At 69.7% G+C, this 56,996-nt stretch carries 54 protein-coding genes, 1 tRNA gene and 1 pseudogene (2 of these 56 cut by a window edge); 35 read left to right on the forward strand and 21 right to left on the reverse strand.

Annotated features, from left to right (window positions below; translation table 11 throughout):
• A protein-coding gene (locus EER30_RS32685; RefSeq protein ID WP_127504521.1) for an ABC transporter permease crosses the window boundary here: on the forward strand, positions 1-179 show its final stretch. It extends 982 nt beyond the left edge of the window; only the last 179 of its 1,161 coding nucleotides appear in the window; the start codon falls outside the window, past its left edge; its stop codon occupies positions 177-179.
• Between the two features lie 18 nt (positions 180-197).
• Positions 198-689: a DUF998 domain-containing protein gene (locus EER30_RS32690; protein ID WP_164842554.1), complete on the forward strand. Its 492-nt coding sequence runs from the start codon at positions 198-200 to the stop codon at positions 687-689.
• Here EER30_RS32690 and EER30_RS32695 read toward each other — a convergent pair.
• The 5 genes from EER30_RS32695 to EER30_RS32715 all read right to left on the reverse strand — a co-directional run bounded on the left by EER30_RS32695 (position 622) and on the right by EER30_RS32715 (position 6,753).
• Positions 622-1,938, reverse strand: coding sequence for an MFS transporter (locus tag EER30_RS32695; protein WP_127504523.1), 1,317 nt, complete (start codon positions 1,936-1,938; stop codon positions 622-624). The two genes, EER30_RS32690 and EER30_RS32695, sit on opposite strands and share 68 nt — an antisense overlap.
• 26 nt (positions 1,939-1,964) lie before the next feature.
• Positions 1,965-3,128 (reverse strand): extracellular catalytic domain type 1 short-chain-length polyhydroxyalkanoate depolymerase, encoded by a 1,164-nt coding sequence (locus EER30_RS32700; protein WP_127504524.1) that lies wholly within the window; start codon positions 3,126-3,128, stop codon positions 1,965-1,967.
• Between the two features lie 101 nt (positions 3,129-3,229).
• Positions 3,230-4,075, reverse strand: coding sequence for an alpha/beta hydrolase (locus EER30_RS32705; RefSeq protein ID WP_127504525.1), 846 nt, complete (start codon positions 4,073-4,075; stop codon positions 3,230-3,232).
• Positions 4,072-5,985 (reverse strand): helix-turn-helix domain-containing protein, encoded by a 1,914-nt coding sequence (locus EER30_RS32710; protein ID WP_127504526.1) that lies wholly within the window; start codon positions 5,983-5,985, stop codon positions 4,072-4,074. Before EER30_RS32710 ends, EER30_RS32705 begins: the two co-directional genes overlap by 4 nt.
• A gap of 3 nt (positions 5,986-5,988) precedes the next feature.
• Positions 5,989-6,753, reverse strand: coding sequence for a 3-hydroxybutyrate dehydrogenase (locus EER30_RS32715; protein ID WP_127504527.1), 765 nt, complete (start codon positions 6,751-6,753; stop codon positions 5,989-5,991).
• Positions 6,754-6,906: 153 nt separating this feature from the next.
• Here EER30_RS32715 and EER30_RS32720 point away from each other — a divergent pair, with 153 nt between their 5' ends.
• Genes EER30_RS32720 through EER30_RS32740 form a run of 5 tightly spaced genes read left to right on the forward strand, consistent with a single transcriptional unit; the run spans position 6,907 to position 11,367 of the window.
• Positions 6,907-8,082 carry a substrate-binding domain-containing protein gene (locus EER30_RS32720; RefSeq protein ID WP_127504528.1) on the forward strand — a complete coding sequence of 392 codons (1,176 nt, stop codon included), beginning with the start codon at positions 6,907-6,909 and terminating at the stop codon, positions 8,080-8,082.
• Positions 8,079-8,828 carry an ABC transporter ATP-binding protein gene (locus EER30_RS32725; RefSeq protein ID WP_127504529.1) on the forward strand — a complete coding sequence of 250 codons (750 nt, stop codon included), beginning with the start codon at positions 8,079-8,081 and terminating at the stop codon, positions 8,826-8,828. Before EER30_RS32720 ends, EER30_RS32725 begins: the two co-directional genes overlap by 4 nt.
• Positions 8,825-9,520 carry an ABC transporter ATP-binding protein gene (locus EER30_RS32730; protein WP_127504530.1) on the forward strand — a complete coding sequence of 232 codons (696 nt, stop codon included), beginning with the start codon at positions 8,825-8,827 and terminating at the stop codon, positions 9,518-9,520. Before EER30_RS32725 ends, EER30_RS32730 begins: the two co-directional genes overlap by 4 nt.
• Positions 9,521-10,387: a branched-chain amino acid ABC transporter permease gene (locus tag EER30_RS32735; RefSeq protein WP_127504531.1), complete on the forward strand. Its 867-nt coding sequence runs from the start codon at positions 9,521-9,523 to the stop codon at positions 10,385-10,387.
• Positions 10,384-11,367, forward strand: coding sequence for a branched-chain amino acid ABC transporter permease (locus EER30_RS32740; RefSeq protein WP_127504532.1), 984 nt, complete (start codon positions 10,384-10,386; stop codon positions 11,365-11,367). The genes EER30_RS32735 and EER30_RS32740 overlap by 4 nt, the downstream gene beginning before the upstream one ends.
• Here the strand turns inward: EER30_RS32740 and ptsP are convergent.
• The 4 genes from ptsP to EER30_RS32760 all read right to left on the reverse strand — a co-directional run bounded on the left by ptsP (position 11,342) and on the right by EER30_RS32760 (position 17,105).
• Complete coding sequence (ptsP, locus tag EER30_RS32745; RefSeq protein ID WP_127504533.1) at positions 11,342-13,633, reverse strand: phosphoenolpyruvate--protein phosphotransferase; 2,292 nt, start codon at positions 13,631-13,633, stop codon at positions 11,342-11,344. The two genes, EER30_RS32740 and ptsP, sit on opposite strands and share 26 nt — an antisense overlap.
• Positions 13,633-14,259: a dihydroxyacetone kinase subunit DhaL gene (gene dhaL, locus EER30_RS32750; RefSeq protein WP_127504534.1), complete on the reverse strand. Its 627-nt coding sequence runs from the start codon at positions 14,257-14,259 to the stop codon at positions 13,633-13,635. The genes ptsP and dhaL overlap by 1 nt, the downstream gene beginning before the upstream one ends.
• A gap of 5 nt (positions 14,260-14,264) precedes the next feature.
• Positions 14,265-15,266: a dihydroxyacetone kinase subunit DhaK gene (dhaK, locus tag EER30_RS32755; protein WP_127504535.1), complete on the reverse strand. Its 1,002-nt coding sequence runs from the start codon at positions 15,264-15,266 to the stop codon at positions 14,265-14,267.
• Positions 15,267-16,262: 996 nt separating this feature from the next.
• A complete protein-coding gene (locus EER30_RS32760; protein WP_127504536.1) occupies positions 16,263-17,105 on the reverse strand; it encodes a DUF8453 domain-containing protein in 843 nt (280 codons plus the stop codon).
• A 236-nt stretch (positions 17,106-17,341) separates the two neighbouring features.
• On the opposite strand from EER30_RS32760, the gene EER30_RS32765 reads away from it, so the two are divergent.
• From EER30_RS32765 to EER30_RS32790, 6 genes are all read left to right on the forward strand, one after another.
• Positions 17,342-18,619: a hypothetical protein gene (locus tag EER30_RS32765; RefSeq protein ID WP_127504537.1), complete on the forward strand. Its 1,278-nt coding sequence runs from the start codon at positions 17,342-17,344 to the stop codon at positions 18,617-18,619.
• Between the two features lie 578 nt (positions 18,620-19,197).
• Positions 19,198-19,416, forward strand: a complete 219-nt coding sequence (locus EER30_RS32770) for a hypothetical protein (RefSeq protein WP_052164059.1) — start codon at positions 19,198-19,200, stop codon at positions 19,414-19,416.
• On the forward strand, positions 19,400-19,918 hold the full coding sequence (locus EER30_RS32775; protein ID WP_127504538.1) for a DUF6879 family protein: 519 nt from the start codon (positions 19,400-19,402) through the stop codon (positions 19,916-19,918). Before EER30_RS32770 ends, EER30_RS32775 begins: the two co-directional genes overlap by 17 nt.
• A complete protein-coding gene (locus EER30_RS32780) occupies positions 19,899-20,750 on the forward strand; it encodes a helix-turn-helix domain-containing protein (RefSeq protein ID WP_127504539.1) in 852 nt (283 codons plus the stop codon). The genes EER30_RS32775 and EER30_RS32780 overlap by 20 nt, the downstream gene beginning before the upstream one ends.
• A gap of 214 nt (positions 20,751-20,964) precedes the next feature.
• Entirely contained in the window at positions 20,965-21,231 is a 267-nt protein-coding gene (locus tag EER30_RS32785; RefSeq protein ID WP_127504540.1) for a hypothetical protein, read from the forward strand.
• A 95-nt stretch (positions 21,232-21,326) separates the two neighbouring features.
• The gene (locus EER30_RS32790; protein ID WP_127504541.1) at positions 21,327-21,551 is read left to right on the forward strand and encodes a hypothetical protein; all 225 of its coding nucleotides are present in this window, start codon (positions 21,327-21,329) and stop codon (positions 21,549-21,551) included.
• Positions 21,552-21,806: 255 nt separating this feature from the next.
• Here the strand turns inward: EER30_RS32790 and EER30_RS32795 are convergent, their stop codons facing one another.
• Both EER30_RS32795 and EER30_RS47440 read right to left on the reverse strand, forming a co-directional pair.
• A complete protein-coding gene (locus EER30_RS32795; RefSeq protein WP_127504542.1) occupies positions 21,807-22,190 on the reverse strand; it encodes a hypothetical protein in 384 nt (127 codons plus the stop codon).
• Complete coding sequence (locus EER30_RS47440) at positions 22,187-22,324, reverse strand: hypothetical protein (protein WP_164842555.1); 138 nt, start codon at positions 22,322-22,324, stop codon at positions 22,187-22,189. Before EER30_RS47440 ends, EER30_RS32795 begins: the two co-directional genes overlap by 4 nt.
• A 6-nt stretch (positions 22,325-22,330) precedes the next feature.
• On the opposite strand from EER30_RS47440, the gene EER30_RS32800 reads away from it, so the two are divergent.
• Together EER30_RS32800 and EER30_RS32805 are read left to right on the forward strand one after the other, a co-directional pair.
• On the forward strand, positions 22,331-22,516 hold the full coding sequence (locus EER30_RS32800; RefSeq protein WP_127504543.1) for a hypothetical protein: 186 nt from the start codon (positions 22,331-22,333) through the stop codon (positions 22,514-22,516).
• A gap of 149 nt (positions 22,517-22,665) precedes the next feature.
• Positions 22,666-23,715 carry a tyrosine-type recombinase/integrase gene (locus tag EER30_RS32805; protein ID WP_164842556.1) on the forward strand — a complete coding sequence of 350 codons (1,050 nt, stop codon included), beginning with the start codon at positions 22,666-22,668 and terminating at the stop codon, positions 23,713-23,715.
• 93 nt (positions 23,716-23,808) lie between these two features.
• On the opposite strand, the gene EER30_RS32810 is transcribed toward EER30_RS32805, so the two are convergent.
• Together EER30_RS32810 and EER30_RS32815 are read right to left on the reverse strand one after the other, a co-directional pair.
• Positions 23,809-23,881: transfer RNA gene (locus tag EER30_RS32810), tRNA-Arg, on the reverse strand.
• A gap of 197 nt (positions 23,882-24,078) precedes the next feature.
• Positions 24,079-24,594 carry a sigma-70 family RNA polymerase sigma factor gene (locus EER30_RS32815; protein WP_255437017.1) on the reverse strand — a complete coding sequence of 172 codons (516 nt, stop codon included), beginning with the start codon at positions 24,592-24,594 and terminating at the stop codon, positions 24,079-24,081.
• A 412-nt stretch (positions 24,595-25,006) separates the two neighbouring features.
• Between EER30_RS32815 and EER30_RS32820 the strand changes: the two genes are divergently transcribed.
• Complete coding sequence (locus EER30_RS32820) at positions 25,007-25,333, forward strand: hypothetical protein (RefSeq protein ID WP_127504546.1); 327 nt, start codon at positions 25,007-25,009, stop codon at positions 25,331-25,333.
• Between the two features lie 20 nt (positions 25,334-25,353).
• Here EER30_RS32820 and EER30_RS32825 read toward each other — a convergent pair whose 3' ends face one another.
• Positions 25,354-25,983, reverse strand: a complete 630-nt coding sequence (locus EER30_RS32825) for a TetR/AcrR family transcriptional regulator (RefSeq protein WP_205650520.1) — start codon at positions 25,981-25,983, stop codon at positions 25,354-25,356.
• A gap of 130 nt (positions 25,984-26,113) precedes the next feature.
• Here EER30_RS32825 and EER30_RS32830 point away from each other — a divergent pair, with 130 nt between their 5' ends.
• A complete protein-coding gene (locus tag EER30_RS32830) occupies positions 26,114-26,821 on the forward strand; it encodes an alpha/beta hydrolase (protein ID WP_127504548.1) in 708 nt (235 codons plus the stop codon).
• 91 nt (positions 26,822-26,912) lie between these two features.
• Here the strand turns inward: EER30_RS32830 and EER30_RS32835 are convergent, their stop codons facing one another.
• Positions 26,913-28,088 carry a low temperature requirement protein A gene (locus tag EER30_RS32835; RefSeq protein WP_127504549.1) on the reverse strand — a complete coding sequence of 392 codons (1,176 nt, stop codon included), beginning with the start codon at positions 28,086-28,088 and terminating at the stop codon, positions 26,913-26,915.
• Positions 28,089-28,344: 256 nt separating this feature from the next.
• On the reverse strand, positions 28,345-28,920 hold the full coding sequence (locus EER30_RS32840) for a TetR/AcrR family transcriptional regulator (protein ID WP_127504550.1): 576 nt from the start codon (positions 28,918-28,920) through the stop codon (positions 28,345-28,347).
• Between the two features lie 80 nt (positions 28,921-29,000).
• On the opposite strand from EER30_RS32840, the gene EER30_RS32845 reads away from it, so the two are divergent.
• Entirely contained in the window at positions 29,001-29,789 is a 789-nt protein-coding gene (locus tag EER30_RS32845) for an SDR family NAD(P)-dependent oxidoreductase (RefSeq protein WP_127504551.1), read from the forward strand.
• Positions 29,790-29,875: 86 nt separating this feature from the next.
• The gene (locus tag EER30_RS32850; RefSeq protein ID WP_240670445.1) at positions 29,876-30,703 is read left to right on the forward strand and encodes a peptidoglycan-binding protein; all 828 of its coding nucleotides are present in this window, start codon (positions 29,876-29,878) and stop codon (positions 30,701-30,703) included.
• A 1-nt stretch (position 30,704) separates the two neighbouring features.
• Here EER30_RS32850 and EER30_RS32855 read toward each other — a convergent pair whose 3' ends face one another.
• Entirely contained in the window at positions 30,705-31,694 is a 990-nt protein-coding gene (locus tag EER30_RS32855; protein WP_127504552.1) for an alpha/beta hydrolase, read from the reverse strand.
• A gap of 170 nt (positions 31,695-31,864) precedes the next feature.
• On the opposite strand from EER30_RS32855, the gene ssb reads away from it, so the two are divergent.
• From ssb to EER30_RS32900, 9 genes are all read left to right on the forward strand, one after another.
• Complete coding sequence (gene ssb / locus EER30_RS32860; RefSeq protein ID WP_127504553.1) at positions 31,865-32,521, forward strand: single-stranded DNA-binding protein; 657 nt, start codon at positions 31,865-31,867, stop codon at positions 32,519-32,521.
• A gap of 340 nt (positions 32,522-32,861) precedes the next feature.
• Positions 32,862-33,323 carry a hypothetical protein gene (locus EER30_RS32865; protein ID WP_240670446.1) on the forward strand — a complete coding sequence of 154 codons (462 nt, stop codon included), beginning with the start codon at positions 32,862-32,864 and terminating at the stop codon, positions 33,321-33,323.
• An 8-nt stretch (positions 33,324-33,331) separates the two neighbouring features.
• Complete coding sequence (locus tag EER30_RS32870; protein ID WP_349290897.1) at positions 33,332-34,270, forward strand: cobalamin biosynthesis protein; 939 nt, start codon at positions 33,332-33,334, stop codon at positions 34,268-34,270.
• A complete protein-coding gene (locus EER30_RS32875; RefSeq protein WP_127504555.1) occupies positions 34,267-35,802 on the forward strand; it encodes a cobyric acid synthase in 1,536 nt (511 codons plus the stop codon). The genes EER30_RS32870 and EER30_RS32875 overlap by 4 nt, the downstream gene beginning before the upstream one ends.
• The gene (locus tag EER30_RS32880; protein WP_240670447.1) at positions 35,795-36,406 is read left to right on the forward strand and encodes a uridine kinase family protein; all 612 of its coding nucleotides are present in this window, start codon (positions 35,795-35,797) and stop codon (positions 36,404-36,406) included. Before EER30_RS32875 ends, EER30_RS32880 begins: the two co-directional genes overlap by 8 nt.
• Complete coding sequence (locus EER30_RS32885; RefSeq protein ID WP_127504556.1) at positions 36,403-37,467, forward strand: M48 family metallopeptidase; 1,065 nt, start codon at positions 36,403-36,405, stop codon at positions 37,465-37,467. The genes EER30_RS32880 and EER30_RS32885 overlap by 4 nt, the downstream gene beginning before the upstream one ends.
• A 27-nt stretch (positions 37,468-37,494) precedes the next feature.
• Positions 37,495-38,844, forward strand: a complete 1,350-nt coding sequence (locus tag EER30_RS32890) for a dipeptidase (RefSeq protein WP_205650523.1) — start codon at positions 37,495-37,497, stop codon at positions 38,842-38,844.
• A 10-nt stretch (positions 38,845-38,854) separates the two neighbouring features.
• The gene (locus EER30_RS32895; RefSeq protein WP_127504558.1) at positions 38,855-40,348 is read left to right on the forward strand and encodes an FAD-dependent monooxygenase; all 1,494 of its coding nucleotides are present in this window, start codon (positions 38,855-38,857) and stop codon (positions 40,346-40,348) included.
• Between the two features lie 79 nt (positions 40,349-40,427).
• Positions 40,428-40,724 carry a hypothetical protein gene (locus EER30_RS32900; protein ID WP_432417581.1) on the forward strand — a complete coding sequence of 99 codons (297 nt, stop codon included), beginning with the start codon at positions 40,428-40,430 and terminating at the stop codon, positions 40,722-40,724.
• Positions 40,725-40,767: 43 nt separating this feature from the next.
• On the opposite strand, the gene EER30_RS32905 is transcribed toward EER30_RS32900, so the two are convergent.
• Complete coding sequence (locus EER30_RS32905) at positions 40,768-44,385, reverse strand: S8 family peptidase (protein WP_240670448.1); 3,618 nt, start codon at positions 44,383-44,385, stop codon at positions 40,768-40,770.
• A 235-nt stretch (positions 44,386-44,620) separates the two neighbouring features.
• Here EER30_RS32905 and EER30_RS32910 point away from each other — a divergent pair, with 235 nt between their 5' ends.
• Positions 44,621-46,174 (forward strand): ATP-dependent DNA ligase, encoded by a 1,554-nt coding sequence (locus EER30_RS32910; RefSeq protein ID WP_127504560.1) that lies wholly within the window; start codon positions 44,621-44,623, stop codon positions 46,172-46,174.
• Positions 46,175-46,225: 51 nt separating this feature from the next.
• Here EER30_RS32910 and EER30_RS32915 read toward each other — a convergent pair whose 3' ends face one another.
• Positions 46,226-47,290: an SURF1 family cytochrome oxidase biogenesis protein gene (locus EER30_RS32915; protein ID WP_127504561.1), complete on the reverse strand. Its 1,065-nt coding sequence runs from the start codon at positions 47,288-47,290 to the stop codon at positions 46,226-46,228.
• A gap of 101 nt (positions 47,291-47,391) precedes the next feature.
• Here EER30_RS32915 and EER30_RS32920 point away from each other — a divergent pair, with 101 nt between their 5' ends.
• Both EER30_RS32920 and EER30_RS32925 read left to right on the forward strand, forming a co-directional pair.
• Positions 47,392-48,876, forward strand: a complete 1,485-nt coding sequence (locus EER30_RS32920; RefSeq protein ID WP_127504562.1) for a cobyrinic acid a,c-diamide synthase CobB — start codon at positions 47,392-47,394, stop codon at positions 48,874-48,876.
• A 171-nt stretch (positions 48,877-49,047) separates the two neighbouring features.
• On the forward strand, positions 49,048-49,677 hold the full coding sequence (locus EER30_RS32925) for a TIGR03086 family metal-binding protein (RefSeq protein ID WP_127504563.1): 630 nt from the start codon (positions 49,048-49,050) through the stop codon (positions 49,675-49,677).
• 158 nt (positions 49,678-49,835) lie between these two features.
• On the opposite strand, the pseudogene EER30_RS32930 reads toward EER30_RS32925, so the two are convergent.
• Positions 49,836-51,968 (reverse strand): annotated as a pseudogene (locus tag EER30_RS32930) (transglycosylase domain-containing protein); the annotation flags it as partial.
• 66 nt (positions 51,969-52,034) lie between these two features.
• Here EER30_RS32930 and cobC point away from each other — a divergent pair.
• The 4 genes from cobC to EER30_RS32950 are packed head-to-tail and all read left to right on the forward strand — an operon-like array spanning position 52,035 to position 55,740.
• Positions 52,035-53,087, forward strand: coding sequence for an Rv2231c family histidinol phosphate aminotransferase CobC (gene cobC, locus EER30_RS32935; protein WP_127504565.1), 1,053 nt, complete (start codon positions 52,035-52,037; stop codon positions 53,085-53,087).
• Positions 53,088-53,089: 2 nt separating this feature from the next.
• Positions 53,090-54,148: a nicotinate-nucleotide--dimethylbenzimidazole phosphoribosyltransferase gene (gene cobT / locus EER30_RS32940; protein WP_255437020.1), complete on the forward strand. Its 1,059-nt coding sequence runs from the start codon at positions 53,090-53,092 to the stop codon at positions 54,146-54,148.
• The gene (cobA, locus tag EER30_RS32945) at positions 54,145-55,332 is read left to right on the forward strand and encodes a uroporphyrinogen-III C-methyltransferase (RefSeq protein WP_127504566.1); all 1,188 of its coding nucleotides are present in this window, start codon (positions 54,145-54,147) and stop codon (positions 55,330-55,332) included. Before cobT ends, cobA begins: the two co-directional genes overlap by 4 nt.
• Positions 55,333-55,362: 30 nt before the next feature.
• On the forward strand, positions 55,363-55,740 hold the full coding sequence (locus EER30_RS32950; protein WP_127504567.1) for a VOC family protein: 378 nt from the start codon (positions 55,363-55,365) through the stop codon (positions 55,738-55,740).
• Here EER30_RS32950 and EER30_RS32955 read toward each other — a convergent pair.
• Positions 55,728-56,996 carry the 3' portion of an alpha,alpha-trehalose-phosphate synthase (UDP-forming) gene (locus tag EER30_RS32955; RefSeq protein ID WP_127504568.1) on the reverse strand. It continues 165 nt past the right edge of the window, so 1,269 of the gene's 1,434 nt are visible here — the last part of the coding sequence; its start codon lies beyond the right edge, outside the window; its stop codon occupies positions 55,728-55,730. The genes EER30_RS32950 and EER30_RS32955 overlap by 13 nt on opposite strands.

Below are 56,996 nucleotides of genomic sequence, written 5' to 3' on the forward strand. Positions count from 1 at the left end.
TGCTGCTCGGCTATGTGGTCACCGGCCTCTATGCCACCACCCGCACCTGGCCGACCGTGGTGCCCTGGTGGGCGCTGGCCGGCGGGGTCGGGGCGACCGTGGTCATCGGGGCGATCGCCGGGCTCTATCCGGCAATCCGGGCGGCGCGGCTTGCACCCACGGAGGCACTGTCAGGTTGAGCTGGCACGCTGGGTGGGGTGAAGACCGTGACGCTGTTCGCCGCCCTCGGCGTCGCGGGCCGGGGTCATGCGGGGCGGCGCCGCCGTGGCGATGCTGCTCTGGATCGCCGGGCTCGTCAGGGTCGTGTGGTCGAGAAACACAACTGGTCGGCCGGCCCGTCGGCGAGCGGTGACATCCACCGTGTGGCCAGCGTGATCGCGCTCCTGAGCCTTCCGGTGGCGGCGTTGCTGGCCGCGGCGCGCCAGTTGCGCGACGCCGCGGCCAGGTGGGTCGCGTTCGGCGGGGTGGTCTCGCTGCTGTGCTTCACCCCGATCCTATGGGCGGTCGCCACCGAACCCTGGACGGGTGTGCGTTGGTGGCGGGCCATCCCGCTGGGCGGGGTCGCGCGGATGCTGGGCCTGGCCGAGGTGGTGACCCTGCTGCTGATCGCCGGGTGGGCGGTCAGTCGACGACGCGGTCGTGGTTCAGCGACGAGCGGGCGGTCTCCCGCGCGAGCAGCACTGCGATGACGGTGAGCACCGAGGCGATGGACATGTAGATCGCGACTGCCGTCGGGTTGGGATCCGAGGTGCTGCCGAGCAGTTTGATCGCGATGATCGGCGCCAGCGCCCCGGCGAAGATCGACGCGAGCTGGTAGCCGACCGAGGCGCCCGTGTAGCGCACCGACGTGCCGAACAATTCGGAGAAGAAGGCCGCCTGCGGGGCGTACATCAGGGAATGAAGCAGCAGGCCGACCAGCACGGCCAGAATGATCAGCCCCTCGGACCGGCTGCCGATCAGGGGGAAGAAGGCGAATGACCAGATCGCCACGCCGACCGCACCGACCAGGTAGAGCGGACGCCGTCCCACCCGATCGGAGAACGCGCCGATCAACGGGATCACCGCGAACTGCACGACCGAGCCGATCAAGAGAGCGCTCAGGATCATCGCCTTGTCCGAGGAACTGCCCGCGTACGTCGTAAGGTAAGTGATCGAGATGACCGTGAACAGGTAGTACGCGATGTTCTCGGCCAGCCGCATGCCCATCGCGAGGAAGACCTCCCGCGGGTAGCGGCGGATCACCTCGAGAAGTGGCTGGTGTTTGGTGGTCATTTTGTCGCGCGCGGCCAGGAACAGCGGCGACTCCTCGACCGACAGCCGCACCCACAGCCCGACGATCACCAGGACGGCGCTGAGCAGGAACGGGATGCGCCAGCCCCACGCGTTGAACGCCTCCTCGGACTGCACGGCGGCGAGCACCCACAACACCCCGGTGGCGAGCAGATTGCCCAGCGCGACACCCGCCTGCGGCCACGACGACCAGAGGCCGCGCCGCTTGTCGTCGCCGTGCTCGGCTGCCATCAGCACCGCGCCACCCCACTCGCCGCCGACCGCGAACCCCTGCGCGAGCCGGCAGACGAGTAGCAGGATCGGAGCCGCGACGCCGATGGTGGCGTACGTGGGCAGGAACCCGATGGCGATCGTGGCCACACCCATGGTCATGAGCGAGACGACCAGCATCTTCTTGCGGCCGACCCGGTCACCGAAGTGGCCGAAGACGATGCCGCCGAGAGGACGGGCGACGAACCCCAGGGCGTACGTGCCGAAGGCGAGCAGTGTCGCGGTGGCCGGCTCGGACGTGGGGAAGAACAGCGTGCCGAACACGAGCGCGGCGGCGGAGCCGTACAGGAAGAAGTCGTACCACTCGACGGCGGTTCCGACCAGCGAGGCGAAGACGACCTTTATGAGAGGCGTACGGGTGGTGGTGGCAGTTGTCATGCTGTCTCTCCTCACGCTGTGTTTCCTCAGGCCGAGCACTGACCGTCAGCGAGCACGTAGTAGTTGTCGCCGGTGCGGCGCAGGGTGTGCACGACGAACGTGTTCCACAGCCCCATCGCCTGGTTGGACCCGTTGGCATAGGTGCTGCCGAGCGACTGGTGGGCGCGCCCGGCGACGGTGTGGGCATAGTTGCTGGCGGTGAAGCACGGCTGGTTCGAGGGCGGCGGGGTGGTCGGCGGCGGGGTGGTCGGGCCGCCGTCGGTGAGCCCCCAGAACCGGGCGATGTGGTACGACGAGCAGATCGACGCCAGGAAGTACGCACCCGTGGCGCCGCACTGGTCGGTCGCGCTGCCCGGCGCGACGGGCGTGCCGTGACCGAGCCCGGGCACCCGGTTGAGCTGCACGGCCGTCCCGTAGCTCTCCTGCACCGTGCCGCCGGCCAGGGTGACGGTGGCTGTCGGCGTCTGCGAGATTCCGTGTACGTTCGTCCACTGGTCGCGCAACTCCGTGGCGTTCGCCGGGACCACTGTGGAGTCCGAGGTGCCGTGCCAGATCGCGACCCGCGGCCACGGCCCGCCATAGCCGGGATAGGCGGCCCGCACCAGGTTGCCCCACTGCGCCGGCGTCTTGCTCTGCGCCTGAGATTGGCAGATGGTGCCGCAGTTGTAGGGCAGGCCCGCGACCACGGCCCCCGCGGCGAACACGTCGGGATAGGCCGCGAGCATGACCGCGGTCATCGCCCCGCCGGCCGACAACCCGGTGACGTAGACGCGGCTCGGGTCGGAGCCGTAGGTGGCGACCGCGTGGGCGACCATCTGCCGGATCGACAGCGCCTCACCCTGGCCGCGGGCGATGTCTCCCGCGGTGAACCAGTTGAAGCAGCTCAGCGCGTTGTTGGCCGAGGTCTGCTCAGGGAACACCACGGCCGCCCGGTAGAGGTCGGCGTACTTGGGCCAGCCCGAGTTCGCGTAGTAGGCGGACGCGGTCTGGGTGCAGCCGTGCAACGCCACCACGAGGGGGCGTCCGGCGGGCAGGCCGTCCGGGACGTAGCTGAACATCCGCAGCGCCCCGGGGTTGCTGCCGAAGCCGGTGACCTGGGTGAGGGTGGCCGCGGCTCGCGCCGGGGACACCGCCAGGCCGATCATTGCCGCGACGATCATCGCGACCGCCGTCCAGATCCGGGCTCGCATCACTCGCCTCCTCCACTGTGACCCACAACACATCGTCAGCCGACGATATGCGGGGGTGCGGAGGTTGCCCATGTCCGCCCGGCCCACAGCTCGGGGGTGAACTATGTCGTGAGCCCCACGATCCGGGCGGCGACGGCGGCTACCGCGCGGTCGTCGAACAGGATCGAGTAGTGGTTGACGTCCGGCACGCGCTCGACCGCGATCTTCACGTCGGCGGCGGCGATGCGTCCGGGGTCGTAAAGGCCCTGCGCCTCGTTCATCAGGCCGCGCTCGGCCCACATCAGCCGAGCATTTATCCGACGCGCAGCGTCCACGGTGGTCCGCTCGAGCAGGGTGTCGACAGCGTCCGCGCGGACCGCCTCCAGCGAGCACGACGATCGGCCGTCGACGAAGTCGCGCCGCACGTAGGCTTCGATCGCGGGACCCCAGTGGGGTCGCAGCGCCGGGTGCCCGCGGAAGAAGTCCAGGTAGGCCCGCTCGTCGGGAAACGTCATGCTCAGCCGCTGCATCGCCGGCCCGATCACGGCCTGAAGCACGGCGTCGACGTCGAGCGTGGGCGGCATCGGCAGGGCCACCCCGCCGTCGACCAGCAACACCCCGCCGACCCGGTCGGGATACAGGGCAGCGGTCGTCGCCACCACGAAGCCGCCCATCGAGTGCCCGACCAGGGTGACGCTTTTCTCGCCGAGGTGGTCGGCGACCGCGACGAGGTCGGCCGCGTGCGCCGCCATGCCGTACGGCCCCGACAGCGCGTTGCTGCGCGCCCGGCCCCGCAGGTCGGGTGCCACGAGCCGGACCCGTCCGTCGAGTTCCTCGGCCAGGCGGGTGAAGGCGAGCGCGTTCGCGGTGATGCCGTGCGCTGCGAGGACGACCGGGCCGCTGCCGGGCCAGGCGCAGACGCGCAGAGCGCCACCCGGCACCGCGACGTCGAACTCTTCCGGGATCACTGTTCCTCCTGCGGGTCGGGGTCGACCGAGCCGCGCAGCCGGTGCAACCGCAGGGCCAGCCTGAGGTCGAGCGAGCGGTCGGGATCGTGCCAGTCGACGCCCAGCAGCTGGGCGATGCGGTCGAGGCGCTGGCTGACGGTGTTGACGTGCACGTGCAGGGTCTCGGCGGCGCGGGCCAGGCTGCCGGCCGCCGCGAAGTAGGCGTCGAGGGTCTGCACCAGCGCGGTGCCGCGCCGCCGGTCGTAGTCGAGCACCGGGCCCAGCACGTCGCGCAGGAAGCCGCCGACGTCGTGCCGCTGGGCCAGCAGCAGGCCGACGTAGCCGAGCTCGGCCACGCCCGCCCCGGCTCCGGCGCGGCCCAGGGCGACGAGAGCCCGTACGCACTGGTCGGCCTCGCGGTGGGCTGGGCCCACATCGGCCGGGCCGTCCGTGGGACCCGCGGCGCCCGCCGTCACCGGGCGGCCGAGGGCGCGACCGGCCTCCTTGGCGACCGAGCGCGCGATGCCGCCCGCGTCGTCGCCCGGCACGAGCAGGGTGATGCGGCCGTCGCGGGTCATGGCCAGCCCGCCGCGCGCGGCCGCGAAGCCGCGGGCCCACGACGTGGCCTGCTGGCGCGGGCCGGAGCGGGCGTCGTCGGCGACCACCACGACGTGCGGGGCGTCCAGGTCGACGCCGATGCGGCGGGCCCGGGAGCGCAGGGCGTCGGGGTCGCGGACCGGGCGGCTGATGAGGTCGTCGAGCAGCTCACCGCGTACCTGGCCCTCGGCCTCGGCCACCGTGCGGCGGAACAGCAGCAGCAGCGCGGTGATCTGGGCGGCCCGTTCCAGGGTGCGCTGGTCGGCGTCGGCGAGGGGCTGCGCGGGGTGGAAGACGAGAGCGCCCAGGTTGTCGGCGCCGGCGACGACAGCCGCGACGTAGAGCTCGCCCCGCCGCACGCTGCGGCCCTGCCCCCGCGACGCGGCGACCGCCTCGGCGAGAATGCCGTGGTCCAGTGTGGGCAGCTCGGCGCCGGACTTCGCCGTGGCCAGCTCGCGTCCCTGCGCGTCGACCACCAGCAGCGCCCCGTCGAGCACGTCGACCAGGTCACCGGCGACGTCCTCGACGCCGCCGCCGCGCAGCACCAGCGCCGTCATGCGGTCGTGGGCCGCGGCCGCGCGCTCGACCGACTCGCTGTGGGCCCGGATGACCTCGTTCGCGGCGGAGAGCTCGGCCAGCGCCGTCTGCGTCTCGGTGAGCAGCCGAGCCGCGTCGATCGCCACGGCGGCGTGCGCGGCCAGCGAGACCAGCAGCGCGACCTCCTCGCGGGCGAAGGGCCGCTCGGTGCGGTTGGCCGCGAAGAGCACGCCGATCACGCTCGCGCCCAGCCGCAGCGGTACCCCGAGAATCGCGACCAGGCCCTCGTCGGTGACCCCGCCGTCGATCTCGGTGGTGTGCTCGAACCGCGGATCGGCGGCGTAGTTCGCGGTGGCGTAGGGCGTGCCGGTCAGCGCGACCAGCCCGCCCAGTCCCGCACCGGGCGGCAGCCGCAGACTCTGGAAACTCGCCGCCACCGAGCCGTCCGTGATCCGCATGTACGTGTCCCCGCGCTCGGGATCGTTGAGCGTCAGATACGACACGTCCGCGTTGATCAGGGTCCGCGCCCGGTGCACGATCGCCCGCAGCACGGCATCGAGCCCGCGCAGCCCGGCGAGGTCGCCCGCGGTGTCGTACAGGGCCGAAAGCTCCTCCTCGCGACGTCGCCGGCGCTCGAGCAGGGCGCGCACCCGCAACGCGCGCAGCTTGATCCGTTCCAGGTCGGCCAGCTCCGAGGCGGGGGCGCCGGCCGAGCGCGCGGCGAGCAACGGCTGCTCGAACTCGACCGGCGCCGCCTCACGCGCCAGCAGGTCGAGGAATTCCAGATCGGACGCCATGCCTCAGTGTGCGGTCCAGCCGCCGTCGAGCGGCACGGAGGCTCCGGTGATCAGGTCGGCCGCCGGGGTGCAGAGATAGGCGACCAGCTCGGCCACCTCCTCGGGAGCGATCAGCCGCTTGATGGCCGCCCGGTCGAGCATGATCTTCTCGATCACGTCGGTCTCGCTGATGCCGTGCACCGCCGCCTGATCGGCGATCTGCTTGTCGACCAGAGGCGTACGTACGAAGGCCGGGTCGACGCAGTTCGAGGTGACCCCGCGGCCGGCCCCTTCGAGCGCGACGACCTTCGACAGTCCCTCCAGCGCGTGCTTGGCCGTCACGTAGGCGGCCTTGTAGGGCGAGGCGATCAGCCCGTGCACCGACGAGATGTTGACGACGCGGCCCCAACCCCGGTCGTACATGTGCGGCAGCACGTGACGGATCAGCCGGAACGGCGCCTCCACCATGACCTTCTGCAGGTAGGTGAAGCGTTCCGGCGGGAACTCGGGCAGCGGCGCGACGTGTTGCAGCCCCGCGTTGTTGACCAGCACGTCGACCTCGGCGTCGAGGGTGCCGACGACGTCCGGGTCGGCCAGGTCGGCGGTGACCGCGCGGCCGCCGATCGCCGCCGCCACCTCCTTGGCCGAGGGCTCGTCGATGTCGACCACCAGCACGTGGGCGCCGCCGGCGGCGAGCCGGATGGCGCACGCCCGGCCGATGCCGCTGCCCGCGCCGGTGACCAGCGCGGTGCGCCCGGAAAGCTCTAGTGCGACCACCTCTGTCGTCATGCCGCCGAACCTACGACCGCTGCCGGTTTCTTCAATATGGCCGGGGCCGACACACTGTGGCGTCCTCCTGTGGGTTCGACGCACATGGATCTGTTGCGCGCGCCGGTCCTAGCGTGGGCCAACCGGAAACTTCGATGTAACGAAGGGCATCCCATGAGTGGATCGGCGACATCCCGGCGGGCCGTGCTCGCCGCTGGCCTCCTGACCGCCGTGGCCGTCGCCGCGGCGGGATGCGGCAGTCCCCAACAGGCGGCGACCGGCGGTGACGCGTCCCCGCTGAACGTCGGGGTCGTCTATTCGCAGAGCGGCCCGCTCGCCAGCTACGGCCAGCAGTACGCCGAGGGCTTCAAGGCCGGCCTCGCGTACGCCACCGGCGGCACCGGCAAGGTCGGCGGCCGCGAGGTGACCGTCTCGTACGCCGACGACGCCGGCGACCCCGTGAAGGCGGTCTCGGCCGCGAAGGACCTGATCGGCAAGGGCTACAAGGTGCTGGCCGGCTCGACCTCGTCGGGCGTCGCGCTGCAGGTCGCCCCGCTGGCCGAGACCAACAAGGTGCTCTTCGTCTCGGGCCCGGCCGCCACCGACGCCATCACCGGCGTGAACCGCTACACGTTCCGTTCCGGACGGCAGTCGTACCAGGACGTGCAGACGGCCAAGGCCTACCTCGGTGACGGCCGCAAGGTGCTGGTCTTCGCGCCCGACTCCGCGTTCGGCAAGTCCAATGTGGCCGCCGTCAAGGCTGTTCTCGGCGGCAACGGCGTGACCGTCAGCGACATCGCCGTGCCGGCCACCGCCACCGACTTCACCCCGTTCGCCGGCCAGGTCAAGGCGGCCAAGCCCGACCTCGTCTTCGTCGCCTGGGCCGGCAGCACCGCCAGCGCCATGTGGCAGGCCCTCGACCAGCAGGGCGTGCTCGCCTCGACGACCGTGGTCACCGGGCTCGACATCCGGGCGACCTGGCCGGCCTTCGGTGCCGGCGGCGCCAAGCTGCACCTGCTGGCCCACTACTTCGACGGCGCCACCGACAACGCGGCCCAGAAAGCCCTGGCCGCGGCCGTCCCGGGCGGCAAGACCGACCTGTTCCACCCGGACGGGTTCGCCGCCGCCCAGATGATCGTGCACGCGCTCGAGGCGGGCGGCGGCGACGTCGAGAAGATGGTCACCGCGCTGGAGGGCTACAGCTTCGAGTCGGTCAAGGGCGCCATGACCGTGCGGCCCGAGGACCACGCCCTGCTCCAGCCGATGTTCCAGGCCAAACTCGACGGTACGGGCAACGCCTCACCGGTGGCGACGGTGAGCTCGGCCGACACCGCACCACCGGCCGCATGACCGCACTCCTGGTCGACCACGTGACCTGGCGCATCGGGGCCGTGCCGATCGTCGACGAGGTGACGCTGGAAGTCCACCCCGGCGAGTTCGTCGCGCTCATCGGCCCCAACGGCGCCGGCAAGACGTCGCTGTTCAACCTGGTCAGCGGCCTGCGCCGGCCCACCTCGGGTCGCGTGGCCCTGGCCGGGACCGACGTGACCCGGGCCAAGCCCCACCAGCGGGCCCGTCTCGGGCTCGGCCGCACCTTCCAGACCTCGGCCGTCTTCGCGTCGCTGAGCGTCGTCGAGAACGTCGCTCTCGCGGTCCGGGCCCGCGAGGGTGGCGCGACCCGGCCGTGGCGCAGCCGCTCCTCCGATCGGGCGGTCGACGCCACGGCACGGCGGGTGCTGACCGAGGTGGGTCTGGAGGAGCGCGCCGACCGGCTCGCCGGGTCGCTGGCCCACGGCGAGAAACGCAAGCTCGAGATCGCGCTGGTGCTGGCCGGGTCGCCGGCCGTGCTGCTGCTCGACGAGCCGATGGCCGGGGTCAGCGCCGAGGACGTGCCCGCCCTGGTCAAGGTCGTGAAGGCGCTCACCGCGGACAGCGGGCGCAGCGTGCTCATGGTCGAGCACCACATGGACGTCGTGCTCGAACTGGCCGACCGGGTCGCCGTGCTGCACCACGGGGCGCTGCTCGCCGTCGGCACGCCGGCCGAGGTCATGGCCGACGCGACCGTGCAGGAAGCCTATCTGGGGGAGGAGCTGTGATCCTGCGCGTCAAAGACCTCTCGGTACGCCTCGGCGGCTCCCACATTCTGCAGGGCGTCACCTTCGACGTGCCGCCCTCGGGTGTGACCGCGTTGCTCGGGCGCAACGGCGTCGGCAAGACGACCACGCTGCGGGCCGTCCTCGGTGAGGTGCCGGCAGTCGGGACCGTCGAGTTCGGCGGCGAACCTGTGCTCGGCCGTCCGACGCATCGGCTCGTACGCTCGGGTCTGGGTTATGTGCCCGAGGACCGCTGCGTCTTCGCCGGGCTGACCGTGGCCGAGAATCTGCGGCTCGCGGTGCGCGATCCCGATCCCGACTACGAAACCGTGCACGACCTCTTTCCCGAGCTGCGGGCGCGGGCGGGGCAACGGGCGGGCACGCTCTCGGGTGGACAGCAGCAGATGGTCGCGCTGGCCCGGGTGCTGCTGAACCGCAACCGGCTGTTGCTGGTCGACGAGCCGACGAAGGGTCTCGCGCCCGCGGTCGTGTCGGCGGTCGCGTCGGTGCTGGCTCGGGTGGCGGAAAAGGTGCCGATTTTGCTGGTCGAGCAGAACCTGGCCGTTGTGCGGCGGCTCGCTCTCGGCGCCGTGGTGCTGTCGGCGGGGCGGGTGGCCTGGACGGGTGCCGCCGGCGAGCTGCTGGGCGACGCCGGTCGCACCCGGACCCTGCTCGGCGTCGGGAGGGCGGCGTAAATGTCCACAGTGATCCTGCTTTTTCTGACCGGGCTGGGCCTGGCCGCGCTCTACTTCCTCATCGCCTCAGGCCTGTCCCTGGTGTTCGGGCTGGCCGGGGTGCTCAACTTCGCGCACGGCCTGTTCCTCTCGGTCGGCGCGTACGCGACCTGGTGGGCCGCCCCGCGCTGGGGTCTCGCTCTCGCCGTCGTGTTCGGCATCGCGGCCGGCGCGGCCACCGGCGCGCTAGTCGAGGTGGTTCTCATCCGCCCGCTCTACCGCAGGCACACCGAGCAGGTGCTGGTCACGGTCGGTCTCTCGCTGGCCGGCGTGGCTCTGCTGCAGTCCGTCTGGGGCGCCGATCCCCGTACGTATCCCCGCCCGTCCTGGGCCTCGTCGGTGACCTCGATCGGCTCCGCCCAGGTGCCCGTCGACCGGTTCCTGCTGATCGGCACGGCCGTGGCCGTCCTGCTGGCCCTGCTCGCCTTCCTGCACAAGACCCGCTACGGCCTGATCATCCGGGCTGGGGTCGAGAACCGGGACATGGTCAGCGCCCTCGGCATCGACGTCCGCCGCGCCTTCACCCTCGTCTTCACGATCGGCGGGGCACTGGCGGGAACGGCCGGGGTGCTCGGCGGTTTCTACTTCGGCTCGGTGTCGCCGGGTCAGGGCGCGTCGCTGCTGATCTTCGCGTTCATCGTGGTCGTCATCGGCGGGCTCGGCTCGGTCACCGGCTCGGCCGTCGCCGCCGTCGTGGTCGGCCTGCTCCAGCAGTTCGTCAACTACTACGGCGCCGCCGGGGCGGGGGACGTCAGCGTGGTCGTGCTGCTCGCCCTCGTGCTCCTGCTGCGCCCGTCCGGTCTGGCTCGAACGGCGGCAACCGTATGAAGCGCTTCGTCCCCCTCGTTGTTCTTGCGGCTCTGCTCGCCCTGCCGTATTCGACCTTGCGGATCCCCGGCGTCTTCGAAGGCGGGCTCAACACACCGGGCACGCTGCAGATGCTGGCGATCTGCCTGGTCTTCGGCGGGCTGGCGCTCGGATACGACCTGCTGTTCGGCCGGGCCGGTCTGTTGTCGTTCGGGCACGCGCTCTACATCGCCGCCGGGGCCTACGGCACGGACATTTTGATCAGCCATTTCGGTTGGTCGCTGTGGGCTTCGGTGGCCTTTGTGGTGCCGGCCGTGGCCCTGCTCGCCGCCCTGCTGGGGGCGGTCGCGCTGCGAACGACGGGCATCGCGTTCTCGATGGTGACGCTGGCCTTCGCTCAGGTCGGCTGGATCGTCGTGAACCGCGACCCGGGCGGCCTGACCGGCGGCGAGGAAGGGCTGCCGCTGGACAGCGCGGGACTGCCCTCGGCGCTGGTCGGCGTGGCCAACACGGCGAATCTGTACTGGCTGGCGCTCGCCTTCCTGCTCGTCGTGGTCGTCGTGGTGCACGGCATCGACCGGGCGCCGCTCGGCCGGGTGCTGACCGGGCTGCGCGACGACGAACGCCGCGTCTCCGTGCTCGGGCTTTCGACGTACGGATTGAAGCTCGGAACGTTCGTGCTGGCCGGGACGCTCGCCGGGCTGGGCGGATCGGTGCACGCGCTGATCGTCGGCGGGGCGTCGCCGCACCTGGCCTCGGCCGACCTGACACTGTCGCTGATCGTCATGGCGGTGCTCGGCGGCGCGGGCACCCGGTGGGGCGCAGTCGTCGGCGGCATCGCGTACGCCTATCTCGACCAGCGGCTCACCCAGGTCGGCGGCGGCCTGCCCGGTCCGTTGAGCCAGCCGCTCTTCGTGCTCGGGTCGCTCTTCGTGCTCGCCGTCTATTTCGCGCCGGGCGGGTTGACCGGAGTGCTCAGACGGCGCGAACGGCCTGCTTGACGAGCGGCACCGACGGGGGCGCGACGCTCAACTCCCGTACGCCCGCACTGATCAGACGGGGAACGGCGGTCTCGTCGGCCGCCACCTCGCCACAGACAGCGACCAGGATCTTGTCGCCCGCAGCCCGGCACACCTCGTCGATCAGCTGCGCGACGGCCGGGTCGAGGCCGCTGCTGAGGTAGGCCAGCGCCGCGTTGCCCCGCTCGGAGGCCAGCGTGTATTGCGTCAGGTCGTTCGTGCCGACGCTGAAGAAATCGACGTACGGGGTGAAGGTGCTCGCGCGCAGGGCGGCCGCGGGCACCTCGACCATCATGCCGACCTGCAGGTCTTTGGGCTTGCCCTCGGCGGCCATGGCCTCGTCGAGCATGCGCCGGGCTGCTTTGAGCTCGTCCACCGTGGTCACCATCGGGAACATGATGCTGACCGGGGTCTCGCGGGCGACCCGGACGATGGCCAGGAGTTGCTCGGCGAACATGGCCGGGTGGGCGAGCGACTGCCGCAGGCCGCGGACGCCCAGGAACGGGTTGGCCTCGGCCGGGGGCGGCAGGTAGGGCAGGGGCTTGTCGCTGCCGGCGTCGAGGGTGCGCAGGGTGATGCGGCGACCGCCCAGCGCCTCGGCGATGCCCCGATAGACGGCGACCTGCTCGTCGACGTCGGGGGCGGAATCGCGGTCGAGGAAGAGGAACTCGGTGCGGACCAGGCCGGCCAGGTCGGCGCCGTTCTCGTTCGCCGCCCGGGCCTCCGCGACGGATCCGATGTTGGCGCCCACCTCGATGGTGACGCCCGCCTTCGTCACAGCTCGCTCGGTCGCCTTGGACAGGGCCTCGGTTCGGCGTTCGCGCTGGCTGTCGGCCCGCGCTCGGAACTCTTCCAGCACTTCCCGCCCCGGGTCGATCTCTATCGCGCCGGTGCTGCCGTCGAGCGCGACGGTTGTGCCCGCGGGGACGTCGAGAAGCTGAGGGCCGGCGCCGACGACGGCGGGGATTCCCCGGGTGCGCAGAAGGATCGCGGCGTGCGAGGTCGCGCTGCCATCGGCCAGGGCCACGCCGGCGATGCGGGACGGGTCGAGGGCGACGACCTCGGCCGGGGTGAGGTCGGCCGCGATCAGCACGCCCTCGCCGGTGGGGGTGGGGGCCCTCACGCCGAGCAGGGCTCTGAGGACTTGCTGGGCGACGGCTCGCACGTCGGCGGCCCGGCCACGCAGGTAGGGGTCGGTCAACGCGTCGAACTCAGTGGCCACGCGGGCGGCGGCCTCCTGCCAGGCCGGGGGAGCGGCCTCGCCCCGCGCGATCCGGGCCCGCGCGTCGGTGAGCAGGTCGTCGTCCTCGAGGAGCATCAGGTGGGCCTCGAAGATGGGGCCGCTGAGCCGGCCGATCTCGCGGCGGGCCTCGGCCAGGGCTTCGTCGAGGCGGTGCTGTTCCTCCTGCGCGCCCCGCGACGGCACGTCGGGGATCTCGAGCTCGGCCGAGTGGACGCGCAGCGCCGGACCGATGCCGATGCCGGGCGAGGCCGCGTGGTTGCCGGCGGCTTCTGGCTCGGGTTCTGCCTCGGTTTCCCCGAACGCTTCCGCGGCCAGGGCGGTCACTCTGTCGAGCACCGCCTGCGCTTGCGGGCCCGATGCCCGTACGCCCAGGTCGTGGTCTTTCAAAAGCCCGAGCGTGGCGACCCTGGTCAGGCTTGAAGCGGGCACCCACGCGGAGTTCGTGGTGGCGTTGCGAACCTCGACGCGGGCGTCGAACGCTCGCACCTCGGTGACCAGGCGGGCGGCGGGGCGGGCGTGCAACCCGTGCGGATTCGTCACGGTGACGGTGGTCTCGACCTCGGCCGTGACGGTCGGCTGGTGCTCGGCCGCCGCGGTCTGGTCGCCCAGATGTGTCTGTTTTCCGAGCAGACCGGCGGCCGCCTCTGCCGCCACCTCGGCCCGGTCGGCTCCCGTCGCCGCGGCGACCGTGGCCGCGACCAGGCCCTCGACCAGCGGGGCGGCGGTGAGCACCACCCGTTCCCGCTGGTCGTCGTCGATCATTTCAAGGGCCAGCTCGGCCGAGAGCAGGGCGCTGCCGAGGTCCATGAGCACGACGACGCCGTCACCGCTGTCGGCGGCGGTGACGGCCTCGCTGATCGCGACCGCGTCGGTGCCGAACGTCGTGTCGTCCAGCCCCGCCGCGACCTCGATGCGCACCGGTTCGCCCTGCGCCATCTCCGACGCGAAGGCGACCGCGGCCCGGGCCAGGGGGCGGCTGTGGCACACCACCACCAGGCCGACCATCAGTCTTCGTCACCCAGCGCCGTCGCCGCGGCGATGAGCAGCAACGTCGTCGACGTCGCCCCCGGGTCGGCGTGGCCCGCGCTGCGCTCGCCGAGATAGCTCGCCCGCCCCTTGCGCGCGACGAGCGGAATGGTCGCCTCGCGCCCTTGGCCGGCGGCATCGGCCGCGGCCCGCAACGCCTCCTTCTGCGAAGCCCCGGCCGCGACCGCGGCGTCGAGCGCGTCGACGGCCGGCGCCAGCGCGTCGACCATCGTCTTGTCGCCCAGCTCGGCCTTGCCCCGGGCGACGACCCCGTCGAGCCCGGCCCGCAGCACCTTCGCGAACCCGGCCGTGTCGACCGTCGTGTCGGCCGACGCGGCCATCCGCAGGAAAGCCGTGCCGTAGAGAGGCCCGCTCGCCCCGCCGACCTTGCTGATCAGCGTCATGCCGACCTTCTTGAACAGGGCCGACGGCGAGTCGGGCGGCTCGGCGTCGAGCGCGGCGACGACCGCGGTCATCCCTCGGTCCATGTTGGCGCCGTGATCGCCGTCGCCGATCGCGGAGTCGAGGTCGGTGAGCTTCTCCTTGTTCTGCGCGACGAGGCGGGCGAACTCCCGGATCCACGCACCGAGGTCGTCGGTGTCCACGGCCCTCAGACCCCGCGCCGCAGAGCGGGCGTGTTGACCGGGGCGTCCCAGAGCCGCAGGATCTCGTCGTCCGCCTTCAGCAGCGTGACCGAGCAGCCGGCCATGTCAAGGCTGGTGATGTAGGGCCCGACCAGCGACCGCGCGACCGGGATGCCGGCCTTGGCGAGCAGCTGCGACACCTCGTTGTACATGATGTAGAGCTCGATCAGCGGCGTCGCCCCCATGCCGTTGACGAACGCGATCACCCCGTCGCCACCGGTGAAGTCCAGATCGGACAGTATCGGGCTGACCAGCATCTCGGCGATCTCGTTGGCCGGCGCGACCGGCACCCGGCGACGACCCGGCTCACCGTGGATGCCGATGCCGACCTCCATCTGGTCGTCGGGCAGGTCGAAGGTCGGCTTGCCCGCCGCCGGCACCGTGCACGAGGTGAGGGCCAGACCCATACTGCGGGCGTACGCGTTGACCTTGCGCGCCACGTCGGCGACCTCACCGAGGGACCGCCCCTCCTCGGCCGCCGCCCCCGCGATCTTCTCGACCAGCACGGTGGCCCCGACGCCGCGGCGCCCGGCCGTGTAAAGGCTGTCCTGCACGGCGACGTCGTCGTCGATGATCACCGACGCCACCTCGGTGCCCGACTCGGCCGCCACCATCTCGGCCGCGAGCTCGAAGTTCATGACGTCACCGGTGTAGTTCTTCACGATGTGCAGCACGCCGGCGCCGCCGTCGACGGCCTTGGTCGCCGCCACCATCTGATCGGGCACCGGCGACGTGAACACCTCACCCGCACAGGCCGCGTCGAGCATGCCCCGCCCGACAAAACCGGCATGCAGCGGCTCGTGCCCCGAGCCACCCCCCGAGACGAGCCCCACCTTGCCCTGCACAGGGGCGTCCCCCCGCACGACAATGCGATTCTCGTGATCGACCCGCAACTCCGGATGCGCCAGAGCAAGCCCGTGGAGCGCATCGGCTATGACGTTCGCGGGGTCGTTGATGAGCTTCTTCATCGGGGCTCCTCACCGCTGGTGACCGAACTGCCACCCTCAAGCTACGCCGCGCCCCCGACAGTTTCGAGACCTCGATCCAATTCCCCCGCCCCGCCGCCTGATCTTCCCTCCGTGCCTGCTCAGGCCACCCGGACATCAGCCAACGGGGCGCTCAAATCGGTTTTGTCCCGCTTGTCCCACGGGCTCCTGTCAGGGCGTTCCCGCGACCCGGGCCGCCTTGGCTCCGGCACCAGCATCCGCGGCGGTAGTGCCGCGTCGGCGCGAGCATTCGCTTCGCGCGGCTGACCGCGGGGCCGGGTGCCGCCATCCGGCCCTGCTCGCATCCACTTCCCCGTGCAGGCGACCCCGGCCGGCCGCCGTCGTGGTGACGCGGTGATGCGACCGGTCACGGCTTGCCACCGTGCCCTGAAACCAGGAACTGGGCCCCTCCCTTTCCTAGGTCACTCCGCTGATCCTTGATGAAGGGATCTCGATCGCGTTCGAGGGGCCAATCTCCAGGAACTCGTATTGATCATGGGGAGGGAGGGGGTGCATCCCTGAAGTGGCGACCTGTCGTTCAGCCTGACTGAAGTACTTGCCACCGCGACCGGCGGCACCGCGCGGCACCACGACGTCGGCCCGCCGGGGAGACCTCCGTGACCGGCCGACCACCGCAGCTAACCGCGAAAGCCGATGCCCGGGCCGGGACCGTTTGGCCGCCGATAATTGCGGGCCAGCACCCGAACGGCGATGTCAGCCTGGCGGAAATTGGCTGGTAGACCGGGGTTTCACACGGCGCGCCCGGCAGGATTCGAACCTGCGACCGACGGAGTAGGAGACGTGCCGGGCGTGCCTGATCATCGGGATTCATAATAATCATCCTGACCAGGCAAAAGGCCATCATGGTTGAGTGGCAGAGTCAGCCGAGATCACGTTGTCTCATCGGCGATGATGCCGATCATGGGTAACTAACCGGGTAACGCCGTAGTCGGTAGAACTTGGTTCTCGCCCACCGAGTCAAGGTGCTGTCTTGTCGCTCGACCCGTTCGACGAGGATGGCCGCAGGACCTCGGTGGCCGGCAGCCACGTCGTCCAGTCGTCCGCCATTCGCGTCGACTGAACGATCTTCCGCTCAAGCGAGGTTTGCGCAGCACTGTGCTCCTGCTGGATGGCTTGGCCAATCGAGTTGAGCGACGACACCGTCTTCTTCATCTGCTCGACCACCGAATGAAGCGTCGTCGGGGCCGCCCAGCCGCCTTGGTATGGCGTGAGGTCGATGTCGTAGTGGGCGGTTTCGACTGGACCGAAGGGTCCTTCGCAGTCAACCTCGAAGCGGCACCGCAGCGGCGAGCTGCCCTTGAACGGTTGGAAGCCAACATCGTAGAAGAACTGGCGGGTCTGACCCGGAGGCATCACGGAGATCGGCTCGGTGAACACCGTCAGCTCGTGCAGCTTCAGCCCGTCAGACCGCACCATCTCATCCAGCGCCTTGATGCGGACGTTCCTTGCGATCGACGCCCCGATGTTCGAGATCGACAACACAAACACGCCGGGGTCGTTCACGCCGGGAGCGATGTCTACTAGAACATTGGGCTGAAGCGATTCCCGCCTGGCCTGTTGGGCCGTAGCTTCAACGGCTTCTGCCTGGCTGACCTGCCGCAGCATCAAGTCAACCTGCTGCTTGCTGAGTTCGACCTGCTCTCTCGCTTGGTCTGCCTGCTCTTTGGCGCTTTTGGCCTGTGCTTTGGCTGCCGAAGCTGATTGCGCGGAGTACAAGATTCCGGCCAGGGCTAGGGCGGCGACTACTACGGTTGTACGTTCGGTGTTGAACCAGCCGAGCAGGTCGGCGATCGCGTCCATAGAACTAGATTGTAAGGAGCCGTCGCAAGACGCCTGTGGTGTGCGTTTCGCTCATAGCTAGGGATAAGTCTAGGATCCGTCTATCATGGACAATCCGTCGTCGGTTGTATGGCATGCCGGCGGCTTGATCATGTATCCCTGATGCGCCCCGTATTAGCCGGTTACAAATAGTCCGTACGAGTCGGGCGATCCGCCCGCATCCCACGCAATCTTTGGAGATTTCTATGAATTCAAGGATGGAGCTCCGGAGGGGCGGTCGTGACGAGTCGGGATTTGTGGTCTCGTTGGTTGAATCACGCATCTGGCCAGCCAATATCGGTCGACTCGAAGAAATGCAAGTTAATATTGCCAAGGTTCGATCTGGTGGGTTTGGCGAAGCTGCTGACCGTAAACTTCGTGAACTGGCAGAAATCCAAGCCAAGAAGTTGGCGGGAATCTTCCGCAGCGCTAATCCGCTCTTCATTCTTGGTAGATTCGCCGAGTGCGCCGAGTTTCAAGGTGGAGAATTTCGCGACTGGTATGAGACGCATGGCGTGCACGCGCTGGTTCAGTATGCCGTGGGCTTGGCATTTGCAATAAGCGATAGTATTGATTTATCGGCAGTTCCATCTGATGGGGACGTGCAGGAAGCGTTCGATCTGGTCGCCGAGATTTTCCTGATCGAATGGGAATTAATTACTCATGCTAGTAGGGGTAATCTGCCTGAGCACGCGGCCAGAGAGCAAGGCGCTTTTAAGGTCGAGGCCCTTACGGATCGGTGGCAAGGGTATGCCGTTCACCTGAAGGCTATTCTTGCCGCGACACTCGGGCCGATTCGGGATGATATTACGCGTGAGCTTGGGTGGTATCCCGCCATAATCCCCGAGTTGGGAGTCGGGTTAGCGCGAGTTTTTCAGCGCAGGATGGACGAATTTCGCCCTGGATTTCGCGCCGAACTTGTGAGGGCTAAGGCGTCTGGGCGAGCTGTTTATGACGAAGAAATGTGGTTATTGCTTGAACGGCATAAGAATTTTGCCGCGAATCTATTTGTAGTGGACGCGCAGGCTCTCAGTGCTGAGCTCGACTTAAGCGTCGAGACGCTAGAGGCGGCGCTTCATGACCTATCCTGGAATCCTGGGCAGCAACCGGAATTCTTATTACCTGAGCAGGATAACTTGGCTCGAACCTACAGCGGAGTCAGCCTTGGAAACGGTAGGTACTTTCTCTGGATGTCATCGGCTTTGATTCAAGAATCTCATGTATGGTTCTATGACCTGCTCCAGCGGCGATCCCTTGAGTCAATCAAGAAGCGTTATCTAATGGCGCGAGATGCTGCTACCGAAAAAATTGCTTCGTCTACCTTGCAGCGTCTGTTCGGAAAGGATAGGGTGTTTAGAAGTGCGCAGTACGATGCTCCTGGACGCCCCGACATTGCCATAGATACCGGCAGTCCCAGGATCCTCGCCTCGTCGTCTTCAACGAAATTGATCTATTGGAACTCTTTCTTGTCGACCTCCCTAGATTTGAGTCTCTAACGAGTCTTACGCTATCTGCGGATGAGAGAGTGTTGATAGGCCCATGTGGGTATTCCATAAATAACTATTACGCAAGTATGGCACCGGACGCGGCACGCCGTCGGCCGGTTGTGCCGCTTCCTGTCGAGATACTTTCTGCTCTTGATCGGAATCTGGCTTTGGCTGATCCAGCCTGGCGGTCTATCGTGGCGGCAGTATTGGCCGAGCCCAGTAAGACTTGGACAAAGTTTAAAAGCCTTAAGGCCAAGGTTGTGAAACGTGGCACGGATCAACCGATTCGCCTCGACACTGTTCAGGGCGCGCTCAATATTACAATAGCTAGGCCGGTAGATTCGCTAGTAATTGACGTCGGCGCGCATTGAGGTGCTATTCGGTGCGGTCAAATTGTCGATGCGGGGGGTATGACCCGCTGTGGTATTGAGTGAGCACCGCCGCGTGATAGCACTCCGAAACTTGCCACGGTTTCGGAGTCGCCGCGAGGAGTTGATCTACAGAACCGAGGGTTGACGGTGCGTAGTGAGGCAATCACGATGGTAGAGCGCGCAACACCTCGCAACCTTCGAGACAGGGAGTTGGCCGTGCGCCTAACCTTCGTAGCCAAGGACCCGAACTCCAACCCGACGAACTCGCCGACCCTCTACCGGACTGACCGGGGTAGCTGGCTGGTGCAGGGCTTCGTGGTGACCGATCCTGACGCGCTGGCGGAGATGGACATTCCGGAGGGAGAGTCTGTGGTTGAGATCCCTGACAGGATGATCCAGTTCTTCACCGAGGAGGGCCGTGGCGTCGCTGGATGAGGCGGAGTTCGATCGCCTGCTGCGTACCTTCGAGAGGTCGTCAGACCACCTGGAGACGCGTGACGCCTACGGAACCGAGACCGAGATTCCGTACATGGCCAAGTGGGCGGCTCAGGAACCGGATGACCTGAGCTGGCTCGATGACTGGTGTGCCACCCTGCGGAGCCATGTGGCCGCAGGCAAGAGCATCCGTCGGGCACGCGTGGTCTCCGAGCCGTTGAGCGATTACCAGCGGTGGAGCCTTAGCATCGCCGGCCCGATGGTCGACGCCGGTGAGGACATCCGCTGGACTCCGCGGTCGCTGGTGTCGTCGCTGGCTCTGCCTGGAAACGACTTCTACCTCTTCGATGACCGGCTCGTGGTCTTCCTGCTCTACACCGGGAACGGGCTGAACGCTGGCATGGAGACCTCGACATACCCCGCTGACCTCAACCTCTGCCGATCCGCCTTCGACGCGGTGTGGAAGCTCGCGATCCCGCATCGTGACTACGAACCCAAGTAGCTCCGCCAAGCAGGCGCAACAGGCGCTCGGCGCCCGACTCCGTGAGATCCGCAGAGATTCTGGACTCACGGGGCGGGCGCTGGCTGCTGCGACGGGTCAGCACTACACGCGGGTTAGCAAGCTGGAGAACGGCGTTCAGCAGCCGACCTCCGATGACATCCGGGACTGGTGCCGCGCCTGCGCGGCGGATGCCGAGATCCCTGACCTTCTTGCGACGCTCCGGGCCGTCGAGTCGGCGTACGTGGAGTTCCGTCGGCAGGCGCGAGCTGGAATGAAGCGGGTACTAGGCATCCGCGCTCCCACGCTCTACGAGGAGACGAGGCTGTTCCGGATCTACGAGCACAACGTGATCCCAGGTCTCTTCCAGACTCCCGACTACTGCGCCGCCATGCTCTCGTTCTGGAGCCGGTTCCTCGACGCTCCTAACGACCTGGAGGAAGCGGTAGCCGTCAGGATGGAACGCCAGAGAATCCTCTACCAGCGAGGTAAGCGATTTGCCGTCGTCCTGGAGGAGCAGGCGTTACGAACCTGGTTCGGTGACGCTGACACCCAGGCGAACCAGCTCGATCGCTTGTTGACCGTCATGTCGCTGCCGACCGTGGCGCTCGGTGTGATCCCGCTGATGGTCGAGCGAGGAGCCGTACCGTCGGCGGGCTTCTGGATGTTCGACAACCAGCTCGTGGCTTTGGAGACGCCGACGGCGAGCATCGAGGTCACCCAGCCCAGTGAGATCGAACTGTATGGGCGGATGTTCGAGAATCTGCACCAGGTCGCTCTCTACGGGAAGCCGGCCAGGGACCTGATCACCCGAGTCGCGAGCGAGCTGGCCTGACGCAACTATTCGCAACTTCGTGGACCCGTGAGATCTCGCTTACCTAGCGTCTATCCCTGTTGCCAATGAGGGGTGTGACCCATGGTGCTGGTAGTCGCAGTGGCCTCGCTGGTCGTCGGGTTCGTCGGCGGCGTGCTCAGCTTGACGGCCAAGAACAAATGGTGTCCCAGTTGCGGGACGAGCCTGGCCTGTCTCGCTTGCGGGGAGGTGAACAGTGGAGCGCCGCGTTCCGGCCGCGAGGCGTGAGGTCTCGCCCGGCGTCGTCCTCAAGGTGAGTGTCATGGGCGGCTACTCCATCGAGCGAGACGGCGACTACATCGGCTGGATACATGCCAGCATCGGCGACCGCTGGAGCGCCTACGTGAGACGTCCCGGAACCAGCGGGGACCTCCTGGGCAGGTACACCCAAGACGATGCCGTGAAGGCCATCGTGACGGCCTGGGACGCGGGCGTTGTCCTCCCGAACGGACGCCGAGCATGACGGAGAAGCGGGAGTACCCGCCGGCCGTGCTCGTGCACTCCGAATCGTGCCCCGACGTGGCGGCTCTCCGCAGGCGAGGCACGACCTTGATCCCGATGATCACTCCCGCCATTGCTCGCACCTACCCGAACGGCAGGATGCACAATTGCTACCACTTCACGTTGCAGAGTCGCGGCGTGGTGGAGACGGTGCAGTACCCGCCGCATCAGTACGAAGAATCGACAGTCGTGTACGACGACGCGACCATGCCGTTATGCGCGGTGTGCATGGGAACGCATGGAGTCCTAGATCGGCTGGTCCTGCCGCCGGGTGTGCGCTGACCGTTGAGAACGCGGTGCCCAGGTTGGGGTCAACCAAGGCGAGGGCGGAGCCCTCGATGTTGAGGCATTCCTGGTTCGGGCAGAGCCTCGAGATGACTGGCATCCCGAGACTTCACCGCTCGTCTGTTTCTGCCGTTGAGAGAGAGTAGAGAAGACGCTGACGTTTTCCCAGCTCAAGGCGTTTTGGGTTGGTGCTGGTGACCAATCGTGTTGGTACAGCAGGCCGACGTTTGCTCGGAAAGTTGGGGACTCAGGTCAATCAAGGTCGTGGACTGAACACCGCCACCGATCCTTCGTCGACTTCTGGAAGATGTAATGACGAAGCACGAGGCAACGGGCCTTCGACTCAGGGGCGATGAGACCGCGACTTTTGGCCTCCTTGATGGCTGCTGAGACGCTGTCTCGGCGGCAGGCCACCACCTCGCCGGTGTCGGTGACAGTGCCCAGGATTCGGGCAAGCTCGCCCACTCGGAGTTCGGCATGACCGAGGGCGTTCATCTTGCCCATGGCGGCGAACAGAACACGGATGTGGAGCGGTCCGGTGCTCGGCTCACCAGCCAACTTGTACATCTCGTTCTGGGAGAAGGCTGCCCAAGGGCTGCCGCCCGCGAACACGATCTGGCGGTACGGATCGGTCACGCGCTGACCCCTGTCACGAGAGCCCGTTCCTCGTAGGCCTCGATGTCGACGAGTCGATACAGGATGCGCCCGCCCAGCTTGAGGTGGTCCAGGACGGCGACCGTACGCCCGCCAAGACGCTCGCTGCCCAGCACGGCGGCGTGAGCGGCACCTGGGCCAACCGCATCGCGGAAGCGCGGCGGCGAGGCCTGCTCACCCCAGTCAAGCCGGGCGAGGCCGGTGGCGGGATGACCGACAAGGCGATGAAGCTGCTCAACCCGGCGTGGTCACCGGAGGCCGACGCACTGATCGATGCCCAGATAGCTGAGATGGAAGGTGAAGCATGAGCAGGCGACCCCTTGGCCTCGGCGAACACGGCGAGGTCGAAGCGAGCCCGCAGACGCGGGACGAGGCGGGCAAGTGGAAGCGAGCGCCCATCCCTCGCCGTGCGGAGCGTTGGCGCGCACGTTGTTACTACCGGGGCTATGACGGAGTCGTGAAGGAGGTCTCTCGGTTCGCGTCGACGAAGCGGGCGGCCATCCAGGCCGTTGAGACAGCCCTGGCGGAACGCGAACGCGGACACGTCGAGATGACCTCGGGGATGAAGCTGGCGGCGGCAGGCGACCTGTGGCTTGCTCAGATCCGGCGTACCGACTCCGGTCTTAGCGCACGGACCATCCTCGACTATGGCCGGACCTTCGCCCGCTACATCGACGTTCCGGGTTCAAGCATCCGGGGGCTGACGCTTGCGCAGGTGAACGACCCGCAACGCCTGCGGACCTTTCTCCAGACGGTGGCCGACAAGCACGGAACCGGTGCCTCGAAAATGAGTCGCAGCGTGCTGTCCGGCATCCTCGGGTTTGCGATCGACAACGGCACGCTGACGACCAATGCACTCCGTCAGATCCGGGCTGTCAAGGCGCAGGTCGTCAAGACACCGGTTCGGGAACGGGACACCACCCGCGCGCTGACCAAGGACGAGCGAGACCACGTCATCGCCTATGCGGACAAGCTCACTCTGTCCGAGACCATCAACCCGCGTACCCGTCGCAAGCGGGAGGCGGTAGCCGACCTCATGGCGTTCATGGCCGGCACCGGCGTACGGATCAACGAGGCGAGGGCCGTTCGCTGGGACGACTTCGACCTGGAGTCCGGAACGGTTCACGTGCGCGGCACCAAGACGCGTGGATCGGATCGGCGGCTGAACCTTCCGTCGTGGCTCACCGAGCGCCTGAAGGCGAGGGCGGAGCGGCTGGGCTCCGATGGGTTGGTCTTCAGCTCCCCGCACCACCTGAACGAGCCCGAACGCATGTGGGACCAGAGCAATTCGGCCAAGGCGCTCGCTCGCATCTTCATCGGCAGCGGGTTTCCCTGGGCGACCCCGCACACCCTTCGCCGTACGGTGGCGACGATCCTCGACCAGTCCGGCGTACCCATCGCGAAAATCGCCGACCAACTCGGTCACACTGATCCGGCCATGACCGCACGTGTGTACCTGGGGCGCGACCTCATGGGCGACAAGGCGGCGGTCGCGGCGTACCTCTGACGCCGGAACGCCAAAGTAGGTAACAATCCAGGTAACCAGGGCTTGAGCTGGAGCATCGTCAGATGCGTACGCCCTGGTAGATCGAAGTAATTGCGCGCCCGGCAGGATTCGAACCTGCGACCGACGGATTAGAAGTCCGTTGCTCTATCCGCTGAGCTACGAGCGCGAGGCCCACAGCTTAGCCTGTCCGGCGCTGACCTTGGGTGACCCGTGCTGCCCTGCGGAGACCGCTGCTGGGCAGGTGTTTCGTCGGCATGCTGCGTCCCGCTGGTGGGGCGGATCCCGAGCATGGGGTGGTCGGTCGCATGGCCTGGACCGACGGGACGATCGTGCTGAACGACATCGACGCGGCGGCAAAGACCCTCAGTTCGCCGCTGACAGGGCATCCCGCACTGCTCGAAGGGCATAGTGGGCGCGGGACTTCACGGTGCCGACCGGTAGTCCCAGCAGCTGTGCCGCCTCACCCGTCGAGCGGCCGTGGAGGTAGAGCTCCGCCAGAACTGTGCGATGGGCGCGGCTCAGCCCGTCGACCGTTTGCCTGAACACGTGAATCGCCTCGACCTCGCCCGAGGTGTAATCGGTTGCCGGCATCCGGGCGAGGTCGAGTGCACTGGTCTCAACTGGCCTGGCGGATCGCGTCCGCGCCGCGTCGATAGCCAGCCTGCGCGCCACTGTGAACAGCCAGCGGCGGGTGTTCTCGGGTTGGTCCGGCACGCTCTCGAGGTTTCGCCAGGCGCGAATCATCGTCTCCTGCAACAGGTCCTCGGCCAGGTCCTGCCTTCCGTCGGTGAGGCCGGTCAAGAATTTCAGCAATCGCCGAGAGTGGTCGCTGTACAAGCTGCTGATACGCGTCGTCGCCTCAACAGGTGAACTGGTCACTGTCGCAAACGCCCTTCTCCTGAATGCTGCGAGGGCGGCGTAGCGAGGGCCCCGTAGAGCCAGGGCGCGGCTTCGACGTCCTTCCTCATCCCCTACAATGAACGAACGGTCGTGCTATCTATACCCGGGATCGAGGTCGTCCGCCCCGGTTCGAGAGGGAGGTGCGATTCATGACACAGCTGGTGACCAGCGCTGACCCGCAAAGGGTTTCGCGTCGAACCCGTCGCGTCAGGTGCTGACGCCCGTAACGAGAGAGCCCACTGTGGACTTCGTTCTATTGCTGATCATCGGTGCTGCCACGTGTTATGCCGGCGGGGCCGTCGCGGTTGCATCGCTTCCGTCGGCCCCCGTCTTACGAGCCGTCCGCAGGGGCGCCTTCACGGCAGCCGCCGTAGCCGGGAGCTTCGCCCTGATGCTGGCGTTGTCCTGGGCGTGGCTGCCCGGTGCCGTCGCCGTGGTGGTGCTGTTCGCCGTCGCCGCTACTTACCTGACTGTGTACGCCGACCTCCGTCGCGACCACGCCTGGCTGATCGCCGGTGCGGCCGGCCTGATCATCGGCGTGAGCTTCGTCTTCGTCTCATACCTGGCGGTCCTGGCGTTGATCGGTGCCACTGGGCTGTATCTGGTGCTGCGCCGGTGGGTCCAGAAGCGATGGGCGATGACCATCATGGGCGGAGCGCTCGCCGGATTGCTGGCCGCCTCCGCAGGGGTGTTTCTGGTTGCGCTCTCCGCCATGTAGTGGCACGCGGGCTCCCCGAGCTAAACCGCCGGTCGGTGGCGTTCGAGGTAGGCGGCGATGGCGCGGCGGCCCCGCTCGATGTAGACCGGGTCGCGGTACAGCACGTACAGGTCGTTGGCCAGGTGCAGGTAGGCGTTGATCTCGAAGGCGCTCTGCTCCGGCTCGCCCGGGTCGACCAGCAGGCCGGCGGTCTGCGCGTCGGCGTACTGCTTGGTGAGCTCCTGGAGCCAGGCTGTCTGCAGTTCGATCAGCACGTCACGCACCGGGCCCGGCCGGGTGTCGAACTCGGCGTTGACGGAGGCGAAGAAGCAGCCGCCGGGAAAGACGTCGTCCTCGATGTAGGTCAGGAAATTTCCGCAGAGCGCCACCAGCCGGGCCACCGGGTCCGGTTCGGCCAGCCCGGGGCGGACCACATCACGCTCGTACCTCTTCGCCGCCTCGTCGATCGTGGCCAGCTGCAGCGCCTCCTTCGAACCGAAGTGCGCGTGGAGGCCGCTCTTGCTGATCCCGACCTGGTCGGCGAGGCGTCCGATCGAGAGGCCGTCGAGGCCCTCCAGCGTGGCGAGGTCTATCGCCGCGTCGAGAATCGCCCGGCGGCTGCGCAGCCCGTCGGAGCGCGGCCGGCGCTCCTGCTGCCGCAAAGTTGCCACTTGAGCACGGTATGCCATGCCCTCTTCATGATCAGCAGGTTGTGCCACGGCTCTCACTCCTCGCGCGTCGGGATATAACTATCCCTCCTCTATAGTTAGCACGACCGTTCGTTCTATCTGAGGAGATGACGTGGGAGATCGCAAGGGGCCGGCACTGCTGCTCGTACACGGGGCCTGGCACCGCCAGGAGGTGTGGCGCACCCTCATCGAGCAGTTGCCCGACGACCTGGACGTGCGCACGGTGCAACTGCCGTCCAGCGCACCCGTCCCCCCGTCCCAGCTGGGCGACCTCCACGACGACGCGAAAGCGATCCGCGCCGCGGCGGACGCCGTCGACGGCCCCGTGGTCGCGTTGGCCCACTCGTACGGAGGGGCGCCGATGACCCAGGGTCTGGCCGGCTCCGAGAACGTGCGCCGCCTGGTCTATCTCGCCGCCTTCCAGCTCGACGTCGGCGAGTCGATGACCTCTGCCGTCGGCGGCGAGATCCCGTACTTCTGGGGCACCGACCACCTCGACGAGGGCTACTACGAGATGACCGACCCGATCAACGTCTTCTACCCCGACCTCGAGCCGGACCAGGCCGAGGCGGCCGCCGGCGCCCTCGGCCCACACTCGGCATCCTCACTGGTGCAGAGCCTGAGCCAGGCCGCCTGGCGCACCATCGACAGCACCTACATCCACGCTGTCAACCAGCCCCAGGCCCCTCTGTTCGAGCCCTACCTGGCCCGCTCCCGCCGCGTACGCGAAATCGCCGCAGCCCACTCGCCGTTCCTGAACAAGCCCCGCGAACTCGCCGAACTACTACGCCAGGACCTCGACGACGTCAGCGACGACTGACGGAGATCCCGGCCTCGCATCGGCTCAAGATGTCGTGACACAGGCGGCGCGGACGAAAAGATGCGGTAGGCCGAGCGACGACGACGGTTCGTCACGCCTGGGCGATCGCCGTGCGACCCGCGGTGATGTGGAAGACCACGAGCACGGACAGGAGCCCGGCGATCAACTCGACCGAAGCCGGCGCGAACGGCGCCGCCAGGATCAGGGCGATGATCGCCGGATAGACGAACCGGCTGGAACCTGATCGGTGCGGGCGCAGACGCAGGAGCCATACGAAAAACGTGTAAATGGCTACTGGGACGGCGATTGCCGCCGACGCCACGGCCGACGAGATCGCGGCCTCACGTGTCACGTAGTCGACGCGGACCGCCAGACCGGCGCCGACCGCCGCGGCCGCGGAGAAGATGAAGTAGTGGCCGTAACCCCACAGTGAGGAGGTCCGTAGCGAGGGCGGCAGATTCCGCGGACCGCGGTCGAAATAGATCCACCACAACGCGAAGACGATCGTCACGCCGGCCATCGCGAGCCGGATCAGGGCCCACTCGAACTCGATGTCCGGTCCGAACGCCGACTGCACCGCGATGGTCGCCGCCATCACGGTCTCGCCCAGTCCGATGAGAGTGAACAGGCCGCATCGCTCGGCGATGTGATGCGAGTGGTAGGTCAGTCTGCCGCCGGACGCGGTCTCGGCCCAGATCGGCACGGCCAGTTCCAGCAGCACGAGGAGAAGGAAGACCGACCAGGCGCTCGCCGAGCCCGAGGGCAGCAGGCGCAGCAGCCAGAGCACCTGGATGATGCCCACACCGACCGCGTACCGAATGGTTGTCGGGCGATGCCGCGGGTCCGACCGTGCCGCGCGTAGCCACTGTCCGACCATCGCCAGCCGCATGACCACATAGCCGATCGTGATGATCTTGTAGTCCCCCTGGTCGAACGCCTCGTCCACGCCCGCGGCCAGGATCAGGGCACCGGCGATCTGCACCAGCGTGTTCAGGCGGTACACGTCGTCGTCGGTGTCGTAGGCGGAGGCGAACCAGGTGAAGTTGAACCAGGCCCACCAGATCGCGAAGAACACCATCAGAAAGTCGCGCACCGCAATCAGCACGTGCCCATCGGCGAAGGCGTGATGCAGTGGCAGGGCGGCCTGGGACACGGCGATGACGAAACACAGGTCGACGAACAGTTCGAGCGGGGTGGCGACGCGATGTGGCTCGTCGGCCGACCGGGGACGCATTGGTACGGACCACTTGCGGGTCGGTCCAGCCATCGCTCGCTCCGGTAGTCAGTCCCCAGGAGCGGGCGAATGCCAAAGAGGTCGGCGTTCTGCTCCGAACGGCCGCGCCCACCCCGGTCGTGGGCCCAAGAGCCCCGCAGCAGGTCCCGCTCGAGGTTTGCGAACACTCGACCAGAGTCTGTGCGCGACGCGTACCCCGGCGAATCTGCGAACACCCCGGCGTGAGACCCCGGGAAGGCGCAACCCGTACCCCTGCCCTTCGTGGGTGATGCCGCGGGGTTGGGCGCCTTCAGGCCGGTGGTTCGACGACGACCGCCAGCATGCGCGCGACCTGGGTGGCCAGCAGGTCGGGGTCGGCGTCGCGCAGCGCGGGCGTGCCGATGATCCGTCGCATCAGCCAGGTGCCGGCTATCAGGGCGATGCCGAGCTCGGCGCGTTCGTCGGCGTCGGGGCCGTCGAGGGCCGCGGTGAATCGGGCGCCGACGTGCCGTCGGATCGCCGATCGCATGATCTCGGCCGCCTTGGGGTTGGCCGCCGACTTGAGCATCAGCTCGAACGGGCCGAGGTGGTCGGCGTCCGCCGAAGTGCGGGCCACGAGCGTACGGGCTGTCTCGGTGGCGAGCCCGTCGGCCGTGCCCGGAACCATCGTGGGCCGGGCGAACGAGACGTCGACGACCTCGGTGAACAGGCCCTCCTTGCTGCCGAAGTAGCGGTTGACCAGCATCGCCGTCACTCCGGCGTCGGCTGCGATGTCCCGTACGCCCACGCCGTCGTAGCCGTGTTCGGTGAAGGCGGCGATCGCCGAGGTCAGGATCGCCTCGCGGGTGGCCGCGGCGTTGCGCCGCCGGGGCGTGGTGGACGTCATATCGGGTAAGTCTACAGGTGGCAACTTCGGCGTCGTAATCTACAGGTGTAGACAAAACCTAGGACTCAAGGAGAGCCCCCATGGATCTGCAACTCAAGGGCCACCGCGCCCTGATCACCGGCTCGACCTCCGGCCTGGGCGAGGCCACGGCCCGCCTGCTCGCCGCCGAGGGCGCCGAGGTCGTCATCCACGGCCGCAACGCGGACCGGGCGAGGGCGGTCGCCGACTCGATCGGCAACGCGTCCTTCGCGATCGGCGACCTCGGTACGGACGCCGGGGCTGACCAGACCGTCGAGCAGGCGCTGGCCGGCGGCCCGATCGACATCCTGGTCAACAACGCCGGCGCCTACGAGCACCTGCCCTGGGCCGAGGCGACGGCCGAGATCTGGCAGCACACCTACAACATCAACGTCGTGTCCGGTGTACGGATGATTCAGCGGCTCGTCCCGGCCATGCGTGAGCGTGACTACGGGAGGGTCGTCACCATCGGCGGCGGGTTGAGCATGCAGCCGTTCGACAACCACCCGCACTACAACGCGTCGCTGGCCGCCCGGCACAACCTGGCCGTCTCGCTGGCCCGTGATCTGGCCGGTACCAAGGTGACCTCGAACGTCGTGGCGCCCGGTGCGATCCTCGTCCCGGCGGTGCAGGACTTCCTGACCCGGCTGTCGCCCGAGCGCGGCTGGGGTGAGACCTGGGAGGAGATCGAGTACAACTCGGTTCGCGAGATCGTGCCGAACGACCGCGTCCGCTACGGCCGGCCCGACGAGATCGCCGGCGCCGTCGCGTACCTGTGCGGTCCCTACGCCGAATACATCAGCGGCGCCACCATTCGCGTCGACGGCGGGACCGTACGCGGGGCTTTCTGAAAAGGTGGCCGTTTCGACACCTATGCGCCGCGTGACGCCGGCTGATCTCCTCGGTTCGACTCGCAGGTGAACCGAAGGGACCCCCGATGCTGAATCGCAGAACATTGCTGACGATCGGCGGCGCCACCGTCCTGACCGGACTCATTCCCGCCGCGCCCGCCATCGCATTGCCGTCCGTCGACATGGAGATGGTTCTGCTGGCGGCCCAGGTGGACCCGCCCAAGACCGGAACCGGGATCACGACGGGCGCGGGGCCGCACGTGCTCGAGGTCGAGCGAGCCCTGAACGCCAAGGGCCTGCTCGCCTCGGCCTCCGTCGACGGGCATTTCGGAACAGCGACCATTTCCGCGTACGCCACCTGGCAGCGCTCGCTCGGCTACGCGGGCCTCGACGCGAACGGGCTGCCCGGCCCGACGTCACTGGCTCGCCTCGGCGAGGGCCGCTACACCGTTTCCCGAACCGTCCAAACCGGAACACGAACCAGCACGTACGGCGGTAAGCAGGTCAACGCTCGTACGAGGGACATGCTGGCGGCGGCCGACGCCCAGCTCGGCTGGGGCCTGACGCTCGACCAGGGTTCGTACACCACGGAGGACCCGACGTCGGCCGGCACCCACGACGGCGGTGGCGCGGTCGACGTCGCGGTCGGAAGTCTGACCACGACACAACGCTGGGAGACGGTCCGCGCCCTGCGTACGGTCGGTTTCGCGGCCTGGCTGCGGACACCGTCGCAGGGTTCGTGGCCCTACCACATCCACGCCGTCGCGGTGCTCGACTCGGATGCCTCGACGCCCGCCGCGAACCAGGTCCACGACTACTACATGGGCAGGAACGGCCTGGCCAACCACGCCGCCGACGACACCCCTTCCGCGTACCGGGTGGCCTTCACCTGGTGGGAGGAGTACGGCCGATAGGTCAGTCCTCCGGCGCCGGGGGCACCTCGATCTCGGGGGTGCCCACCGGGGGCAGGAACGCGTCGACCCAGCGGGCCAGCTCGCGGAAGACCTCGACGCGCACCTCTTTGCCGGACAGCGTGAGGTCGTGCATGCCGCCGTCGAAGCGCGCGATCGTCACCCGAGGCCCGAGCCGCGGCGCCCACCGCACGATGTGTTCCACGTCGAGCACGGAGTCGGAGATGCGCAGGTCGTCGTGCCAAGCACGGCCACGATACGTACGCGTCGAACAGGCGACCAGCACCGGGGCGTCGATTCCGAGACCGGCGCGCAACCGGCGCTGACCTCGGCGGACGGCGTCGAGCCAGCCACTGGTCACGGGGAAGCCCAGCACCGGCTTCCACGTCAGGTCGTAACTCCATTCACCACGGTGGTCGCTGTGCAGACTCTGCCCGTAAAGGCCTAACGACGAGGTCGGAATTTTCCGGTACGGCGTACGCCGGGTCGCCGCGATCGTGGCCGCCATCAACGGCTTCTTCACCAGCCAGGGCACGTTGAAGTCGAAGAACGGGCTGTTCAGGAACAGCCCGTCGACCATGCCCTGGCCCTGGCGCGAATGGGACCAGAGGGACGTGATCAGCCCGCCGGTGGAATGGCCGGCCACCAGCAACTGGTCGTGGCCGTCCTGCTCGCGGATGATGCGCGCCGCCTCGTCGAGCTCGGGGTAGTAGTCGGTGAGGCTGCGCGCGAAGTTCGGCGTCTGGTGGGGGAGCAGGCTGCGCCCGTATTTGCGCAGGTCGAGCGCGTAGAAATCCCAGCCGCGCTCGACGAAGAAATCGGCCAGATGGGTCTGGAAGAAATAGTCGACGAAGCCGTGGACGTAGAGCACGGCCCGCCTCGACGGCTGCTCGGCGCGGCGCCGCACCAGGGTGGCCACCACCGCGCCCTCGTCGTCGCTGTCCAGGTCGATCGTGTGCCGCTCGTAGGGCGGTCCCAGAACGTCGATCTCCACGAGCCCAGGCTACCCAGCGGCCGGCGTCCGCGCCCGCTATCACAAACCCCGGACCGCCGACTGTTTTCCACAGGTTCCCCCGTTGTCCACAGCCTGCGCCTCAAGATCCCCCGACGACGCCCGGAAAGCGCGACGCTGCCTGCCTCACCGCAACACAACAGGAGGTCACCGTGTTCGACACCAACCTCGTCGTCGTCGGCAACGTGCTCGCCCCGCCCGAGTGGCGGCGTTTCGAAGAGTCCGGCTCCGTCGTCGCCAACTTCCGGGTCGCCTCGACCTCGCGCCGCTTCGACCGCGAGAGCAACACCTGGGTCGACGGCAACAGCCTGCGGGTGCGGGTGACCGCGTGGCGGCGCCTCGCCGACAGCGTGATCTCGTCGGTCAAGGTCGGCGACCCCGTCATCGTCTACGGCCGGCTCTACACCCGCGACTGGAAGGACGACGACGGCAACCAGCGCCTCGCGTACGAGATGGAGGCGTTCTCGATCGGCCACAACCTCGCCAAGGGCACCGCACAGTTCGTGCGCAACCGAAGCAAGGGCCTGACCACGGTCGAAGACCTCGACGAGGGCACCGAGGCCCCGCAGCTCCCGATCGCCTTCGGCACCGACGAGTTCGCCGAGATTTCCGGCGCGATCGCGCCCGAGCCCTCCGCGGCAGAGGAGCTCGCGATCGCGCCCGAGCCCTCCGCCGGAGAGGAGCTCGCGATCGCGTCCGAGCCGCCCGCCGACGAGCAACTCGCGATCGAGGTCGAGCAGCTCGCCGCCGACCAGGCGGCACCCGCCCGGCGTGGCCGCCGTCCGCGAAAGGAGCCCGTCGCGGCCTGACCCGCTGGGTGGCTCGGCCGGCGCCCACCGGCCGAGCCCTCGGGTCAGCGCAGCCGCAGCAGCACCCGCCCGGGCGCCGTCGGGTTCTCGACGAGTTCGTGGGCCCGTCGGCGAAGACGGCCCGGTGACCGGTGATGGCGGGGATGCCGAGCCCGGCCGCCTGTTCCCACGGCACCTCGTGGGCCTTGCCACAGCAGGCAGACGCAGGTCACATGGGGTGTGTTCACCGGATGGGTGATTCGACCCCTGAATGGGGTGGTCCGATCGTGCCGACCTATCGGGCCGCCCGGCCGACCTGCCCGGTTGGTCCCGGGCCGGCACCGACCGGCAGACTGGGCCCGTGCTGTTGAAGGAGATCCGCGCGATCGCGGCCGAGACCCTCGTGCTCGCGCCGCACGACCAGGACACCGAGACCGCCAATACGAGCTGGTTCGGCGCACCACCGCACGAGCGCATGGGCCTGACGGCCGACGAGGTGGTCCACGTCTTCGAGGAGACCATCGCGCTGCTACGCGACCAGGTGGCCGGCCTGCCCCACACCGGCCCGGCCACGTTCTATGTCTGGCACGACCCGCAGGCCGGGCAACTGAGGTGCTCGACCGCCTCCAGCGGGCGCGACGAGCTGCCGTTCACCGACAAGTACCAGACGACCGACGACCTGCGGGCCATCGTCGACGAGTTCCTGCAGGACCGCGCGCCGGGCGCGATCGTCTGGGGCGAGCTCGACCCGGTGCCGTTCCCGGACGGCTCGGAACCCGAGGTCGTCGAGATGCCCGTCTGGGTGTGCGACCTCCGTTCATGATCAGAAGCATGACGAGCACCAGGGCGGACGCCGCGGGGCTGGCCGCGGGCTATCTGCTCGACGCCGTGTTCGGGGACCCCCGGCGGTTTCACCCGGTCGCCGGTTTCGGCACCGCCGCGGGCGCCCTCGAACGACGGATCTACGCCCCCACCCGCCGTCGCGGCGCCGCGTTCACCGCGATCGCGGTCGGCGTGCCCGCCCTGGCCGGGGTGGCCGCCACGGCCGCCACGAGAAGATACCCCCTGGCCAGGGCGGTCGTCGTGGCCGCAGCGACCTGGACGGTCCTCGGCGGACGCACCCTCCGCAAGGAGTCGCGCGTCATGGCGAGGCACCTGGAGAACCGCGAGATCGATGAAGCGCGGGGCCGGCTCAACCACCTCTGCGGCCGCGACCCGCGCAACCTCGACGAACCCGAACTGGCCCGGGCCACCGTGGAGTCCGTGGCCGAGAACACGTCCGACGCCGTGGTCGCACCGCTGCTCTGGGGTGGCCTGCTCGGACTGCCGGGCCTGCTCGCCTATCGGGCCGCCAACACTCTCGACGCGATGGTCGGCCACCGGTCGCCGCGCTACGAACGTTTCGGCACGGCCTCGGCCCGGCTCGACGACGCGCTCAACCTGCTCCCCGCGCGCCTGACCGGCCTGCTCACGATCGCCGTCGCGCCGATCGCGGGCGGCAACCCCAAGGAGACGTTGCGGGTCTGGCGCCGGGACCGGAACGACCATCCCTCGCCCAACGCCGGGCAGTGTGAGTCGGCCATGGCGGGCGCTCTGGGCGTACGCCTCGGTGGCCGCAACGTCTATTTCGGACGCAGCGAGACCAGGCCGTTCCTCGGCGACGGCCCCCGCCCCTCGGCCGTGCACCTGCGCCGGGCCGCGCGGGTCTCGGGCGCTGTCGGCCTGGCCACGGCCGTGGGCGTGGCCCTTCTGAGGGGATTGCGAAAGTGAGCGGCGGCCTCCTCGTCGCCGGCACCACGTCGGACGCCGGCAAGAGCATCCTGACCGCGGGCATCTGCCGCTGGCTGCACCGCCGGGGCGTCAAGGTCGCCCCGTTCAAGGCGCAGAACATGTCCAACAACTCGGTCGTGGTGGTCGGCCCCGACGGTCGCGGCGGCGAGATCGGGCGCGCCCAGGCCATGCAGGCGGCCGCCTGCGGCATCGCCCCCGACCTGCGCTTCAACCCCGTCCTGCTCAAGCCGGGCAGCGATCTGTCGAGCCAGGTCGTGCTGCTCGGCGAGGCGGTCGACACGGTCACCGCCGGCAACTACCGCTCGCTGCGCCCCCGTCTGGCCGAGACCGCGTACGCCGCCCTGGCCGAGCTTCGTGCCGAATACGACGCGGTCATCTGCGAGGGCGCCGGCAGCCCCGCCGAGATCAACCTGCGCTCGGGCGACTTCGTCAACATGGGGCTGGCCCGCGAGGCGAGGATCCCGGCGATCGTGGTCGGCGACATCGACCGCGGCGGTGTCTTCGCGGCCCTGTTCGGCACGGTCGCGCTGCTCAGCCCCGAAGACCAGGCCCTGGTGGCCGGTTTCGTGATCAACAAATTCCGGGGTGACCTGGGCCTGCTCAAGCCGGGCCTCGACATGATCACCGCGGCCACCGGGCGGCCGGTCCACGGCGTGCTGCCCTTCGACCTCGACATCTGGCTCGACGGGGAGGACTCCCTGGCGTACGGGAGGGTTCTCGGTCGTCCGGCGAGCCCACGCGGGACCGAATGGCTGCGGGTGGCTGTGGTCCGGCTGCCGAGGGTCTCGAACGCCACCGACGCCGAGGCGCTGGCCGCCGAGCCGGGCGTGCAGGTGCGCCTGACCGTCGAACCGGCCGAGATCGCCGACGCCGACCTGGTCGTGCTGCCCGGCTCGAAGTCGACCGTGAGCGACCTCGCCTGGCTGCGCGAGACCGGCCTGGCCGACGCGGTCCATGCCCACGCGGCGGCGGGCAAGCCCCTGCTCGGCATCTGCGGGGGCTTCCAGATGCTCGCCGAGACCATCCACGACGAGGTCGAGAGCGGGCGGGGAACCGTACCCGGGCTGGGTCTTCTGCCCGTGGAGATCACCTTCGAGAAGCGCAAGACGCTGGGCAAGCCGGCCGGTGCGGCGTTCGGCGCTCCCGTGGCCGGTTACGAGATCCACCACGGCATCGTCACGACTCCGGGCGACAACCCCTTCCTTCGGTACGCCGATGGGCGGCCGGAGGGCGCGATCCGGGACAACGTCTACGGCACCCACTGGCACGGCGCCTTCGAGTCCGACGAGTTCCGCCGCCGCTTCCTCACCACGGCCGCGCGCCAGGCCGGACGGCGGGGCTTCACCGTGGCCGCCGACACCCGCTTCGCCGGCGTACGGGAACGCGCGCTCGACGTCCTGGGCGACCTGGTCGAGGAGCATCTCGACACCGACGCTCTGTGGCGGCTGATCGAGAACGGTGCCCCGGCCGGGTTGCCGTTCATCCCGCCCGGGGCGCCGCCGAGTGTCTGAGCACCGTTTCAGCGACCTGGCGGCGTACGTCATGGGTCTGGCTCCTCGTCTCGGCGCGGTGCGGCTGATCGCCGTGGACGGGCCGAGTGGGGCGGGGAAGACCTGGTTCGCCGGTCAGCTCGCGGCCGCCCTCGGCGCACCCGTCGTCCACACCGATGACCTGCTCAAAGGCTGGGACGATCAGTTCACCTTCTGGACGCGGCTGGAGGAAAAAGTTCTCGCTCCGCTCAGGAAGGGAGAAACCGCTGCATACCACCCGTACGACTGGGGTGAAGCGGACTTTACGGCTCCGGCGGTCGCCGTGGACCCCGGGAAGGTTGTCCTCCTGGAAGGGGTCAGCGCCGCCCGGCGGGAGATTCGTCCCGAGTTGACCTATGCCGTCTTCGTCGACGCGCCCTCGATCATCCGTTGGGATCGGGCCATCAGCCGAGACGGGGACGACAGCCTTGCGTATCGGAAGTACCTTGAGCGCTGGCGGGCTGCCGAGGACCGGCACTTCGTCGTGGACGAGACGGCCATGCACGCCGACCTGCTCGTCGACGGCACAGCGACGGCCCCCGACGGCCGATATGTGAGCCTGGCGAGAACGGGGTGGGCACGATGACTACCGACGACGAGAACCGCCCGGCACGCCGCCGGGTCACTCTCACCGGCATCAGCTCGCGGGCCTGGGAGCACCCGGCCGACCGCGGCGCGCTGACCGCCCTGCGCGAGCTGCGCGGCTTCGACGACGTGGTCAAGACGTTCTTCGGCATGTGGAACGAGCGCGGCTTCCGCCTGCAGTTCCTGGCCGGCGCCATCCGGGTCGACCACCGGCAGTACCCGCGCGTCTATCAGCGTTTCACCGAGGCCGCCACCACCCTCGACGTGGTCGAGCTGCCCGAGCTCTACGTCTCTCAAGACCCGATCATCAACGGCTCGGCGATCGGCCTCGACAAGCCGTTCATCGTCGTCACGACCGGCGCCGTCGAGAAGCTCGACGACGACGAGCTGCGCGCGATGCTCGGCCACGAGATCGGCCACGTCCGCAGCGGCCACGCCGTCTACAAGACCATCATGATGATCCTGACCCGCTGGGCCGCCAACCTGAGCTGGCTGCCGGTCGGCGCGATCGCGCTGCGGGCCATCATCGCGGCGATGCTCGAGTGGTGGCGCAAGGCCGAGCTGTCGGCCGACCGCGCCGGCCTGCTGGCCGGGCAAGACCCGGCCGCTTCCCTGCGGCTGCTCATGAAGCTGGCCGGCGGCGGCGACCTGTCCCAGATCGACACGGCCGCGTTCCTCGAGCAGGCCGCGGAATACGAGTCCGGCGGCGACCTGCGCGACAGCGTCCACAAGATCGGCCTCACCGCCTGGAGCACCCACCCGGTCCCCGTCGCCCGCGCCGCCGAGCTGCGCAAGTGGATCGACTCGGGCGACTACGCGAGGATCCTCGAGGGCGACTACCCGCGCCGCGACTCCGACGGCGACGCCTCGGTGGCCGACGACGTCAAGGCCGCCGCCGCGTCGTACCGGGAAAGTTTCAGCACGTCGCAAGACCCGCTGGTCGGTCTGCTGCGCAAGCTCGGCGACGGGGCGGCCGACCTGGCCGGCTCGGCCGCCCGTGGCGCGCGCGGCTGGATGGGTGATGCCTCACGCCGAGGTCGCCGCGGTGACGAGGAGGCCTGACCCGACCTTAGGATCACTCTCATGAGTTTGAGTGAGACCGATCTGCGCGCCGCCGTCGCGCGGGAGATGCCCGGCGTCCGTGCCGACCTCGAGCGGCTGATCCGCATCCCCGGCGTGGCCTTCGAGGGCTTCGACCACTCCCACGTCGAGCGGTCGGCCGAGGCGGTGGCCGAGCTGCTGCGCGGCGCCGGCCTCGACACGCAGATCGTGCGGCGCGGCGGCCAGCCCGCCGTGATCGGTCGCAAGGCCGCCCCCGCGGGCGCCCCGACCGTGCTGCTCTACGCCCACCACGACGTCCAGCCGGCCGGCGACGTGGCGAACTGGACGAGCGACCCGTTCGAGCCGGTCGAGCGGGACGGCCGCCTCTACGGTCGTGGCGCCGCCGACGACAAGGCCGGTGTCATGGCCCACGTCGCCGCGCTGCGCGCCTTCGGCGACCAGCTCCCGGTCGGCGTCGTCGTCTTCGTCGAGGGCGAGGAGGAGTACGGCTCCGATTCTCTCGACGCCATCATCGGGGCCCACCTCGACGAGCTGCGCTCCGACGTGATCGTGATCGCCGACTCGGGCAACTGGGACATCGGGCAGCCCGCCCTGACCACCTCGCTGCGCGGCCTGGTGAACCTGTTCACCGAGGTCAAGGTGCTCAAGAACGCCGTGCACAGCGGCATGTTCGGCGGTCCGGTGCCCGACGCGCTGACCACCCTGGCCCACCTGCTGGCCACGCTGCACGACGCGAGCGGCGAGGTCGCCGTCGACGGTCTCGTCGGTCGCGAGGGCGCCAGCGTCGACTACCCGGCCGACCGTTTCCGTCACGAGGCGGGCATGCTCGACGGCGTCGAACTGGTCGGCAAGGGCTCGATCACCGACCGCATCTGGACCAAGCCGTCGATCTCCGTCCTCGGCATCGACGCCCCCGCCACGCTCGAGGCGGCCAACGCCCTGCAGCCCAGGGCCAAGGCCAAGATTTCCGTACGGCTGGCGCCCGGTGACGAGCCCAAGTCGGCGTACGCGGCCGTGAAGGCGCACCTGGAGAAGCACGTCCCGTGGGGGGCGCACGTCGAGGTGACCCTCGAGAGCGACGGTCAGCCTTGCGTGATCGACGCGACCGGCCCGGCGTACGACGCCGCTCGCGCCGCGTTCCGCTCGGCCTGGGACGGCACCGCCCCGGTCGACATGGGCGTCGGCGGCTCGATCCCGTTCATCGCGACCTTCCAGGAGCTCTTCCCGCAGGCCGCGATCCTGGTCACCGGCGTCGAAGACCCGTTCTCGGGTGCCCACGGCCCCGACGAGAGCCTGCACCTCGGCGAGTTCGAGCGCGTGTGCGTCGCCGAGGCCCTCCTCCTCAAGAACGTGGCGGAGACCTTGTCGACGAAGTAAGGGGCGGCCCATGGCCGAGCTGTCGTGTGACGTGCTGGTGGCGGGCGCCGGCCCTACCGGGCTGATGCTCGCCAACTGGCTGCTCAAACTCGGGGTCGACGTGATCGTCACGGACGGCAAGGAAGGCCCGACCCGCGAGTCGCGAGCCCTTGTCGTCCAGGCCCGCAGCCTCGAGATCTACGACCAGCTCGGCGTGGCCGACCAGGTGCTCGACGCCGCCCAGCGCGCCGACGCGCTGGCCCCCGGGTTCCTCGACCGGGCGTTCGGGCGCATCCCGCTCGGCCCGCTCGGGGGCAACCTCACGCCGTACCCGTTCATCGAAGTCCTCGAGCAGAGCCGCAACGAGGAGATCCTCTACGAGAACCTGCAGAAGCTCGGGTCCACGCTTCCTGGTGAAATAGTGCGGTGGGAGACGCCGCTGACGGCGGTCCGGCAGGTCGACGACGGGGTCGAGGCCAAGGCCGGCAACGACACGATCCGCGCCCGTTTCTGCGTCGGCTGCGACGGCGCGAACTCGGCCGTCCGCAAGGCGCGCCGCATCGGCTTCGAGGGCGTCACCAACCCCCACAGGTTCTACGTGATCGACGCGCTGGGCGTTGGGGGCCTGGTCGAGAACGCCATCAACGTACGACCCGGGAAGACCGACTTCCTGCTGGGTTTCCCGATGCGCGGCCGCAACGCGTGGCGCCTGCTCGGCCTGGTCCGCGACGAAGACGGCGACGGGCAGCTCACCGAGGAGGACGTCCGCCCCCGCATCCGGGAATTCGCGGTCACGTACGGGGAGTCGCGCTGGTTCGCGACCTACCGCGTGCACCACCGGGTGGCGGACACGTTCCGTGACGGCCCGTTCTTCCTGGCCGGGGACGCCGCCCACGTCCACTCGCCGGTCGGTGGGCAGGGCATGAACACCGGCATGCAGGACGCGCACAACCTGGCCTTCAAGCTCGCCGACGTGCTGCAGGGCCGCCGCAAGGACACGTGGCTCGACCGCTACGACGCCGAGCGCCGCCCGGTGGCCCGCACGCTGGTGCGCACGACCGACCGCATCTTCGGGGCGGTCACGTCGCAGCGGCCGGTCTCGCGGGCGCTGCGCCGGCTGGCCGTGCCGTTGGTCGCTCCGCTGGGGGTGCGTCTCCTGCCGCGGGCGGCTGGCGGGTCGCGCCTGTTCCAGTACGTCTCGCAGATCCGCGTGCACTACTGGATGACGCCCAACGCCGCCGCGGCCGCCCGGGGCCGGCGCGATCCGGTGGTCGGCCGGCGGCTGCCCTGGGCCGGCGGCAACTTCGAGGTGCTGCGGTCGCTGCACTGGCAGATCCACGCGTACGGGGGAGTCGACGCGGTCGACGTGCCCGACCTGGGAGTGGCCGTGCACGTCTTCCCGCCGGCGCCCGGCACGGGACTCGAACCCGGGCGGCTCTATCTGGTGCGGCCCGACGGATTCGTGGCGGCCGACGCGGAGGTTTCCGAGGCCGCCGGCCTCTTCCCGGCGATGATGCGCGGCTGATTCACGCTGCGCTCCGAGCGGCCCGTCACACAGAGCAAACCGATGCGGGCCGTGGTTTCGTCCTGTTAGGATATCGAACATGCGTTCGAACAATGCGCCCACGCCGGTGTCTCTGATGGTGCGGCCGATGCCCGTCGGCCCGCGTAACGCGATCGACCGCCTGCACTTCCGCGACCAGCTCGAGTCCATCGCCCGCCTGCGTGTCGCCGTCCGGGCGCTCGACGACGTCGACGTCACCGACTGGGACGACGTCGCCCTCCGAGATCATCTCGACGAGCTCTCCGCGACCCTGTGCGCCCTCGACGCCCAGCTGACCCGCGTCGCCGACGCCGTCCGTTCCCGCGGCTTCCGCATCGCTGAGCCCAGAGCCGCGTGAGCGACCGGGGCGAGGCCGCGTCGGCGACCCCGCCCCGGTGTGATCACTTCAGGCCGAAGGCGCGGGTGATGCGCTGTTCGACGGTGTTGCCCCGGCTGTCCGAGGCGGTGGTGCGCAACGTGGCGAAATTCGCCCGGTGCGGGGCGTCGAGCCGGGTGCGCCAGGTGGCCCCGTCCCGATCCAGGTCGGCGCGGTGCCAGGTCTGGCCGTCGTCATACGAGACGTCAACCGTGACCTTCTTGATGGTTCCGGCATCCACGACCCCCGGCAAGGTCGACGGGGTCACCGCCAGCTCGGCGTGCCGGCCGGCCTTCCCGGCGCGGTCGGTCCCGACCGCGTAGTCGAGCTGGATCAGGGCCGGCCTCTCGTCCTGGCCCGACTTGACCGGTCCCGAGGTGAAGCCCCACTCCGTCCGCGTACTGGTCGAATATGGTCCGGCCACCGCACTGCGGCTGTTCTCCGACACCAGCCGGTACGGCAGGCGTGCGGGAGCGAGGCCCAGATAGAGCCCGGCGTTGTCGTAGTCAGCCTCGGCGATCAGCGTTGCACCCTGGTAAAGGCGCAGCGACTGCACGGCGGTGCCCCAGGACATAGCTCCCATGTGCGACGTGCCCGAGTCGCCCCAGCCGGGAACGCTCGCCTGGAACAAGTCGCCGCTGTGACGCACCACCGTGTCCGACACGGTCGTCAGGCGCGGCCGCTGCACCGGGCTGAGCCACGTCTCCGAGGCCTTGGCTCCGGCGCGATAGGTCGTCCACTCCGATCCCTGACTGATCACGTTCGGGATCTGGACCTGGCTGGTCCACGGAGTCCCCGCGGTGACCCATTCGGTGCGGTCGCCCTGGGCCGGTGCCGGTGCGTTGTCGAGATACATCGTGGTACCGGCGGCCGAGCGACCGGCGCGTGCCTGCAGGACGTTCTCCGAGCGCCAGTTGCGGTACGAGGCCGTGACGCGAGCCAGGTTGGACTTGTCCGCCCGATAGGTGAGGTCGGCCGGCAAGCCACCCTGATAATCACGCTGCAGGTCGTAGACGTACTGGGTCCTCGGATTCGACGTCACGTCGAGCTTGACCCGCCGTTCGCGCTGGATGCGGCTGATCAGTTGCTCGCCCTCGTCGTGGGAGAGAGTGGCCACGGTGATCAGCGGTGGATCGACGGGCTCCCCCCGGTCCGGGACAGGCCACGGCGCGAGGCGGCCGATGCCGTCATTGACGACCAGCAGCATGCGGGCACCCGCCGCGGCCGCGGCGGTGGCCTGCTCCACGATCGACTTCGCGTCGTCCCGACGCACCACGACGGCTTTGCCGCGGACGTCGCGATCCCCGGCGAGGACGGCGTCGACGTGCGAGGACCCGACCGGCAGGGGCTGTGCGGGTAGTTGTGTCCGCAGGTCGTCGTACCCGCCGATCTCCAGCGCGGGCTGGGCGAGACGCCAGACGGCGGCGAACTCGAAACCGTCGGTCCGGGTGGATCCGGTCGGCAGGGCCCAGACGCTGTCGTAGCTCGCGTCCGGCGAGGTCCCGATGAACCAGTTGCTCCCGCCGTCGACCTGACTCAGCTGGCTGAGCATGTAGGACGTATCGGTCACCTCGGTGCGCTCGGGGGCCGTGGCCTGGACGCGCCGGGCCTTGGAGGCGTCGAACACCACGGCACGGTCCCGGTCGAGCTTGATCCCGTTCGCCGCCATCAGGGCGACACCCTTCGAGGAGGCGCCGTGCACCCCTTCGACGTCGGCGTTGAACCACGCGGCGTAGGTGTCGACCGGCAGCCGTAGGGTCGTGGAGCCGGTGGAATCGACGTCGACGTACTGGTAGGAGCCGTTCGCCCCCATCACCGTCAGGGCACCCGCCAAGGGCTTTCCGCTGCGGTCCTTGGTCGTCACCACGAGTGGGTGCCGCTCACTCTCCTGACCGACAGAGAGCGTCGTACGCATGGTCACCGAGCCGGCGGTCGCGGTCAGGAAGCCGGAGAACGCCTGGTCGAACGGCATCCCGTCGAAGGAGACGGTCATCGTCGCCTCGGCGCTGCCGTGCGCCGGAACGGTGATCCGCGGCTGCGACAGCGTCAGCAGCCCGGCCGGGAGCCCGTCGATGGAGGCGGCCAGGTCGAGCGTCACCGGGGCGGCGCCGAGGTTGGTGAAGCGAACCGGCCGGGTGACCGGGGCGTTCAGTGCCGGGGACGACCATTCCGCATAGCCGAAGTTGACGCTGCCGGTGCCGAACAGGGTCGCCTTGTCGGCCGCGACGACGTCGAGCCGGCCGGTGCCCCCCTCGTACGCCGTCATGCCGGTCAGCGGCTTGGTGGTGCTCATCAGCAGCTCCTTGAGCTGCTCACCGTCAAGTTCGGGGTGTTTCGCGGCGAGCAGCGCGACCGCGCCGGTCACGTGCGGGGTGGCCATCGAGGTGCCGCTTATCGTCAGATAGGAACCCTCGCCGTCCTTGGCGTACTGGGAACGGGCGGCCAGGATCTCGGCGCCGGGGGCGGTGAGGTCGGGCTTGACCGCCCGGTCGCCCAGGCGTGGCCCTCTGCTCGAGAAGCCCGCGAGCGTGTCCGCGTTGGTGACCGCGCCGACGCTCAGGGCGGCGTCCGCGGCGCCGGGCGTGCCGATCCCGTACTCACGTCCCTGGTTGCCGACCGCGATGACGAAGAGCGCTCCGGTCTCGGCGCTGAGCTGGTTCACCGCGAGACTCATGGGGTCGGTGCCGTCGGTCGGCTGGTCGCCCAGGCTGAGATTGATGACCTTGGCGTGCTGGTCGCGCGCCGCCCACTCCATCCCCTCGATGATCCCGGAGTTCTCGCCGAAGTTGTTGTCGCCGAGCACCTTGCCGATGTGCAGCCGGGCACCCGGCGCGACGCCCTTCTCGACGCCGCCGGACGCGGCCCCGGTGCCCGCGATGGTCGAGGCGACGTGTGTGCCGTGGCCCAGACGGTCGAGGATCGTCTCACCCGGGACGAAGCTCTTGGTGGCGACGACCCGGCCGGCCAGGTCGGGGTGGTCGGGGTCGATGCCGCTGTCGAGCACCGCGACGTCGACTCCGGCGCCGGTGTTGCCGGCCGCCCACAGTTGCGGCGCGCCGATCTGGGCGGTGCTCTCGGCCAGAGTGCCCCTCGACTTACCGTCCAGCCAGATCTTGGCGATGCCGCCGCCCAGGGTGGGCGGGCTGCCGGCGGCGCGCTTCTGGCTGGTCGAGGTGATCGACGTCCAGAAGTCGTCCGACCGCTCGGCCCGGAGCGCGGCGCCCTGGATGCTGTCGAGGTCGAGCACCTTCTCGGCGCTGTCCAGCGACGCGGAGGCCTTGGCCCGGGCCGACGGGTTGGCGTACCGGACGATCAGCGGGAGCCGGTCACTGTGCGCGTCGTCGTAGCCGTCCTCGACGAGCTCGGTGAGGTTGAACAGTTGCTTGTCGAGCAGACCGGCTGAGACGTACGGCAGTGCCGCGTTCGGATAGACGAAGGTGTCCGTGCCCCTGCGCTGCGCGAGGAAGCCGGTGGGCCGGCCTTGCTCATCACGCACCTGGGGGCTGGTAGCTCCGTCGGCGGTCATGGTGACGGTCACTTTCTCACCGGTGAGGAGAGTGACGGTTGCCGTCGGGCCGGCACCGGGTGAGGCGACGGTCGAGGCGGCGGCCGGAGCCGCCGGGGCTAGAGCGAGCGGGACCACGCACACGGCGATAAGACCTGCCCCGCGTAAACGCGACAGTGGCACCAGGGACCTCACAGGGGTCGATGGGAGCGATCCCAAGCAATATGAAGATCATCTATTACGCGCCGACAACAGCTTGATTACGGACGCAGGCGCAATGTGATGGGCGCGACGTTCCGGGGGAGCGTTCTTCCGGGGCAGCTCCGGTCGGTCTTCGGGCGAAAATGTCGTAGGGGGCTGCCAGGATGAGGTCGTGCGATTCCTCGATCTGGCGGCGACCTCGGCGGCCGTCGCCGCGACCTCGGGGCGCAAGGCAAAGGTCGAGCTGCTCGCCGGTGCCCTGCGCGGGCTCGACCCTGACGAGATCGCGGCCGGTTCCGCCTTCCTGGCCGGTGAGCTGCGCCAGCGGCAGACCGGTGTGGGCTATGCGAGCCTGCGAGACCGGCGCGCCCCGGCGGCCGAGCCCACGCTGACCGTCGGCGCGGTCGACGCCGCGATCGCTGAGATCTCGGTGGTCGCGGGCGCGGGCTCGCAGGCTCGGCGGCGTGACCTGCTGGCCGCCCTGTTCGGCGCGGCGACCGCCGAAGAGCAGCGGTTGCTCGTCGGGCTGTTCAGCGGCGAGCTGCGCCAGGGCGCCCAGGCGGGATTGCTGGCCGACGCCATCGCCAAAGCCGCCGAGGTGCCGCTCACGGCCGTCCGGCGGGCCCTGCTGCTCTCCGGCGATCTCAAGCAGGTGGCCGTCGCCGCTCTCACCCGGGGCGCGGTGGCGCTGGCCGAGATCCACCTGCGCGTCGGCACCCCGCTGACCCCGATGCTGGCCCAGAGCGCGCCCGACGTCGGCGCCGCCCTGCTCGCCACCGGCACCCCCGCCGCCGTCGACGTGAAGCTCGACGGCATCCGCATCCAGGTGCACCGCTCCGGCGACGACGTGGCCGTCTTCACCCGCAGCCTCGACGACATCACCGCCCGCATGCCCGAGGTCGTCGAGGCCACCCGCAAGCTGCCGCTGCGCGAGGTCGTGCTCGACGGCGAGGCCATGACGCTCGACGCCTCCGGCCGCCCTCGCCCCTTCCAAGAGACGTCCAGCCGCGCCGCTACCCGAGGCGGCGCCGGTCTCAAATCGAGTTCCGGAACGGCCGCCCCGCTCGCGCTGGTGCCGTTCTTCTTCGACGTCCTCCACCTCGACGGCGACGATCTGCTCGACGAGCCCGGCCGGGTGCGCTGGGCCGCGCTCGCCGACGCTCTGCCGAGTGAGCTGATCGTCGGCCGCACGACCGTGACCAGCGAAGAAGAAGCCGCTGCGGCCTTTGCCGCCGCCCTCGCAGCCGGGCAGGAAGGCGTGGTCATCAAGGCGGCCGAGGCACCCTACGACGTGGGCCGGCGCGGGTCGGCCTGGGTCAAGGTCAAACCCCGGCACACGCTCGACCTGGTGGTCCTCGCCGTCGAATGGGGCCACGGGCGCCGCCAGGGCTGGCTGTCCAACCTGCATCTGGGCGCGCTCGACCCGCGTACGGGCGAGTTCGTGATGCTCGGCAAGACGTTCAAGGGCCTCACCGACGAGCTGCTGCGCTGGCAGACCGAGCGCTTCCAGGAGCTGAAGACCGGTGACGACGGCTGGGTCGTGCGGGTCCGGCCGGTCCAGGTCGTCGAGATCGCGTTCGACGGGGTGCAGACGTCGCCGCGCTATCCCGGCGGCGTCGCCCTGCGCTTCGCCCGGGTCCTCCGCTACCGCGACGACAAATCGGCCGCCGAGGCCGACACGATCGACACCGTCCGCGCGATCGGAGGTCACCCCACGCCCGATTGATCAAGGGGAAACAGAGCTCGGCCTGGGGAACCGGCCCCGGCGGAGCGCGCCTCAGTCCTGGGTGGGCCGCGCTTGAGCAGCCGCTTCGCGGGCTCGGTCGGCGTCCGACACGCGGTCGCCGGGTGCGGCGGCCACGGCAGCCCGCTTGCGGTCCGCCTCTTCGACGCGGTCGCGGGAGCGTGCGCGGCGCCGGTCGGCTTCTTCAACGCGGTCGCCCGAGCTTGCCCGGCGCCGGTCGGCTTCTTCGACGCGGTCGCCCGAGCTTGCCCGGCGCCGGTCGGCTTCTTCGACGCGGTCGCCGGAAGCGGGGCGGTCGGAATCGCTGCGGGGGCGGTCGGTGGCGGGGGCCGGCTCGTTCGGTTTGGAACCGCCTCGGGCCTCTTTGCGGGCGTAGTAGACGTAGGCCGCCAGGGCCATGCCGGCGAACAGCCACCACTGCACCGCGTAGCCGCCGTTCTGCCAGGCGTCCTCGTGGTCGATCGGGATCGGGGTGAAGGCCTCGTCGGCCGCCGGCGTCTGCTCGCGCATCAGCACGTAGGCCCCGTACACAGGATAGGGCATCTCGGGCGCGAGCTTCGGCACCGCGATGCGCCGCGTGTCGAGCCGGCCGTCGCGACGCTCGATCGGGGCCGGTCGGCTTTCCGACAGGTGGAGCTGGCCCACGACCGTGACCTGGCCGGTCGGCGCGGGCGGCACCGACGGCGACGCGACCGCCCCGCCCTCCGGCGCCGGCACCCAGCCGCGGTCGACCAGCACCGCCGTGCCGTCGGCCAGCACCAGCGGAGTCACGATCTCGAAGCCGACGTCCCCGCCGACGGTGCGGCCCCGCGCCTGGATCTCGTGGGCCGGGTCATAGCTGCCCGTCACGGTCACCTTTGTCCAGGCCACGTCCTTGCCGGGGGCCTTGCCGGGCGCCCCGGGCGCGGTCGGCGCGGGAATCAGGGAGGTCAGCGGAACCGCCGCGACGCTGTCGGCCGCGTCGATGCGGTCGTTGATCGCGCTGCGCTCCTCGTAGCGCCGGAGCTGCCAGTTGCCGAGCATCACCATGACCACCGCGGCGGCCACCGCCAGCGCGGCCGCGGCCAACCAGCGCGGGCTCAGCAGGAAGCGGTACACGCAACGAGGCTACCCGTCGCCCGGTCGGCGCCCGCCGGACCCGGGTACTGTCCCACTCCGGCAGTCGACAACAGGCAATACACGCACCGGGAGAGTCATCTATGAGCGCCCAGCCCCGTCTGGTCGTGAGCGCCCCCGCCTCCGGGCACGGCAAGACCGCTATCGCGGTCGGCCTGCTCGCGGCGTTCGCGGCCCGCGGCGTCTCGGTGGGCGGGTTCAAGGTCGGTCCCGATCACACCGACGCTGCGTACCTCGGTCTCGCCGCCGGCCGCCCCGGTCGCAACCTCGATCCCCGGCTGGTCGGCGCCCAGCGCATCGCCCCGCTCTTCCTGCACGGATCGTCCGGCACCCAGCTCTCGGTGATCGAGGGCGCGATGGGCCTGTTCGACTCGCTCACCGGCCAGCCCGAGATCGACGGCACCGCCGCCGTCTCCGCTGCTCTGCGCGCACCCGTCCTGATGGTCGTCGACGTGGCCTCGATGGGTCATTCGCTGGCCGCGCTCGTGCACGGCTTCCGCATGTTCGACGAGATGGTGCACCTGGGCGGGGTCGTGCTCAACCGGGTCGCCTCGCCGCGTCACGAGCAGATGCTGCGTACGGCCCTCGACGACATCGGCATGCCGGTGTTCGGTTCGCTGCGCCGCGGCGACCTGCCCAACGTGCTGCCCGCTCGGGCGCACGGCCCGGTGCCGGTCGCACATCGTACGGTCGAGGCGAGCCGGGCCGTGCGCCGTCTGGGCGAGGCCGTCGCCGGCGGGGTCGATCTCGACCGCGTCATGGGGCTGGCCGCCTCGGCGCCCGTCCTGCCCGGCCCGATCTGGACCCCGTCCGAGGCCGCCGGGGCTGAGGTCTTCGAGCAGCGCCCGGTGGTCGCGCTGGCCGGCGGCCCGGGCGCCCCCTATACATACGTCGAGACGGCCGAACTGCTCACCGCGGCCGGCGCGGATGTCGCCGTGGTCGACCCGCTGCGCGACGAGGGCCTGCCGGCCGGAACCCGGGCGCTGGTCGTCGGCGCCGGCCTGCCCGAGGGCTACGCCGAGGAGCTCTCCGCGAACCGCCGGCTGTGCAACGCGGTCGCCCAGTTCGCCGGGGACGGCTGGCCGGTGATCGCCGAGGGTGTCGCGCTGCCCTGGCTGGGCCGTGACCTCGACGGACGTCCGATGTGCGGTGTTCTCGACGCCTCCGCCGTGACCGGCGAGCAGACCGTGGCCGGCTACCGCGAGGCGACCGCGCCGACCACCTCGCCGCTGGCCCCGGCGGGCGCCCGCATCACCGGCTACAAGCAGCACCGGGCCATCGTCACGCCGCGGGCCGGCGCGGTGCCCGCCTGGACCTGGTCGGGCGGCAATCCCGAGGGCTTCGTCTGGCGCCAGGTGCACGCCTCTCAGCTCGGCCTGCACTGGGCGGCCGCGCCCGAGATCGCCCGCCGGTTGGTGTCCGCCGCGATCGCAGGCCCGGCGTCGGTGCTCCCGCCGGTGCAGGTGCGGCCGACCTCCCCGCAGCCGCATCCGCAATCGCACCCCCAGGCCCATCCGCAGCCTCAGTCGCCGAACATGAACGACACGGTCGACATCACGACCGTCTGAGGGGGCAGGGTCAGGAAGGCCCTAAGGGCAAAAGCCCCGTGCGGGCAAGATCGACACGCCGGAATGTCCGGCACCGGGAAGCATGCGTGAAAACGCCCTTCGTGAAGCGGGAAACTGTCGCACCCCAGCCGTAACGTGGGGTTAACGAGTACGACGCGAAGGAGGATGGCCGTGGCCGATCGTGTTCCTCTGGATTTCGACCCACCGGTGCGCATGCTGCGGGCACTGTTGCTCGGCATCGACGACGGCGAGCTCGCCAACACCACGCCGTGCCCCGAGTGGACGGTCGCCACCCTCCTCGATCATCTGATGGGCCTGTCCGTGGCCTTCACCCAGGCCGCCCACAAACGGGTCGACGGCCCCGGCGCGTCCGGCGCCCCGGCCCCCTCGGCCCAGCGTCTCTCCCGCCATTGGCGCAGCCGCCTGCCCGTCCTGCTCGAAGACCTCGCCACCTCGTGGAAAGACCCCGCCGCCTGGACCGGCACGTCCCAGGCGGGCGGCGTCACCATGCCGGCCACCGCGCTGGGCCACGTCGCCGTCAACGAGGTGATCATGCACAGTTGGGACCTGGCCCGGGCCACCGGTCAGGAATACTTCGTCGACCCTCGCACGGTCGAGGTCCTCATCGAGTTCCTGGCCCAGTTCCCGGCCGAGGGCAGCCCCGGCCTGTTCGGCCCGGCCGTGCCCACCGATGACGAGGCCACCCTGCTCGACCAGGCCTTGGCCCTGGCCGGCCGCGACGCGCGGTGGCGCCCACCCCGGCGCCGCCGGGCCGCCGAAGCCGGGCCCGCGGCGGCTTAATCGTCGTCGCGACCACGATCCCCGCCGCGATCACGGTCGCGATCACGGTCGCGATCGCGGTCGCGGTCGCGGGAACGGGAATCGCCGCGGTCCCGGTCAGAAGAACGGTCGGAGGAGCGATCCCGGGAGTCGGGATCGTCCCGGAACTCCACCCACCGGCCGACGAGATCTTTCGAGGGCGGGTTGAACTTCGCCTTGGGCTGCCCTTTCAACGCGTCCTTGAGCGTCTCCGCGACCGTGAACTTCGAGACCGTCCCGCGATCCGAGCCGACGTTCTTCTCCGGATTGTCCGGGTCGGCGACGAAGGCCGCCGCCGCGAGCTGAGGCGTGAAGCCGCAGAACCACGCCGTCTTGTTGCTGTCGGTCGTCCCGCTCTTACCGGCGATCGGCCGCTTCAACTTGGCATAGACCATCTCTGACGTGCCCCACCCGCCGCAGCCCCCGCGGGCCGCGCCGTAGCCGGTCACGCATCGGGCCGCGTCCGTGGCCGCCCGAGCCACGTCGCGAGTGACGGCCCGGTGGCAGCGCGGCGCCGCGACGACCTTGCCCTTGAAGGTGGCGTCGGCCCCGTCCCGCGTTTTGATCGCCCGCACCGGCAGCGGCTGGCAGTAGTTGCCCTCGGCCGCGAGGGTCGCGAAGACGTTCGCCATCTCGACCGGCGTCACGTCGCTGACCCCCAGGGTGAAGGCGCCCCACCCCGAGGCGTGCTCCTTCGAGGCCAGCCGCCGGTCGATGTCAGTGCGCCAGCGCAGGCCGAGCCGCTCGGCCATCCGTACCGCCTTGTCTGCTCCGACCTTTTGTTCGAGCTGGACGAAGTAGGTGTTCACCGACTTGCCGAAGCCGCTCCACATGGTCTGCCGGCCGGTCATCGAGCTCGTCGAATTCTTCGGGCACCACCGGATGCCGCAGGTCGCCGGCCCGGGCGCGGTGATGTAGCGGGTGACGATGCGCGGCGGGCTGTAGTAGTTGGTGCTCAGCGGCATCCCCTCGTCGAGCGCCGCCAGCATCGTGAAGATCTTGAAGGTTGACCCGGCCTGGTAACCGGCCATCGTCCCCCCGCCGAGCAGGGGATTCACCGTGTTCGGATAGTTGCTCTTGACCCCTTTGAAGCGGCTGTGCTTCGCGTTGCTCTTCTGGTTGAGCGAGTACGTGCGATTCACCGCCATGCTCAGCAGCCGCCCGGTGCCCGGCTCGATGAGCACCTGGCCGTGTGCGATCCGGCTGCGCCGCTTCTCCTTGTCGAGCACGTGCTTCATCGCCGCCGCCTGCACCTTCGGGTCGATCGAGGTGATCACCCGGTAGCCGCCGCGCCGCAGGTTCGCCTCGCGCTCCTGCGGGGTCTTGCCGAAGGCGGGCTGCTCCTTCCACCACGACTTGAGGTAGTCGCAGAAGAAGCCCCAGTCGTTGCGTTTGGGGACGATGCCGATGCAGTCGTTCGGCGGCGAGCTGAGTTTCAGCTTGATCGGCGTCCGCTTGGCCTGGGTCGCCTCCAGCGGCGAGATCGACTTCATCTTGAGCATCTGGTCGATCACGTAGTTGCGCCGGTCGGTTGCCGCCTCGCGGTCCTGCGTCGCCGGGTCGTAGGCCGAGGGTGCCTTGACCAGGCCCGCGAGCAGCGCGGCCTCGGTCAGGTTCAGGTCTCGCGGCAGCTTCGAGAAGAAGACCTGAGAGGCGGCGAAGATCCCGTACGCCCGATGGCCGTAGTACGCCGCGTTCAGGTAGCGCTCGAGGATCTCCTGCTTCGTCAGGCGCTTCTCGAGCTCGATGGCGAGCCGCATCTCGCGCAGTTTCCGCGCGGTGGTCTGCTCGGTGGCCTCCAGCGCCTCCTTCGGCGTCTGAGCGCCGTCGCGCAGCGCCATCCGCACGTACTGCATGGTCAGCGTGGACGCGCCCTGCGAAACCCCGCCGGCCTGCTGGTTGGCCACGAACGCGCGGGCCACACCCTTGGCGTCCACCCCGTTGTGCTCGTAGAAGCGGCTGTCCTCGGAGGCCACGATCGCCTGGGTGACGTACGGCGACATGTCAGCGATCCGGATGGGTTTGCGGTGCTCCTCGTAGAACGTGGTGAGCAGCGTCCGGCCGTCGTTGGCGTACACATAGGTGGTCTGGGCGCTGGGAATCTCGATGAGTTCCTCGGGCATGGACTGCAGGGCTTCGGTCCCGGCTTTGACGCCGAGCCCGGCGAGGGCGGTCAAGGGGTAGGCGAGACCGGCGATCACGAGACCCGCGATCAGGCCGGCGCGGACGAGGGGTGCGACTTTTCCGGCTGCCACCATATGAAGGTATGACAAAACTTCTCATTTACTAACGGATCGGCCGAAAGACCGACGCCGTTCGTGGTCGGGCATGCTGAGAGAATGACGATCGACCTCGGGCACCACGGCGACACGGAGGTGGGCGCCGGTCTGATCGATCTCGCGGTCAACGTGCGCCATGCGCCCCTGCCGGCCTGGTTGTCGGCACCCCTGATCGCCTCGCTGAGCGACCTCTCGGCGTACCCCGACGGGGTCGAGGCGACCGAGGCCGTGGCCCGCAGGCACGGCCGCGACCCGGACGAGGTCCTGCTCACCGCCGGTGCCGCCCAGGCCTTCGTACTGCTGGCCCAGGCCTTGCGCGGCGCCCGTCGCCCGGTCGTGGTGCATCCGCAGTTCACCGAGCCCGAGGCCGCCCTGCGTAACGCCGGCCACGTCGTCGAGCGGGTGCTGCTGCGCGAGGACGACGGCTTCCGGCTCGACGCCGCGCTCGTCCCCGGCGACGCCGACCTGGTCTTCGTCGGCAACCCCACGAACCCGACCTCGGTGTTGCACCCGGCCGGCGAGATCGCGGCGCTGGCCCGCCCCGGCCGGGTCCTCGTCGTCGACGAGGCGTTCTCCGACACGACCTTCCGCGAGGGCGTCGCGGGGGAGCCCGAGTCGCTCGCCGGTCGTCGCGACCTGCCCGGGCTCGTGGTGCTGCGCAGCCTGACCAAGACCTGGGGGCTGGCCGGCCTGCGCATCGGCTACCTGCTCGGCCCGGCCGATCTGCTGCCCCGGCTCGCCGCCGCCCAGCCGCTGTGGGCCGTCTCGACCCCTGCTCTGGCCGCCGCGACCGCCTGCGCCTCGCCCACCGCCGTGGCCGCCGAGCGCGAGATCGCCGCCCGCGTCGCCGCCGACCGCGACCACCTGGTGCGGCGGCTGCGGCACGTGCCGAAACTCACGGTCGCGGGCGATCCCGCCAGTGCCTTCGTCGCCGTACGCCTTCCCGGCGCCGACAAAATCCGTCTTGAGCTGCGCGAACGCGGCTACGCGGTGCGCCGGGGCGACACCTTTCCGGGGCTGGGCGCCGACTGGCTCCGCATCGCCGTGCGCGACACTGCCACCACCGATACTTTCGTCGACACCCTGATAGCCGTGCTGGAGGAGCGACCGTGACCGTGACCGCCGACCTGGAGACGACGCTTGCCGCCGTCCGTCCCGCCGACGAGAGGGCCATGTCCGCCGCGCGTGACCTGCAGGCTCGCCTGACCAAGCCGGCCGGTTCGCTCGGCACTCTCGAGGAGCTCTCCGCACGGCTGGCCGGGCTCGCGGGCGTCTGCCCGCCGCCGCTTCCGGCCCCCGCGACGGTCGCCGTCTTCGCCGGTGACCACGGCGTGCACGCCCAGGGCGTCTCGCCGTGGCCCCAGGAGGTCACCGCCCAGATGGTGGCGAACTTCGTCGCCGGCGGCGCGGTCGTCAACGCGTTCGCCCGCCAGGCCGGCGCCGACGTGATGGTGGTCGACGTCGGCGTGGCGATCCCGCTGCACGGCGGGGCCACCCTGCTCGACGCGAACGTGCGCCGTGGCACCCGCGACCTCTCGGTGGGCCCGGCACTGACCCGCGACGAGGCCCGCGCCGCCGTCGAGGTCGGCATCGGCGTCGCCGGGGCGCTCGTCGCCGGCGGCGCGAAGTGCCTGCTCACCGGCGACATGGGCATCGCCAACACGACACCCGCGGCCGCCCTGATCGCCGTCTTCACCGGCAGCGACCCGGCCCTTGCCACCGGCCGCGGCACCGGCATCGACGACGCGACCCTGGAACTGAAGGTCGACGTCGTGCGGCGCGCGCTGGCGCTGCACCGGCCCGACCCGGCCGACCCGCTCGGCGTGCTCGCCACCGTCGGGGGTCTGGAGCACGCGGCGCTGGCCGGCTTCATCCTCGGCGCGGCCGCCCACCGGGTGCCCGTGATCGTCGACGGCGTGATCGCCGCGTCGGCCGCCCTCGCCGCCGCCGCCTTCGCCCCCGATTCGGTCGCCGCCATGGTCGCCGGGCACCGTTCGGCCGAGCCCGGCGCCACGGTCGCGCTCGCCCACCTCGGCCTCGAACCGCTGCTCGACCTGGGCATGCGCCTGGGCGAGGGCAGCGGCGCCGCGCTCGCGCTGCCGGTCGTCTCGGCCGCCGTGCGGGTGCTGCACGAGGTCGCCACGTTCGACTCCGCGGGAGTGTCCGAGAAGTGAGTGTCTATCCCCTCGGTCTCAAGCTGGCCGGCCGCCGGGTGCTGGTCGTCGGCGGCGGCACGGTGGCCACCCGCCGGGTGCCCGCGCTGCTGGCCGCCGGTGCTCTCGTCGAGATCGTGTCGCCCGAGCTCACCCCGGCCTTGCGGGGTCAGGTCGACGCGGGGCGGGCCGGCTGGGCCGCCCGGCGGTTCGAGCCCTCCGACGTCGACGGCGCCTGGCTCGTGCACGTCGCGATCGACGACCCGGCCGCGGCCGAACAGGTCAGCGCGGCCGCCGAGGAGCGCCGGGTTTTCTGCGTACGCGCCGACGACCGCGACGCGGCCACCGCCTGGACCCCCGCCGTGACCCGCCACGGCCAGGTCACCGTCGCGGTCACCGACGGCGGCGACCGGCGTCGCGCGATGGCCGTGCGCGACCTGGTCGCCCACGCGCTCGAGAGCAGCCCGCCCGTCGTCGGAGAGCACAAGGGCGTCGCCCTGGTCGGCGCGGGCCCGGGCGACCCCGAGCTGATCACCGTGAAGGGCCGTCGCCTGCTGGCCGCGGCCGACGTCGTGGTGGCCGACCGGCTCGTGCCCGGCATGCTGCTGGGCGAGCTGCGGCCCGAGGTCGAGTTCGTCGACGCCGCCAAGATCCCGTATGGCCCGTCGGCCGCGCAGGAGGAGATCAACCGGATCCTGGTCGAGCGCGCGCTCGAGGGGAAGTTCGTGGTGCGGCTGAAGGGCGGCGACCCGTTCGTCTTCGGCCGCGGCGGCGAGGAGGCGATCGCCTGCGCCGAGGCCGGCGTCCCGGTGCTCGTCGTGCCCGGCGTGACCAGCTCGATCGCCGCGCCCGCGCTGGCCGGCATCCCGGTCACCCATCGCGGCGTCGCCCACGAGTTCACCGTCGTCAGCGGGCACATCCCGCCCGGGCACCCCGACTCGCTGGTCGACTGGGCCGCTCTCGCACGGCTGCGCGGCACTCTGGTCGTACTCATGGGCTTGAAGAACCTCGGGAAGATCACCGAGAGGCTGATCGCCGAAGGCCGCTCACCCGATACGCCCGCAGCCGTCGTGCAGGAAGGCTCGACCAGCCACCAACGATCGCTGCGCAGCACTCTCGGCGAGGTCACGGCCGCGGTTGCCGGGGCCGGCATCCGCCCGCCCGCCGTCGTCGTGATCGGCGACGTCGTGCACGCAGCGGTATAGAACCGTCACGCAGTGGGTAGGTCGTTCGTCATGGACGGACGACCGCAGATGATCCTGACGGGAGTGGTACTCGATTCGTCCGACGCGCGCGAGCTCGCCGGCTTCTATCAGCGATTACTGGGGTGGAGCGCGACGCAGGAGGAGGCCCACTGGGTCGTTCTCGGTGCCCCTGGGGGCGGCGCCGGCCTCTCCTTCCAGACCGAGAAGCTGTACGTCCGCCCGGTGTGGCCGGCCCGCACCGGTGAGCAGCAGATGAGCGTCCATCTCGACATCCGGGTCGACGATCTGGAAGCGGCTTGCGCGCACGCCGAACAGGCGGGTGCGACGCTCGCCGGCTTCCAGCCGCAGGAGAACGTCCGGGTCTACCTCGACCCGGCCGGTCATCCCTTCTGCCTCTACGTCGACTGACCCGTCGACTGGCCCTCGGGGTCGCGGCCGTCGGCCGCGGCCTCCAGCGCGTCGAGGAACGTGCGCGCCCACTGGGCCACGTCGTGAGTGCGCAGGTGCCGCTGCATGACCCGCATGCGGCGCTTCAGCTCGGCCGGTTCGGTGCCGACCGCGCGCATCAGCGCGTCCTTGACCCCGTCGGGGTCGTGCGGGTTGCAGAGGAAGGCCTGCCGCAGCTCGGTCGCGGCGCCGGCGAACTCGCTGAGCACCAGAGCGCCGCCGGTGTCGGCCCGGCACGCGACGTACTCCTTGGCCACGAGGTTCATGCCGTCGCGCAGCGGGGTCACCATCATGACGTCGGCCGCCACGTACATCGCGGCCAGTTCTTGCTTGCTGTAGGACTGGTGCAGGTAGTGCACGGCGGGCACGCCGACCTTGCCGAACTCGCCGTTGATGCGCCCGACCTCGCGCTCGACCTTGACCCGCAGCGACTGGTAGTGCTCGACGCGTTCGCGGCTCGGGGTCGCCACCTGCACCATCACCGCGTCGCCGACCTTGAGCTTGCCGTCGGCCAGCAGCTCGCGGAACGCCTTGAGCCGCAGCTCGATGCCCTTGGTGTAGTCGAGCCGGTCGACACCGAGGATGACCGTCGTGGGGTCGCCGAGCTCGGCGCGGATCTCCTTGGCCCGGGCCTGCACCTTGGGGTCGGCCGCGAGCCGTTCCATCTCCCGCGTGTCGATGCTGATCGGGAAGGCGCCCGCCTTGACCTTGCGGCCGTCCACCTGGATCGACTGGCCCTCGTAACGCAGACCGAGGAGATGACGGGCGAGACGTACGAAGTTCTGCGCCGCGAGCCGCTGCTGGAAGCCGACCAGGTCGGCGCCGAGCAGGCCGCGCAGCACCTCGGCGCGGAACGGCATCTGCATGAACAGCTCGATCGGCGGGAACGGGATGTGCAGGAAGAACCCGATCTTGAGGTCGGGGCGCAGCTCGCGCAGCATGGCCGGCACGAGCTGAAGCTGATAGTCCTGCACCCAGACGGTGGCGCCCTCGTCGGCGACCTCGGCCGCGGCCTGGGCGAAGCGCTGGTTGACCAGGCGGTAGGCCTCGCGCCACCGGCGCTTGTAAACCGGCGTCTCGACCGCGTCGTGATAAAGCGGCCAGATCGTCGCGTTGGACTGGCCCTCGTAGTAGCGCTCCAGCTCCTCCTCGCTCAGTGGCACGGGGTGGATGTGGATGCCCTCGAGCTCGAACGGTTCGGGCGCCTCACCGGTGCC

This window comes from Actinoplanes solisilvae (assembly GCF_003999975.1).
Taxonomy (GTDB): domain Bacteria; phylum Actinomycetota; class Actinomycetes; order Mycobacteriales; family Micromonosporaceae; genus Actinoplanes; species Actinoplanes solisilvae.

Excerpts from the sequence above, each read along its gene's own strand:
- EER30_RS32695 (WP_127504523.1), bottom strand. The coding sequence starts at position 1,938 with ATGACAACTGCCACCACCACCCGTACGCCTCTCATAAAGGTCGTCTTC.
- EER30_RS32700 (WP_127504524.1), bottom strand. The coding sequence starts at position 3,128 with ATGCGAGCCCGGATCTGGACGGCGGTCGCGATGATCGTCGCGGCAATG.
- EER30_RS32710 (WP_127504526.1), bottom strand. The coding sequence starts at position 5,985 with ATGGCGTCCGATCTGGAATTCCTCGACCTGCTGGCGCGTGAGGCGGCG.
- EER30_RS32715 (WP_127504527.1), bottom strand. The coding sequence starts at position 6,753 with ATGACGACAGAGGTGGTCGCACTAGAGCTTTCCGGGCGCACCGCGCTG.
- EER30_RS32720 (WP_127504528.1), top strand. The coding sequence starts at position 6,907 with ATGAGTGGATCGGCGACATCCCGGCGGGCCGTGCTCGCCGCTGGCCTC.
- EER30_RS32725 (WP_127504529.1), top strand. The coding sequence starts at position 8,079 with ATGACCGCACTCCTGGTCGACCACGTGACCTGGCGCATCGGGGCCGTG.
- EER30_RS32735 (WP_127504531.1), top strand. The coding sequence starts at position 9,521 with ATGTCCACAGTGATCCTGCTTTTTCTGACCGGGCTGGGCCTGGCCGCG.
- EER30_RS32740 (WP_127504532.1), top strand. The coding sequence starts at position 10,384 with ATGAAGCGCTTCGTCCCCCTCGTTGTTCTTGCGGCTCTGCTCGCCCTG.
- ptsP (WP_127504533.1), bottom strand. The coding sequence starts at position 13,633 with ATGGTCGGCCTGGTGGTGGTGTGCCACAGCCGCCCCCTGGCCCGGGCC.
- dhaK (WP_127504535.1), bottom strand. The coding sequence starts at position 15,266 with ATGAAGAAGCTCATCAACGACCCCGCGAACGTCATAGCCGATGCGCTC.
- EER30_RS32760 (WP_127504536.1), bottom strand. The coding sequence starts at position 17,105 with ATGGACGCGATCGCCGACCTGCTCGGCTGGTTCAACACCGAACGTACA.
- EER30_RS32765 (WP_127504537.1), top strand. The coding sequence starts at position 17,342 with ATGGAGCTCCGGAGGGGCGGTCGTGACGAGTCGGGATTTGTGGTCTCG.
- EER30_RS32790 (WP_127504541.1), top strand. The coding sequence starts at position 21,327 with ATGATCACTCCCGCCATTGCTCGCACCTACCCGAACGGCAGGATGCAC.
- EER30_RS32820 (WP_127504546.1), top strand. The coding sequence starts at position 25,007 with ATGCTGGCGTTGTCCTGGGCGTGGCTGCCCGGTGCCGTCGCCGTGGTG.
- EER30_RS32835 (WP_127504549.1), bottom strand. The coding sequence starts at position 28,088 with ATGGCTGGACCGACCCGCAAGTGGTCCGTACCAATGCGTCCCCGGTCG.
- EER30_RS32840 (WP_127504550.1), bottom strand. The coding sequence starts at position 28,920 with ATGACGTCCACCACGCCCCGGCGGCGCAACGCCGCGGCCACCCGCGAG.
- EER30_RS32845 (WP_127504551.1), top strand. The coding sequence starts at position 29,001 with ATGGATCTGCAACTCAAGGGCCACCGCGCCCTGATCACCGGCTCGACC.
- EER30_RS32850 (WP_240670445.1), top strand. The coding sequence starts at position 29,876 with ATGCTGAATCGCAGAACATTGCTGACGATCGGCGGCGCCACCGTCCTG.
- EER30_RS32870 (WP_349290897.1), top strand. The coding sequence starts at position 33,332 with ATGACGAGCACCAGGGCGGACGCCGCGGGGCTGGCCGCGGGCTATCTG.
- EER30_RS32885 (WP_127504556.1), top strand. The coding sequence starts at position 36,403 with ATGACTACCGACGACGAGAACCGCCCGGCACGCCGCCGGGTCACTCTC.
- EER30_RS32895 (WP_127504558.1), top strand. The coding sequence starts at position 38,855 with ATGGCCGAGCTGTCGTGTGACGTGCTGGTGGCGGGCGCCGGCCCTACC.
- EER30_RS32900 (WP_432417581.1), top strand. The coding sequence starts at position 40,428 with ATGCGTTCGAACAATGCGCCCACGCCGGTGTCTCTGATGGTGCGGCCG.
- EER30_RS32920 (WP_127504562.1), top strand. The coding sequence starts at position 47,392 with ATGAGCGCCCAGCCCCGTCTGGTCGTGAGCGCCCCCGCCTCCGGGCAC.
- cobC (WP_127504565.1), top strand. The coding sequence starts at position 52,035 with ATGACGATCGACCTCGGGCACCACGGCGACACGGAGGTGGGCGCCGGT.
- EER30_RS32950 (WP_127504567.1), top strand. The coding sequence starts at position 55,363 with ATGGACGGACGACCGCAGATGATCCTGACGGGAGTGGTACTCGATTCG.